The 57,671-nt window shown below is 43.9% G+C and carries 45 protein-coding genes (2 of these 45 running past the window's edge); 26 read left to right on the top strand and 19 right to left on the bottom strand.

Annotated elements, in window-relative coordinates:
• Positions 1 to 1,760, top strand: partial view of a M16 family metallopeptidase gene (locus tag T426_RS22780; RefSeq protein WP_081782432.1) — the 3' portion only. The gene continues 1,057 nt to the left of window position 1, outside the view; only the last 1,760 of its 2,817 coding nucleotides appear in the window; the start codon falls outside the window, past its left edge; it ends in the stop codon at positions 1,758 to 1,760.
• A gap of 172 nt (positions 1,761 to 1,932) precedes the next feature.
• Here T426_RS22780 and T426_RS0104860 read toward each other — a convergent pair whose 3' ends face one another.
• Positions 1,933 to 2,655: a nucleotidyltransferase family protein gene (locus T426_RS0104860; protein WP_025864511.1), complete on the bottom strand. Its 723-nt coding sequence runs from the start codon at positions 2,653 to 2,655 to the stop codon at positions 1,933 to 1,935.
• Between the two features lie 258 nt (positions 2,656 to 2,913).
• Positions 2,914 to 4,344, bottom strand: coding sequence for a RapZ C-terminal domain-containing protein (locus T426_RS0104850; protein ID WP_025864510.1), 1,431 nt, complete (start codon positions 4,342 to 4,344; stop codon positions 2,914 to 2,916).
• Between the two features lie 239 nt (positions 4,345 to 4,583).
• On the opposite strand from T426_RS0104850, the gene T426_RS0104845 reads away from it, so the two are divergent.
• Entirely contained in the window at positions 4,584 to 6,605 is a 2,022-nt protein-coding gene (locus T426_RS0104845) for a glycoside hydrolase family 97 protein (protein WP_025864509.1), read from the top strand.
• A gap of 328 nt (positions 6,606 to 6,933) precedes the next feature.
• Here the strand turns inward: T426_RS0104845 and T426_RS22775 are convergent, their stop codons facing one another.
• Positions 6,934 to 8,625, bottom strand: a complete 1,692-nt coding sequence (locus tag T426_RS22775) for a sulfatase-like hydrolase/transferase (RefSeq protein WP_036984504.1) — start codon at positions 8,623 to 8,625, stop codon at positions 6,934 to 6,936.
• A gap of 198 nt (positions 8,626 to 8,823) precedes the next feature.
• On the opposite strand from T426_RS22775, the gene T426_RS0104830 reads away from it, so the two are divergent.
• Complete coding sequence (locus T426_RS0104830; protein WP_025864507.1) at positions 8,824 to 9,171, top strand: DsrE family protein; 348 nt, start codon at positions 8,824 to 8,826, stop codon at positions 9,169 to 9,171.
• An 11-nt stretch (positions 9,172 to 9,182) separates the two neighbouring features.
• On the opposite strand, the gene T426_RS0104825 is transcribed toward T426_RS0104830, so the two are convergent.
• On the bottom strand, positions 9,183 to 9,959 hold the full coding sequence (locus T426_RS0104825) for a creatininase family protein (RefSeq protein WP_025864506.1): 777 nt from the start codon (positions 9,957 to 9,959) through the stop codon (positions 9,183 to 9,185).
• Positions 9,960 to 10,171: 212 nt separating this feature from the next.
• Between T426_RS0104825 and amrB the strand changes: the two genes are divergently transcribed.
• From amrB to T426_RS0104800, 5 genes are all read left to right on the top strand, one after another.
• Positions 10,172 to 11,647, top strand: a complete 1,476-nt coding sequence (gene amrB, locus T426_RS0104820) for an AmmeMemoRadiSam system protein B (protein ID WP_025864505.1) — start codon at positions 10,172 to 10,174, stop codon at positions 11,645 to 11,647.
• Positions 11,644 to 14,079 carry a spermine/spermidine synthase domain-containing protein gene (locus T426_RS0104815; protein WP_025864504.1) on the top strand — a complete coding sequence of 812 codons (2,436 nt, stop codon included), beginning with the start codon at positions 11,644 to 11,646 and terminating at the stop codon, positions 14,077 to 14,079. The genes amrB and T426_RS0104815 overlap by 4 nt, the downstream gene beginning before the upstream one ends.
• A gap of 32 nt (positions 14,080 to 14,111) precedes the next feature.
• Positions 14,112 to 15,230 carry an AmmeMemoRadiSam system radical SAM enzyme gene (gene amrS / locus T426_RS0104810; RefSeq protein ID WP_025864503.1) on the top strand — a complete coding sequence of 373 codons (1,119 nt, stop codon included), beginning with the start codon at positions 14,112 to 14,114 and terminating at the stop codon, positions 15,228 to 15,230.
• Between the two features lie 167 nt (positions 15,231 to 15,397).
• Positions 15,398 to 16,183: a PhzF family phenazine biosynthesis protein gene (locus T426_RS0104805; protein ID WP_027585355.1), complete on the top strand. Its 786-nt coding sequence runs from the start codon at positions 15,398 to 15,400 to the stop codon at positions 16,181 to 16,183.
• 42 nt (positions 16,184 to 16,225) lie between these two features.
• Positions 16,226 to 18,202: a sialate O-acetylesterase gene (locus tag T426_RS0104800; RefSeq protein ID WP_025864502.1), complete on the top strand. Its 1,977-nt coding sequence runs from the start codon at positions 16,226 to 16,228 to the stop codon at positions 18,200 to 18,202.
• A gap of 68 nt (positions 18,203 to 18,270) precedes the next feature.
• Here T426_RS0104800 and T426_RS0104795 read toward each other — a convergent pair whose 3' ends face one another.
• The 6 genes from T426_RS0104795 to T426_RS0104770 all read right to left on the bottom strand — a co-directional run bounded on the left by T426_RS0104795 (position 18,271) and on the right by T426_RS0104770 (position 25,230).
• Positions 18,271 to 18,801 carry a site-specific integrase gene (locus T426_RS0104795; RefSeq protein WP_025864501.1) on the bottom strand — a complete coding sequence of 177 codons (531 nt, stop codon included), beginning with the start codon at positions 18,799 to 18,801 and terminating at the stop codon, positions 18,271 to 18,273.
• Positions 18,802 to 19,130: 329 nt separating this feature from the next.
• On the bottom strand, positions 19,131 to 20,258 hold the full coding sequence (locus tag T426_RS0104790) for an SGNH/GDSL hydrolase family protein (protein ID WP_025864500.1): 1,128 nt from the start codon (positions 20,256 to 20,258) through the stop codon (positions 19,131 to 19,133).
• A gap of 96 nt (positions 20,259 to 20,354) precedes the next feature.
• Positions 20,355 to 21,731, bottom strand: a complete 1,377-nt coding sequence (locus T426_RS0104785; protein WP_027585353.1) for a sulfatase family protein — start codon at positions 21,729 to 21,731, stop codon at positions 20,355 to 20,357.
• A gap of 108 nt (positions 21,732 to 21,839) precedes the next feature.
• Positions 21,840 to 22,493 carry a SanA/YdcF family protein gene (locus tag T426_RS0104780; RefSeq protein ID WP_199898575.1) on the bottom strand — a complete coding sequence of 218 codons (654 nt, stop codon included), beginning with the start codon at positions 22,491 to 22,493 and terminating at the stop codon, positions 21,840 to 21,842.
• A gap of 12 nt (positions 22,494 to 22,505) precedes the next feature.
• Positions 22,506 to 23,867, bottom strand: coding sequence for a sensor histidine kinase (locus tag T426_RS0104775; protein WP_027585352.1), 1,362 nt, complete (start codon positions 23,865 to 23,867; stop codon positions 22,506 to 22,508).
• Positions 23,857 to 25,230: a sigma-54-dependent transcriptional regulator gene (locus tag T426_RS0104770; RefSeq protein ID WP_025864497.1), complete on the bottom strand. Its 1,374-nt coding sequence runs from the start codon at positions 25,228 to 25,230 to the stop codon at positions 23,857 to 23,859. Before T426_RS0104770 ends, T426_RS0104775 begins: the two co-directional genes overlap by 11 nt.
• 308 nt (positions 25,231 to 25,538) lie before the next feature.
• Between T426_RS0104770 and T426_RS0104765 the strand changes: the two genes are divergently transcribed.
• From T426_RS0104765 to T426_RS0104750, 4 genes are all read left to right on the top strand, one after another.
• The gene (locus T426_RS0104765) at positions 25,539 to 26,228 is read left to right on the top strand and encodes an ABC transporter ATP-binding protein (protein WP_025864496.1); all 690 of its coding nucleotides are present in this window, start codon (positions 25,539 to 25,541) and stop codon (positions 26,226 to 26,228) included.
• Positions 26,229 to 26,241: 13 nt separating this feature from the next.
• Entirely contained in the window at positions 26,242 to 28,764 is a 2,523-nt protein-coding gene (locus T426_RS0104760) for an FtsX-like permease family protein (RefSeq protein WP_027585351.1), read from the top strand.
• Positions 28,765 to 29,276: 512 nt separating this feature from the next.
• Positions 29,277 to 29,672, top strand: coding sequence for a hypothetical protein (locus T426_RS0104755; RefSeq protein ID WP_027585350.1), 396 nt, complete (start codon positions 29,277 to 29,279; stop codon positions 29,670 to 29,672).
• Positions 29,673 to 30,223: 551 nt separating this feature from the next.
• Positions 30,224 to 30,679, top strand: coding sequence for a hypothetical protein (locus T426_RS0104750; protein WP_025864492.1), 456 nt, complete (start codon positions 30,224 to 30,226; stop codon positions 30,677 to 30,679).
• 165 nt (positions 30,680 to 30,844) lie between these two features.
• Here T426_RS0104750 and T426_RS0104740 read toward each other — a convergent pair whose 3' ends face one another.
• The 4 genes from T426_RS0104740 to T426_RS22765 form a co-directional block, all read right to left on the bottom strand.
• Positions 30,845 to 32,056 (bottom strand): C1 family peptidase, encoded by a 1,212-nt coding sequence (locus tag T426_RS0104740; protein WP_025864491.1) that lies wholly within the window; start codon positions 32,054 to 32,056, stop codon positions 30,845 to 30,847.
• Positions 32,057 to 32,208: 152 nt separating this feature from the next.
• Positions 32,209 to 32,904 (bottom strand): lycopene cyclase domain-containing protein, encoded by a 696-nt coding sequence (locus T426_RS0104735; protein ID WP_025864490.1) that lies wholly within the window; start codon positions 32,902 to 32,904, stop codon positions 32,209 to 32,211.
• 3 nt (positions 32,905 to 32,907) lie between these two features.
• Positions 32,908 to 33,744, bottom strand: a complete 837-nt coding sequence (locus tag T426_RS22770; RefSeq protein ID WP_025864489.1) for a phytoene/squalene synthase family protein — start codon at positions 33,742 to 33,744, stop codon at positions 32,908 to 32,910.
• The gene (locus tag T426_RS22765; protein WP_036985363.1) at positions 33,716 to 35,212 is read right to left on the bottom strand and encodes a phytoene desaturase family protein; all 1,497 of its coding nucleotides are present in this window, start codon (positions 35,210 to 35,212) and stop codon (positions 33,716 to 33,718) included. The genes T426_RS22770 and T426_RS22765 overlap by 29 nt, the downstream gene beginning before the upstream one ends.
• Positions 35,213 to 35,453: 241 nt before the next feature.
• On the opposite strand from T426_RS22765, the gene crtD reads away from it, so the two are divergent.
• From crtD to T426_RS0104690, 7 genes are all read left to right on the top strand, one after another.
• Positions 35,454 to 36,914, top strand: coding sequence for a 1-hydroxycarotenoid 3,4-desaturase CrtD (gene crtD / locus T426_RS0104720; RefSeq protein WP_027585348.1), 1,461 nt, complete (start codon positions 35,454 to 35,456; stop codon positions 36,912 to 36,914).
• A 5-nt stretch (positions 36,915 to 36,919) separates the two neighbouring features.
• The gene (locus T426_RS0104715) at positions 36,920 to 37,573 is read left to right on the top strand and encodes a carotenoid biosynthesis protein (RefSeq protein ID WP_036985361.1); all 654 of its coding nucleotides are present in this window, start codon (positions 36,920 to 36,922) and stop codon (positions 37,571 to 37,573) included.
• Between the two features lie 2 nt (positions 37,574 to 37,575).
• Positions 37,576 to 38,256: a fatty acid desaturase gene (locus T426_RS0104710; RefSeq protein ID WP_025864488.1), complete on the top strand. Its 681-nt coding sequence runs from the start codon at positions 37,576 to 37,578 to the stop codon at positions 38,254 to 38,256.
• Positions 38,253 to 38,870 (top strand): 1-acyl-sn-glycerol-3-phosphate acyltransferase, encoded by a 618-nt coding sequence (locus tag T426_RS0104705; RefSeq protein ID WP_025864487.1) that lies wholly within the window; start codon positions 38,253 to 38,255, stop codon positions 38,868 to 38,870. Before T426_RS0104710 ends, T426_RS0104705 begins: the two co-directional genes overlap by 4 nt.
• 2 nt (positions 38,871 to 38,872) lie before the next feature.
• Positions 38,873 to 39,973: a glycosyltransferase family 2 protein gene (locus T426_RS0104700; RefSeq protein WP_025864486.1), complete on the top strand. Its 1,101-nt coding sequence runs from the start codon at positions 38,873 to 38,875 to the stop codon at positions 39,971 to 39,973.
• Positions 39,943 to 40,707, top strand: a complete 765-nt coding sequence (locus T426_RS0104695; RefSeq protein WP_025864485.1) for a hypothetical protein — start codon at positions 39,943 to 39,945, stop codon at positions 40,705 to 40,707. The genes T426_RS0104700 and T426_RS0104695 overlap by 31 nt, the downstream gene beginning before the upstream one ends.
• A 147-nt stretch (positions 40,708 to 40,854) precedes the next feature.
• The gene (locus tag T426_RS0104690; RefSeq protein ID WP_025864484.1) at positions 40,855 to 41,409 is read left to right on the top strand and encodes a hypothetical protein; all 555 of its coding nucleotides are present in this window, start codon (positions 40,855 to 40,857) and stop codon (positions 41,407 to 41,409) included.
• A gap of 5 nt (positions 41,410 to 41,414) precedes the next feature.
• Here T426_RS0104690 and T426_RS0104685 read toward each other — a convergent pair whose 3' ends face one another.
• The gene (locus T426_RS0104685) at positions 41,415 to 41,981 is read right to left on the bottom strand and encodes a DNA-3-methyladenine glycosylase I (RefSeq protein WP_025864483.1); all 567 of its coding nucleotides are present in this window, start codon (positions 41,979 to 41,981) and stop codon (positions 41,415 to 41,417) included.
• A gap of 99 nt (positions 41,982 to 42,080) precedes the next feature.
• Between T426_RS0104685 and T426_RS0104680 the strand changes: the two genes are divergently transcribed.
• The 4 genes from T426_RS0104680 to kdsA all read left to right on the top strand — a co-directional run bounded on the left by T426_RS0104680 (position 42,081) and on the right by kdsA (position 46,565).
• On the top strand, positions 42,081 to 44,075 hold the full coding sequence (locus tag T426_RS0104680) for a tetratricopeptide repeat protein (protein ID WP_025864482.1): 1,995 nt from the start codon (positions 42,081 to 42,083) through the stop codon (positions 44,073 to 44,075).
• Positions 44,076 to 44,078: 3 nt separating this feature from the next.
• The gene (locus T426_RS22760; RefSeq protein ID WP_025864481.1) at positions 44,079 to 44,312 is read left to right on the top strand and encodes a hypothetical protein; all 234 of its coding nucleotides are present in this window, start codon (positions 44,079 to 44,081) and stop codon (positions 44,310 to 44,312) included.
• Positions 44,309 to 45,592, top strand: a complete 1,284-nt coding sequence (locus T426_RS0104675; protein ID WP_025864480.1) for a replication-associated recombination protein A — start codon at positions 44,309 to 44,311, stop codon at positions 45,590 to 45,592. Before T426_RS22760 ends, T426_RS0104675 begins: the two co-directional genes overlap by 4 nt.
• A gap of 148 nt (positions 45,593 to 45,740) precedes the next feature.
• The gene (gene kdsA / locus T426_RS0104670; RefSeq protein ID WP_025864479.1) at positions 45,741 to 46,565 is read left to right on the top strand and encodes a 3-deoxy-8-phosphooctulonate synthase; all 825 of its coding nucleotides are present in this window, start codon (positions 45,741 to 45,743) and stop codon (positions 46,563 to 46,565) included.
• 67 nt (positions 46,566 to 46,632) lie between these two features.
• Here kdsA and T426_RS0104665 read toward each other — a convergent pair whose 3' ends face one another.
• The gene (locus T426_RS0104665; protein ID WP_027585345.1) at positions 46,633 to 47,865 is read right to left on the bottom strand and encodes a nucleoside recognition domain-containing protein; all 1,233 of its coding nucleotides are present in this window, start codon (positions 47,863 to 47,865) and stop codon (positions 46,633 to 46,635) included.
• A 515-nt stretch (positions 47,866 to 48,380) separates the two neighbouring features.
• Between T426_RS0104665 and T426_RS0104660 the strand changes: the two genes are divergently transcribed.
• Positions 48,381 to 49,139 carry an outer membrane beta-barrel protein gene (locus T426_RS0104660; protein ID WP_159103321.1) on the top strand — a complete coding sequence of 253 codons (759 nt, stop codon included), beginning with the start codon at positions 48,381 to 48,383 and terminating at the stop codon, positions 49,137 to 49,139.
• A 219-nt stretch (positions 49,140 to 49,358) separates the two neighbouring features.
• On the opposite strand, the gene T426_RS0104655 is transcribed toward T426_RS0104660, so the two are convergent.
• The 3 genes from T426_RS0104655 to T426_RS0104645 are packed head-to-tail and all read right to left on the bottom strand — an operon-like array spanning position 49,359 to position 55,422.
• The gene (locus tag T426_RS0104655; RefSeq protein ID WP_036984501.1) at positions 49,359 to 50,417 is read right to left on the bottom strand and encodes a hypothetical protein; all 1,059 of its coding nucleotides are present in this window, start codon (positions 50,415 to 50,417) and stop codon (positions 49,359 to 49,361) included.
• Positions 50,418 to 50,429: 12 nt separating this feature from the next.
• Positions 50,430 to 52,148 carry a RagB/SusD family nutrient uptake outer membrane protein gene (locus tag T426_RS0104650; RefSeq protein WP_025864476.1) on the bottom strand — a complete coding sequence of 573 codons (1,719 nt, stop codon included), beginning with the start codon at positions 52,146 to 52,148 and terminating at the stop codon, positions 50,430 to 50,432.
• Between the two features lie 28 nt (positions 52,149 to 52,176).
• Positions 52,177 to 55,422, bottom strand: coding sequence for a SusC/RagA family TonB-linked outer membrane protein (locus T426_RS0104645; RefSeq protein WP_051568939.1), 3,246 nt, complete (start codon positions 55,420 to 55,422; stop codon positions 52,177 to 52,179).
• An 828-nt stretch (positions 55,423 to 56,250) separates the two neighbouring features.
• Here T426_RS0104645 and T426_RS0104635 point away from each other — a divergent pair.
• Complete coding sequence (locus T426_RS0104635) at positions 56,251 to 56,769, top strand: UpxY family transcription antiterminator (protein WP_025864475.1); 519 nt, start codon at positions 56,251 to 56,253, stop codon at positions 56,767 to 56,769.
• A 553-nt stretch (positions 56,770 to 57,322) separates the two neighbouring features.
• Positions 57,323 to 57,671, top strand: the beginning of a protein-coding gene (locus T426_RS0104630; RefSeq protein ID WP_036984500.1) for an SLBB domain-containing protein. The gene runs 2,078 nt beyond the window's last position; the window shows 349 of its 2,427 coding nt (coding positions 1-349); its start codon is at positions 57,323 to 57,325; its stop codon lies beyond the right edge, outside the window.

Raw genomic sequence — 57,671 nt, 5'->3', positions numbered from 1 at the left:
CCGGGAAAATTCCGGAAGGTTTGAAAGCTGCTCTAATCGAGAATCAGCGTGTAAAAGATTATGGCTTCACCGATAGTGAGTTAAAACGTGCGAAAGCATCCATGATGAGTTCCATGGAAACTGCTTACAACGATCGGGACAAACGTCAATCCATCAGCATCGCCAACGAATACAGCCGTAATTTCCTGATGCGGAAAGAGCCGGTTCCAGGACTTGACAAAGAGTATCAGTATTACAAAGAACTGATGCCGACCATCAAGTTAGCTGACGTAAACGCGCTGGCGAAAAAGTGGTTGACCGAGGACAACCGGGTGGTTATTATTACTGCTCCGGATGTAAAAGGTGTTCCGGTTCCGACGAACGACGATATCAAGAAACTGTTGGCAGAGGTAGATACGGCCAAAATCAAGCCATACAAAGACCAGGTTTCGGATGCGCCACTGATGCCTAAACAGCCTACTCCGGGTAAGATTGTCAGCGAAAAGAAAATACCGGAAGTAAATGCTGTAGAATGGACCCTTTCGAACGGTGCCAAAGTGATTCTGAAGAAAACAGATTTCAAAGATGACGAAATTCTGTTTAGTGCTTACGGACCGGGCGGATATTCGGTTTACCCGTCTTCTGACGACGTTTCCACCGATTTTGCAGCAACTATTCTGCAAATGAGCGGACTTTCCGATTTCACAGCTCCCGAGCTGGACAAAAAACTGGCTGGCAAAGTAGCAAGCGTCGAGCCTTTTATCCGTCAGATTACACAAGGCTTCCAGGGTTCTTCGTCCAAGAAGGATGTTGAAACGCTAATGCAATTGGTGAACCTTTATTTCACTCATCCGCGTCTTGACCAATCGGCATTTAATTCATTCATGACCCGAATGGAAAGTCAGCTTGATAACCGGAAAGCGTCGCCGGAAGCAGCCTTCTCTGATACCTTCCGCGTAGTGACCAGCAATTACAGCCCGTGGGTTCGTCCTTTGACTAAAGAAACCTTGAAAGAAGCGAATTTCGATCGCATCAAAGCCATCGATAAGGACCGTTTCTCCAACGCCGGTGATTTCAAATTCATTTTTGTCGGTAATGTCGACTTCGACAAGATGAAACCACTGGTAAAAACCTACCTGGCTTCGTTACCGACAACCGGTAAAACCGAGCATTGGAAAGATTTGGGTATTCGTCCGCCGAAAGGTGCTGTTGTGAAAAAAGTATACAAGGGAACCGAACCCAAGAGTATTCAGTACATCCAGTTCCATGGTCCGCTGAACTACGATACGAAGGATATTGTTGAACTCGATGCACTGTCCAAGATTCTGACCACCCGTTTGCTGGAAAGCATTCGTGAGGACAAATCCAGCGTATATTACATCGGAGCACAGCCCTCGTTTAATAAACTTCCGGAACCGGAATACACCATGACTATTTATTATGGTACCGATCCGAAGAAAATTGACACATTGAAAGCGGCTGTTTTCGATGAAATCAAGGATTTGATTAAGAATGGTCCGACCCAGGAAGAAGTACACAAAGCAATGGAAAAAATGCTGCGTGAACGGGAAACCAATTTGCGTGAAAACAGCTATTGGCTGACTGCATTGAAATCGTACTATCTGAATCACGATGGCGATTTCTCTACCTTCAACCAGTTTAACACGGAAGTGAATGCACTGAACCCGGAGGAGTTGCAAAAAGCAGCAAAATGGGTTTGGGATTTGAACAACTACGTAAGTGTTGCCCTGCTTCCTGAAAAAGGAACCAAAGACGAATAAACAATAAGATCATAAATTAGAAAAGGCCTCTGCACTAGCTGCAAAGGCCTTTTTTTCTAATCCGACTTATGATTTCATCTTATTAAAATTGTTAACTCAAATTGGCATAAGATGGAACTTGCATGATATTTAATTCCTTACGTGTGAGTCAAAAATTGCTGTCTTGCTCGTTTCATCTATTCTGAAGCATTTCTTCTGCCACTTTCAATTGCTCCAGCTTACCCAAATCCATCCATAAATCCGAAGTATCCTCAAAACCATAAATGGCATTTTGCGCGGCCAAATGTAAATACATCGGAATAATCGGGAACTTGCCGGTTTCTGTAATCAAAGGGAAAACAGAAGGCTCGATGATGTGAATGCCACTGAAAGCAAACTTACCGACTTCCGGTGTTTGCCTGGCCATCTTCACTTCGCCGGTTTTGATGTTGGTCCATCCGGAGAGCTGCATTTCTTTATCAAACAGGAGGTAGCGGGCAGTTTCACGTTTCCGTACAACGAGCGTTGCCAGCGCCTGATGTTCCCGGTGCCATCGCAGCAACTTCTTCAAATCTAGCGAACACAACACATCCACGTTGTACACCAGGAAAGGTTCCGAACCTTCTAACAACGGCCGGGCCTTGAGTATGCCACCACCCGTATCGAGCAACTCATCGCGCTCATCGGAAATTTGAATATCCAACCCAAAGTTGTTATTCCCTTCCAGGAAGTCAATAATCTGGTCGCCATAATGATGAATGTTCACCACAATTTCTTCGAAGCCGGCGCCACTCACTTTTTCGATGGCCCGCTGGAGCAACGTTTTTCCCGCGACTTCCACCAGGGCTTTGGGCTTGTTATCGGTGAACGGACGAAGCCTGGTTCCCAGCCCCGCTGCAAAAATCATGGCTTTCATAAGTTTCGGCAATATTTAAAAACTGACTTTTTATTTCTTCACGAAAATAAAAAAACATCGGCGGTTCACAGAGTAAACCGCCGATATCATGTATTCTATTGAATAAATTAACTTTTTACCTTCCGAGGCTTGCAGACCTTTTTTTCTTTCATGGTAACCTTGCCGCATTTCTTGCACTCGTACTTCGGATTCTCCGGAGGTTGATACTCCTTCTTCGACTTACACAAAGTTTTTGACATAACTACTTTTTGCTACTAATCACAGAGCTTCCTGCTCTCTGTGGAAAGTAACAACACGGACCGGATATTTGTTTTTCAGATGTTCCGAAAGGCGCTCTGCTGCGTATACCGAACGGTGTTGTCCACCGGTACACCCGAAATTGACCATTAAATGATTGAACTTACGTTCCAAATATTTCTCCACACTTTGGTCTACCAAATTGAATACCGGCCGCAGAAAATTCTCCATTTCCGATTCCTCTTCGAAAAAAGCAATCACCTCAGGGTCTTTTCCCGTAAGCGTTTTGTATTGCTCGTACCGACCAGGATTATGAACCGCGCGGCAGTCGAAAACGTAACCACCTCCGTTACCTGAAGGATCTTGTGGAACCCCTTTTTTGTATGAAAAACTAGTAATCCGAACCGTCATCTCATCCTGCTTCGACGCAATTTTTTTCAGCGTTTCCGATTGCGGTAATGAACGAAGCACTTTTTCCAATTCCGGTAATTCAACCGGGAATGAAAATTTATCGAGTACTACGACCAGGTTTTCCAATGCGTATGGAATACTTTTCAGAAAATGCTCTTTCTTTTCATAAAATCCACGGAATCCGTAAGCACCCATCGACTGCATCATACGAATCAGCACATAGCCGTAGAAATATTCACGGAAATCCTTCCGGTTAACCGGATGATATTTTTCTAATTCATCAAGGTATGATTCCAGCAATTCATCACGAACCGGTTGCGGAATATCAGCCTTAGAATCGTATAGCAACGAAGCCAAATCGTACTGCAAAGCTCCTTTTCGTCCTCCCTGGTAATCGATAAACCAAGGCTCGCCATCCATCAACATCACGTTCCGGCTCTGAAAATCACGATACAGGAAGAAGTCTCTCTCAACCTCCAGCAGATAGTCGGTGAAACGCTGAAAATCATCTTCGAGCGATTGTTCGTCAAACGAAATCTTGGCCAACTTGAGAAAATAATATTTGAAATAATTCAGGTCCCACATCATCGATTGCCGATCGAACGCATCGCGCGGATAACAGTAGTCGTAATTGATGTTTCCACCTGCCTTTACCTGAATATGCGGCAACTGAGCCACAACTTTGCGATATACATCAATAATTTCCGGCGAAAATCCATCCTTTTCACGCACATCACTCAAAAACTGAAACAATGTAGTATTGCCCAAATCCTGTTGCAGGTATATATGCTTTCCGGTTTCTTCACCGTAAATCTCAGGCACATTAATGCCGCTACCTCTCAACGCTTTTGAGAATTCGATAAACGCGCGGTTTTCCTTATCATCCTCATTCCAGGCGCCAATTACCCTCCGGTTTTCTGAAATCAACCGGCAATATTCCCGGTAGGAACCGGAAGGAGGCAATACCTCGATATCTGTTACTTTTTCACCAAACGTTTTCTCAAATAATCCGATAATATGTTCTTGTGTCGTCTTTTTCAAAGTATCAATGGTTTTAGCAATTCAAATGTAAGGATTCACGCGGAAATTCTGAACCTATCTGTCTCGCGTAAAGAAAAACATTTTTCGTTGAACATGAATCATAACGTTAAGGCAAATTCGATTCTCAAAGCAGTTTCGGATTGCCTCAACTGACGTATCAAATCAAAATCACCGAGGCGGTTTCAAACTTTTTCATTAAATTATCTGTACTAATAAATGTAGCCTAATCTAACAAACGTATGAGAAAGTATCTTAATATATTTCCTGCCATCAGTACTGTCTTTTTAATCATAACAACAGTATTCCTTTTGAGTGGCTGTGATGAGAATCCAACCACTTCCCGGACGGTGATTGCTCCCGACGAAAAGTTGAACGTGACGTTTTATCTCGATCACGAAGGAAAGCCCTACTATTCGGCAAAGCTTGGCGAAAAACCGCTGTTCTACAAGTCACAACTTGGTTTCGAACTAAAAGGCGCCCCAAACCTGCTGGACGATTTTATAGCGACACGCTTTGACCGCAACCAGGTCGACCAAACCTGGACACAGCCCTGGGGAGAACAAAAAGAAATCAAGAATCACTACCGTGAATTGAAAATTGAGCTAAAAGAGCAACACGGTTTGCACCGGAAGATGAACATTATTTTCAGAGTATATAACGAAGGGTTTGCTTTCCGCTATGAGTTTCCGGAGCAGGAAAACCTGAAGGATTTTGAAATTTCCAACGAAGTGACAGGGTTCGCTTTTAGTGGCGACCACACTGCCTGGTCGATTCCGGCTTATGGCGACAACCGGTACGAATATCTCTATACTAGTCATCCGCTGTCCGAACTGACGGATACCGTTTGCACACCGCTAACGCTGGAAACCAAAAGTGGCAACTACATCAGCATTCATGAAGCGGCGCTGGTTGATTATGCTTCCATGTCGCTGTACCATTCAGGAAACAATAAACTGCGCTGCGATTTGGTTCCCTGGTCCGATGGTGTGAAAGTAAAGACCTCGGCTCCGCGATTCACTCCCTGGCGGACGGTTTTGGTTTCTTCGAACGCTGCCGGCTTACTGAACTCGCGTATGATTCTGAATCTGAATGAGCCAAATAAACTGGGCGATGTGTCGTGGATAAAACCGACCAAATTTTTGGGTGTCTGGTGGTCATTACACCTGGGAAAAGAAACCTGGCAATACTCGCCGACTCATGGCGCCAATACCCCAAATGTGATGAAATACATCGACTTTGCCGCAAAGGCTGGTATTGGAGCGGTGCTGGTAGAGGGCTGGAACAAAGGATGGGAAGACTGGAAATTCAGTTTTACTGAACCGTACCCGAATTTCGATATCAAAAAAATAACCGATTACGCGCGCAAAAAAGGTGTTCAGCTAATCGGTCACAACGAAACGGGTGCCGATGTCGCCAACTATGAACAACAACTCGATTCGGCTTTCAACTTTTATCAACGGTACGGCGTCCACTATGTGAAAACCGGTTACGTTGGCTCGCGGGTAAATGCAAAGGAATGGCATCATGGACAGTTTATGGTTAACCATTATATGTCTGTTGTTAAGGAAGCAGCTAAACGGCACATCATGCTCGATGTTCATGAACCCATTATTCCCACCGGTTTACGGCGAACGTATCCCAATCTGATGTCAGGCGAAGGAGCACGCGGCCAGGAATACAATGCATGGAGCGAAGACGGTGGCAATCCTCCGGAACACACCACGATTCTGCCTTTCACCCGTTTATTGGCAGGTCCGATGGACTTTACGCCTGGTATTTTCGAGCTTACGCTGAAAGACAAACCCAACAACCGGGTGAATACAACATTGGCCAAGCAACTGGCACTTTATGTGGTGATATACAGTCCTCTGCAAATGGTTCCTGATTTGCCGGAAAACTACCAGGGACATTCGGCGTTTCAGTTTATTCATGATGTTCCGGTCGATTGGGAATATTCCGAAGCCATCAATGGTGAAATCGGCGATTATGTGACCATTATCCGAAAGGATAGAAACAGCCGGGATTGGTACCTGGGAGCCATTACGGATGAAGACCCGCGGAAGATAGAAATCCCGTTAGATTTCCTGTCAAAGGGACGAAAATATACCGCTGAAATGTATCTTGATGGTCCGGGCGCGAACTACAACAACAATCCGGGATCCATTGAAATTACACAGAAAGAAGTGAACCGTCGCACCACATTGCGCCTGGATTTGGCTCCCGGCGGAGGTGCAGCCATCCGGTTTACTCCTGTCCGTTAAAAATTCAGTCAACCAGCTCATTCACACATACAAAAAGAGAGGATGTCCTTTTCAGAACATCCTCTCCGTGTTAAAGGCATTTATCAAGCAACTTTAATCATCAACCAAATCAACACCTGATAGAATTTTGATAAATGCTTTTTAACGAAAATTGTCATCGGGATATCATGACCATTTTCCCGCAACATTTTCACTTTAATAAACAACAGGCAAGCTCCATAGTTTACGAACTTGCTCGTTTTTAAGAATAATTCTTAATAATAAACATTACTTGATCAACTTCTCATTAAGATACCCCTGAAAGAATTATATAACGTAACGTTTAGGGCTATTTTTCAGGCACCATAAAAGTCGTTTCACCACTTTGACGGTATCCAATCCGTATGGCAACAGCACGAATTTGCTTGCCCGGCGTCATTTTCACCGGTTTATGATACAATGACCAGTGTTTTGTACCGATGGAATCGCCCGATTGATAGGCGATGGAAGCACCGGGAGTCTCACTCGATAATACCAACTGGCTTTTATTATCCGGATGAAAACTCACGGGTTGGGTAACCGGCTGAATTCCTCCCGGCCACATCATCTCCACTAAATCACGTTCCGGAATAAACCCCTTGTCTGCTACTTCGAGTTGCCAGTGCGATAACGCCTTTCTCAGTTCCTTCAACTTTGCTTCGTATTCAGGATTACCCGCCAGATTATGCACCTCGTCCGGATCGGTAGATAAATCGTACAATTCTTCGGCGGGTTTGGTCGGCTTCCAAATGTAAGCTGCATCACCGTGAAGTTCGCCCAACCGGCTCATTTCTATCAGATCGCGCGTCATATCAATCTGCTCGCGGTATTTATTCCTGAATATCAGCGGTAACTCGGGATAAAAATTCCTGATATATACAAAACGCCCATCTATCACAGAACGCCTCATATCAACAGCTTCATCGAAACGATCGGCCGAACCAAAAATGTATTCATGTGGTTTTTCGACAGCATATTCGCCCAGAAAAGGTTTTCCCTGCATGTATGCCGGAGGTTTAATACCGACCAGTGACAACGTCGTCGGTCCTAAATCCATCAACGAAACCAATCGGTCGTCGACCGTTCCGGCCATTCGCTTATCAGGAAACCGGATAATAAGCGGAACATGCAACCCGGCATTTCCCACATCCCTTTTCTGTCGTAAGAGCGGTCCTCCATGATCGGACCAGAACACAATAATGGTTTTATCCAGTAGTCCATCCTTTTTCAGGGAGTCGAGAAAAGCACCGATTTGCTGATCCAATTCCATGATGTTGGAATAGTTCCGGGAAACGTCTTTCCGGACGACCGGAATATCGGGATAGTAAGCAGGAATCCGCACGGCTGCTGTATCTGCCAGCATTGGGTCATCTTTCTTCAACCAAATCCGCGACTCATGCGTCACCTCAAAATTGAACACTGAAAAGAACGGCTTTCCATCAGGCCGGTTGCGCCAGTGCGCCTGATGATTGCATTCATCCCAGGCAGTAATCGGTGCATTGAACTGATAATCCGTTTTGGCATTGTTGGTACAGAAATAGCCGGCCGCCCGAAGATACTCCGGAAAACATCTCACATCTTCTGGAAGAACAGCCGCATATTGCGGAACATTGCGCCCCCTGACATCCCGTACTCCCCAATAAGTTTCGTAGGTTTCCTTTTCAGCTGGTCGGTAAGCCCAATGCGGCCCGGTGCGCATATTCTGCGTTCCGATGCTCACCGGATACATCCCGGTAATGATAGAAGAACGGCTTGGCGCACAAACCCCCACTGTTGAATAAACATGTGTATAACGAATCCCTTCGGCAGCTAACCGATCGAGATTAGGCGTCTTGACACCGGTCGCGCCGTAACAACCCAAACCAGGATTGATGTCTTCGCAGCTCAGCCATAAAATATTGTAGTGCGTATCATTCGATTTTTGCTGCGGTATCTCCGCGTGCGCGGAAGTGGAAACAATTCCGGTCAGACCGATAATCGCCGGAAGAATTTTAACAGACATGATGTTAGTTAGTTTGGTTTCTTCTTTCGAAGTTAAAAAAAGATTTCACCCGTTTTCCCGGTATAAAGATTAAGTGACATCTCTTCACATTATTAAACAGGAAATTCTTTTAGCCGTGGCTGCTTTATCGTAAATTTAAGGGAATAGAGCTCTTTCCCCTTGAATCGTTCAAATAAGACAACTATAAAATACAAAAAGATGAAAGACCACAATGATCATTTAGCAGTAATCTGGGCCAGCGGCGATCCGGACGTTGCCGAAAAGGTATGTCTCATGTACACTCACAATGCGCATCTTCAACATTGGTTTCAGGAAGTGCGATTAGTTGTATGGGGACCATCGGCAAAGTTGCTGACCGAAAACGACAGTCTACAAAACCAGATACGCGACATGCTGAACAACGGACTGACCGTTGAAGCATGTGCCACCTGTGCCAGCATGTACGGCATAACCGATCAGCTCCATCAGCTGGGCATCGACGTGCGTCCGATGGGCGTACCGTTGACCAGCTACCTAAAAGATGGCTGGAAAGTGCTCACATTTTGATTGGTTGCAGATTAAAGTAAATCCGGATCAATGTACATATCTTCCGGTGGTGTCGTTGCCATATCATAAAAGAAGGTTCCAACCTTTTCGGTGACATAGCGGAAAAACTGTTCTCCCTTTTCTCGTGTAGCCTGTTTAGGGTTTCCTATTCCCGTATCGGAAGTAACCTGCGTCCATTTACGTTCGGACCAGGCCCAACCTTCGCGCAACGCCGGAATGCGGGGAACTTTTGCTTTACCTTCGCCAGCCTCATCCAGCGAGCGCACCAAATCGGGCCGAAACAGTTGCATCAGGCTGGTTTCCATCTCACCGGCATGTTCGCCCGTTTCCTCGAAAAAGGCTTCAATTCCCGGCATCTTGAACCAATGACATTGCGACAACAACATTTCCGGAAAACGAAGATTCAGTTCCCGTATGTGCATTTTAAAATCGTTACCCCCATGCGAATTGAGGATCACCAGTTTCTTTATTCCCTGGCGATTTAACACGGTAATTAAGTCATCGAGAATAGCCAATTGAGTAGAAGGATTCAGGTTCATATCCAGTTTCACGTCCGGCTGGCCGGTATTCACCCCATAAGCCATCACTGGAAGGACGATCACTTTGGCTCCCTTTTCCCAGGCAATTTTAGCCGATTCCCAGGCAAAGTATTCCGATTCGAAAACATCAGTAGCATAGGGAAGATGGAGATTGTGCGCTTCAACTGCCCCCCAGGGCAGAATAGCCAGTTCATAATCGATTTCACGAACAGTTTTCCAATTGGTTTCAGCAAGAATATACGGTCTCATAGCTCGTTAGTTTTTCCCGAAAATAGTCATTTTCAAGAAAGAATGCCATTCATCATCCGATACAAAACCGATGGATGATTTTCGACAAACACTATTTATACTTATTATAATCAGCTTCATACAAACAATTTCCAACCATAATCTTCAGCGATTTTTGATGAATGATTCAGGCTATTTCTTAATTTTAAAGGTAAACCAATACTACCTGAGCAATGAAAACAAACATTCCGTTTCGGGTCATCGTGGTTTTGCTATTGCTATTTTCGGGATACCTAAAGGCACAGGACAGGCAACCTGCTGTGGCCGGTTCGTTCTATCCGGGAAATGCTGAAGCGTTGAAAAAAGAGCTTCGACAGCTTTTTCAGAATACAAGCCCCCAAACTGATTCTTCCGTTGCCGCGCTAATTATTCCTCACGCCGGTTATATCTTTTCGGGAAAAGTAGCAGCCACAGGCTATGCTCAAATTCCTACCGAAAAAGCATACAAAAATGTATTTGTCATTGGGGTCTCACATCGTATTCGGTTCAACGGAGTTTCTATTTATCCTCACGGTAATTACGTCACACCATTTGGAAGAATTCCGGTGAATGAAACGCTGTCCCAAAAGTTGATAAATGAGAATCGAATCATTCATTTTATTCCCGAAGCGCACCAAAGTGAACACTCTATCGAAGTTCAGTTGCCTTTCCTTCAGTATCATTTAAAGAAAGGATTTCGTATTATTCCCATTCTGACCGGCGATTCCAATCCGGCAACCACCCGAAAACTGGCGGAGGCACTTTTACCTTACTTTACCAGCGATAACCTTTTCATCATTAGCACCGATTTTTCCCATTATCCAGCTAATGCAACCGCACAAAAAGTGGACAAGGAAACAGCTAATGCTATTCTTTCGGGAAAACCGGAACAGTTACAAAAGGTTTGTCAGATGCTAGAGCCAAACCTACCGGAAAATGTTTTGACCCGCCTTTGCGGCGAAAGTGGTGTTCTCACACTGATGGAAATGATTTCCGGGAAACCGGAGTATCACTACCATCAAATTATGTATCAGAACTCTAGTGGTAGTTCGGCAGGCGATCCCAACCGGGTAGTTGGCTACTATGCGATTTCCGTAACGAGAGACAAAGCTCAGGCATTCCATTTGACTGACAGGGACAAAAGCTATTTACTAAAGTTGGCCCGAAATACCATTGAAACGTATTTGAGAACCGGTATGCCACCGAAAATTGCCGCGAATTATCCTAAGAACCTGCAGCAACATTGTGGTGCTTTTGTGACTTTAACCAAAGAGGGAAAACTGCGCGGTTGCATCGGGCAATTCAATCCTCCTATCCCGCTGGTGGAAGTCGTCAGGAACATGGCCATTGCCGCTGCCACGAAGGACTCCCGGTTTCAGCCCGTGCAGCTTTCCGAAATGAATTCGATTGAAATAGAAATTTCGGTATTGACCCCTTTGCTCAAAATTGACAACGCTGAAGAATTCCTTCCCAGGAAGCAGGGAATCTACATCAAAAAAGGTAATCGTGGCGGTACGTATCTGCCGCAGGTGGCCGAACAAACCGGTTGGGACCGCGAAACCATGCTGGGACATTGCGCCCGCGACAAAGCCGGTATTGGATGGAATGGTTGGAAAAACGCCGAACTCTATACGTACGAAGCCATTGTCTTTCATGAAAAAGAACCATGAATACGCCTTACAGCATCATACCCATCTTGTCAGGTACTTTACTGGCTTATTTTACTACCTGGATGCTGAGCCGTCAGAAATGGATTTCCCGTAATATTCACCGACAAATCTGGAACACACTGCTGCTGATTACTTTTCTATTTACTGGTATTTTAGGACTTTTACTAGCACTAAAAGCCAATTACAACCTGAAATTTTCCTTTCTCGACGAAGCGTTACCGGTGCATGTCGATTTTGGTATCGCTATGAGCATAATTGGATTGCTGCATATTTTCTGGCACGTCAATTATTTCAAACGACTGTTTGGAAAAGAGAAAGAAAGAAAATCACCGGAGACACAAGAGGAGAAACATATTGACGTCCGGAAAACACCTTTACTTTTTCCGTTCCTTCTGGGATTCATCACCCTCACCGGACAACTGGTCCTTTTCCGCGACTATCTGGCTATTTTCGGAGGCAATGCGTTGTATGTCGGCATATTACTTTCCCTTTGGTTAATACTCACCGGATTCGGTACGCAGCTTGCCCGAAACAGAACGTTCTCCATCACCACGATAATTCGATTGTTATTGTTACTGTCTTTGCTTCCCCCTATCAGCATTCTCGTCATTCGGGTGGCACATGGCTGGCTTTTCGAAACGGGAGCCGAAACCGGGCCATTAAGCTTTGCTTTCTTCGCCTTGTTTACACTTTCACCACTATGTCTGGCAGGCGGATTATTGTTTCCTGTGCTAAGTCAGCACCGGCCGGGAGAAACCACGGGGCTGATTTATTCATGGGAGTCGGCAGGAAGTTTGCTTGCCGGTATGTTATTCAGTTTTGTCTGGGTATTCCTCTTCTCTCCCATCCAAACGCTGGCGCTCACTGGTACTATCAGTCTGATGCTTTTGCTATTTCTTCGAAAAAAGGTAAAGGAGATTCCCCTCTATTCGACCACTCTCATCACATTCCTTCTGGTCCTCCTGTTCATCTTCCCACCTGAAAAATTAACACGGGCCTCCCTTTACCCTGGGCAGCAAATTCAAAGCATTATTCAAAGCACTTCCGGAGAATTGGTGATTACCCGGGCCGAGAACCAATCCAACGTTTTCGAAAACAGCAGGCTGCTCTATTCGCAAGGGAGTCCTTCAGCCGCTGAAGAGCCCGTTCATTATACTTTATCTCAACGTGACCATGTCCATCAAATAGCCGTTGTTTCCGGTGCATTAACAGGAGTTCTCACGGAATGCCTAAAATACCATCCAACCCGGATAGATTACTTTGAAGTGAACGGGAAGTTACTAGAGTTGGAAAAACAAAGCCATTCGATTCCGGATGATTCAATCCTTCACATCCACCGAACCGATTTTCAACGCTGGATTTCCAAACATCCGTTCCGATATGATGGTGTAATTTTAAACATTCCGCCTCCGGAAACGCCATCGGCCAGTCGGTACTATACCAGAGAATTCTTCCACAACATCCGAAAAAATCTTTCCGATAGCGGAGTAGTTGCCATTCCTTTGCTATCCACCGTCAATTATCTCGAACCAACCACTGTTCATCTATACCAAACCCTCATTGCTACGATTCAGCCTTATTTCAGAAATTGGCTCATCCTTCCGGGAAACTATGATATTTTACTGGTTTCCAATGAACAAATACACGCCAACATTTTGACCCGGATCGAAGATTTAGGTATCATGACCAATTACATTGCTTATTTTATTGATGAAACGGATCTGGTTACCCGAAGTCATGAATATGCGGAATTGATGACAGATGGAGCACAAATGGTCTCGGTCAATCATCCCATCGCGGTAAGTTATTTTACGGGTTTCTGGCTAAAAAAACACGGTCTTTCGTACATTCTTTTCGGAACGATACTTTTCGTCATCTTCATCTTCCTGATAAGTTTCGTCCGGGGAATTTCCAGAAGTATGTTTGCTGCAGGTTTTACCGCTTCGACCATGGAAATTATTCCGTTGGTACTGATACAATCCGCATTTGGGTATTCCTACTACCTGATTGGCATTATTTTCACCCTCTTTATGGCTGGATTGACACTGGGAGCCCGATGGAAGATAGTTGAAGAGACTGAAGTTTCCCGGCATCATATCTGGTTTATGCTGTTGCTGATATCCCAATGGGTAGTTGTCCAATGGCTTTCGCCCGGTAGAACGGTCATCTACATTTCCTCGGAACTGCTATTGATTGCAGGTAGCGGATGGCTGACCGGACGTATGTTCCAATTAATTTCCAGCCAATTTCACCCCAGATCAGAAGCTCCGTCAATGGTTTACAAAGCCGATTTATATGGGTCAGCCGGAGGCGCCATGCTGGTATCGGTTTTTTTGGTTCCATTACTTGGAATTAACCTGACGCTCTTAGTACTTTTAGTGATGCATCTCTTCCTGACCTTCGTGTCGAAACGCAGAATCTCTTCGGTCTGAACCTGAAAACGTAAACGCCAAAAACTTTCGTCATGAAACCGCCTTCGATATCCAGACGCAAATGCATCAAAACCGGGTTGATGGGAACGCTGGGAATGGCCTTTATTCCGACACTGGCAGCCAATAACTCAGTGCCGAAAAAATACCAGCGCGAAGCTCGTTATTACAAGGTAACAGGTCGCGGTGTGAAATGTACTCTTTGCCCGAATGAATGCAACATCAGCCTGAACGATACCGGTGACTGCCGAACGAGAATCAACCGGGACAACAAGCTTTATACAACGGCCTATGGAAACCCGTGCGCTATTCACATCGATCCGGTGGAAAAAAAACCGTTGTATCATTTCCTGCCGGGAAGCCGTTCCTTTTCCATCGCTACAGCGGGATGTAATCTTGTTTGCCTGAACTGCCAGAACTGGCAAATTTCACAGGCAACTCCGGCAGAAACCCGGAATCAGGAACTGTTTCCGGAGCAAGTGGTTGCTTCATCCATCGGCAACAACTGCCAATCGATTGCTTACACATATGCCGAGCCGCTTGTTTTCTATGAATACACTTACGATTCATCGGAAAAAGCTCACCAGGAAGGCATTAAAAACATCCTCGTTTCCAATGGCTACGTAAATGAAGAACCACTGCGAAAACTCACCAAAGTCATCGATGCGGCCAACATCGACCTGAAATCCTTTAGCGATGATATTTACGTCCGGTTGAACACCGGTTCGCTCGAGCCCGTTCTTCGTACCCTGAAAATATTGAAAGAGGAAGGAGTTTGGCTCGAAATCACCAACCTGGTCATTCCCGGGTGGACCGACGACATGGATATGGTAAAAGAGATGTGTGGCTGGCTGACAAAAAACAGCTTTGATGAAACGCCGATACACTTCAGCCGGTTTTTTCCTCAATATAAATTACAGCAACTGCCGGCAACCCCCGCCAATACACTCACAAAAGCAAGGAATATCGCGCTTCAGGAAGGCCTGAAGTTTGTCTATATCGGGAACCTGCCGGGAAGCAATGCCTCCAATACGCTTTGTCCCAAATGCCATCAGGTGGTTATTGAACGAAAAGGTTTTCGTATCATGAAAAACAATCTGACGGAAGGAAAATGTCAGTTCTGCCACGCTCCGGTTCCCGGGGTTTGGAGTTAGACCGAAAACAGAAGAGTTCAACCGATACCAAAAGTTATTATCTTTGGTTCTCGGCGGATTGTGGTAGAAATCACGTTTCATTTCGATGAGAAAACCGCCATGCTGATGACCAGTTGCTAACCTTCATTCCTGTTAAGGTTGAATACAGTATCGTTAAAAACAAACACATGAAAATACCCGTTTTTCAGGTCGACGCCTTTACCTCCAAGTTATTTGAAGGAAATCCGGCTGCTGTTTGCCCGCTGGAAGAGTGGCCCGAAGATAATGTCCTACAACAAATTGCCATGGAGAATAATTTATCGGAAACGGCCTTTTTCGTGCGCAGCCTACATGACTACGAACTCCGGTGGTTTACACCTAAAGTGGAAGTAGCCTTATGTGGACATGCCACGCTGGCAACGGCCCATGTTCTTTTCCATCACATGGGATGCACCAAGAATCCACTCGTTTTCAAAACGCGCAAAAGCGGCGAACTACAGGTAAAAAAAGACAAAGGTCTTCTGACCCTCAATTTCCCGGCTGATAAACTGGAACCGGCAATACCTCCTAAAGGATTAATTGAAGCTTTGGGCAAAAAACCGGAAGAAATCTGGAAAGGAAAAACCGACTATTTGCTCTATTACCCGGCACAGGAAGACATTGAAGAAATGACCCCTGACTTTTCCCGTCTGGCCGATGTAGAAGCACGAGGCGTTATCGTAACGGCTCCGGGCTACAATAGTGACTTCGTATCCCGTTTCTTTGCTCCGGCTGTAGGAGTCAACGAAGATCCGGTGACTGGCTCTGCGCATACATCCTTGACTCCTTTCTGGGCACACCGGATGAACCAGCTCGAATTTGAAGCCATCCAACTTAGTGAACGTGGCGGGAAAATGCGGTGTCACCTTACCGGCGACCGCGTTTTGCTTTCCGGGCAGGCCAAAACATTCCTTGAAGGAACCATCACGCTGTAAATCATCCAATACGATTCAAGCTATTATATTAAAACGCACATTATGAAAATTTTTTCACACAATCTTACCAGGACAATGCTGGTAATGTTGATCGCCATGTCTTTTTCTTTCCAGGGAAAAGCACAGATAACGATGCCGCGCATATTCAACTGCGGTATGGTGCTGCAACAAGGCATGGAAATACCGGTTTGGGGCTGGGCCTCACCACATGAAAAAGTAAGTGTTTCCATAGATGGAAATACCGTTAAAACCCGGGCCGGCAATGACGGAAAATGGAAATTAAAACTTCCGGAAATGAATGCCGGAGGTCCTTACTCGATGACCATCAAAGGCAAAAACACGATGGTTTTCGAAAACATCATGGTGGGTGAAGTGTGGGTTTGTTCCGGACAATCCAATATGGAGTTTCCGGTCGACAGCATCAATCAAAGCTACCGCGGAGTAAATAACTATCAGCAAGAAATATCTGATGCTGACAACTATCCCGAAATAAGACTTTTCACAGTTCCGAAAAAGATTGCCCAGACTCCGCAAAAGGATTTGGAAGATGGTGAATGGCTCGAATGTTCGTCAGCAACCGTAGGAGATTTCTCGGCAGTAGGATATTTTTTCGCCCGCGATTTGTACAAAAAACTGGGTGTCCCCGTCGGTATCATTTGCACCTCATGGGGAGGTACCGTTGCCGAATCATGGACCAGTGCGGAAACCATGGCAAACGATTCTGATTTTGCCCCAATGCTGGCCGCATTGCACAAACTGGATCTGAAGAAATACAAGGAGAGCAAAGAAGCTGAAATCAAAGCTAAACTGGGTGAATTCCCGGTGAAGGACGAAGGCCTTGTCGATGGAAAAGCACTCTGGGCTGCTACCAGCTATGACGACTCAGGCTGGAAGTCGATGCAACTCCCGGGATTATGGGAAAGTCGTGGCTATGAGTCAATCGATGGTGTTGCATGGTTCCGAAAAACGATCGAGATTTCGCCGGAGGATGCTGGCAAACCAGCCAAACTGAACCTCCAGAAAATTGATGACTCTGACCAAACCTGGGTCAACGGTGTCCCGGTAGGAAAAACCATGAACGCCTACGACAAGGACCGGCATTACGAAATTCCAGAGGGCGTGCTGAAAAGTGGCAAGAATGTAATTACTGTTCGGGTAGAAGATACCGGTGGTGGCGGCGGAATATATGGCAGCGCAAACCAATTAAATCTGCAGATTGATGGTGAAAACATTCCGCTGGCAGGCAACTGGAAATTCAGATTCGGCAAGATAAACGCCAATGCCATTTCGCCTGGCCCCAACGACTATCCTACGTTGTTGTACAATGGGATGGTCAATCCAATTATACCTTACGGAATTAAAGGAGTAATCTGGTACCAGGGTGAGTCGAACGCTGACCGTCCGACTCAATATCAACGGATTTTCCCAAATTTGATCAAAGACTGGCGGATGCATTGGAATGAAGGAGATTTTCCCTTCCTTTTTGTTCAGTTGGCAAATTACATGGCTCCTCAAAAACAACCAGGTGACAGTAACTGGGCACGCTTACGCGAAGCTCAAACCAAAGCGTTGGAATTACCGAATACCGGAATGGCAGTAGCTATCGACGTCGGTGAAGGAGGAAATATTCATCCGAAGGATAAGCAATCCGTTGGTTACAGACTGTCGTTGCCGGCGCTGAAGATTGCATACAACAAGGATTTGGTATATTCCGGACCGATGTTTGACCACATGGATATTGATAAATCGAGAGTTTTCCTCACATTCGACCATGTGGGTGACGGGCTTAAAGTTCATGATAAATATGGCTATCTGAAAGGCTTTGCCGTAGCCGGAGCCGATAAGAAGTTTCACTGGGCGAAAGCTGTTTTAGTCAATTCCGCCACGGTTGTGGTCTTCAGCTCCGACGTAAAAAATCCAGTGGCAGTTCGCTATGGCTGGGCAGACAATCCGGATGACGCTAACCTGTATAACAGCGCTGATTTACCGGCATCTCCCTTTCGAACGGATAACTGGTAATTAAAAAGCAAAATAAAAACGGCTCACACGATAAAATGCGAGCCGTTTTTATTTTGTTCAATGCAAATCTATGGTTCAAGCAAATAGGGCCATTGCATACCTGCTAGCATTGCTTTCTCCCATATTTTATAAGGTTTCCCTGACATCGAGATACCATATTCAGCAACAGCCTGCGGAAATGATACCCCCTTTCGGAACAGCCAAAACAGATGACTGTCGAATAAACTGCCGGGAGTAATTTTTTGATTCATGGTAACAGCCACATCAAATAAATCATTCTTAATCAATGCTTCCGATACTGGCATATTTTTATCTTTGTGTAACAAAGTCTCATGATCCTGAAGGCCCTTTAAAACCCGATAAAACAAGCGATAATTTTCAAATTGGATTTTATAGTGGTGTTCCTTCTTTGTACTCTCCCTGATAAATTTGAAAATAATAAATTCACGCTTGACCATAAACTGGGCCGAAGTTATCTGAATCATCTCAGGTACAGTAATACCGTAATTATATAAGAGAAACAGTATTAACCGTTGCCGATCGGTTGTACTTCTGTTCATAAAATTACGCACATCATCCGGCGAAAAAAACTCATCCATAAGTAGTGAATTTCTCGAAATACGTTAACTATCCACACAAAATAATACACATGCATAAGTAAAGGTCACTGTTCTATTCCAGGAAGATGATAGCTTTCAATAAAATTAAACCCCTATTTTAAGTAGCTTTCCCAAAAAAAACTGATAGACCTAAACGGTAATCCATATCACAAAAATACATATTTTTTCAGAGATTCAAATACCAGTAATATATATTCTTACATATATTATTAACACTTATCGATTGATTACATACAGTTGAAGAAAAACATTTGCTATCAATCCAACTATTCTCAAGGCTATACCCATATATTCTTCTGCTATTTCAGCTATTTATGTCTGAATTCATCCTCGCTGTACGACCACCCCAAAACGGAAGCCATTACCGGAACTAAAAATGCAGCTGATTTTTTTTGCCCGGAATAATTTGGATGAGAGTCGGCCCCCAAATCATGGTCAGAAACCATCAAATAGGTAGGAATACCGACAAAATAAACATTATTGACTTTGTGAACCTCCCGGAAGGCTTCGACCATCTCCTTTACGTAGGAATAACAAGGTTCGTCTGTCATGGGACCAACGATGCAGAAAACCGGCACCCCCGGATAGTTCTTTTTCACCTGTAAAATCATATTCTCATAACCTCTTTGAAATACAGCCTTATCAGGAAAAGGATGGGTGGAAAAATCGTTAGTTCCCAGGTTAATCACCACTGCATCCGGTATCCATGATGAGAAATCCCACTTGGGCTCCTCCTTCATATCATACACCTGATCATATTTCGAAGGCATTGGGTTGGGCGAAGTTTTCTCTTTATAGCCATAATTCCGAACGACTCCATAGCCCGAATGAGATACCAGGTGATAATCGGCATCAAATGCTCGAGCCGTTATGGGTGCATAACTTTCATAACTATTTTCCGTCTCCGGTTTGAAGTGCTCATTTTTCGATTTTCCTTCCACACCATAGCCACAGGTAATGGAATTCCCGATGAACTGAATCTTGTGTTTCGGTATCTCAGGCCATGGAGAGACTTTAGCGCCTTTATCCAAATAAATCCCACTGAAAGTTGCCGTTCCCTGCTCACCTTCTGTCCTCTTAACTATCTGAACCCTGTGTAGCCCATTTTTTAGTTCTTCAGCAATCACCAAAACCGTATCGCTATTCACCTTCATTACCTTAGCAGATAAATCATCAACCAACACTTGAAAATAATCATGTCGTGTATCACTCATTTTCACCGCACATGATTTTCCGGTAAACTGAAACTGGATATAGACTCCGGGCCAGTCAAACCGAGGGTTCTCCTTGTTTGAAAAATCAATCCGCCCTACATACCGAATAGCCGGATTAGCGGCATCGATAAATTGCTTCTCCGGTTGTCCGGCAAAAGCCTTAAAATGAAAGAGAATTACAATGGTGAAAACGAGAGAGAGCTGAGCTTTTCGGAAATTCATAGGATAACTATTACGTATTGAATGGATAAAAATAATGATTCCTGGCAGCCTGCAGACTGTTTTAACAAGAATTATGAACTCAAAAAGCCGACAAAACTATTGCAGAGACTCCCTTAATTGTTCATCGAAATCACTCATCGTACGAGTCATTTCCTCGACTTTTTCAGGGAATTCCTTCGCCCGGTTATACATCTCATACGGATCTGAATCCATGTTAAAAAGTTGAAGAGTTGATTTCTCAGGATTTTTTTCATTTGGAAGATATCGCAATTTCCAGCTATCCCTCCGGTATGCCTGCAACATTTCGTGCCGGTAAAAGTAAAACTGATGCACTGGTGAAGGAGTTTTTCCTTCCAGAAAATCGATAATATTAACACCGTCAATCACCCTGTCTTCCGGAATAGAAATATCCGCTAGAGATAACAGGGTCGGAAAAATATCCAGCGTTGAAGCCATATCAGCAGAAACCTGTCCCGCCGGAATCGTTCCCGGCCACCTAAAAATACCCGGCACTCGCTGGCCGCCATCAAAAGTCAGGTGCTTATGCCCACGTAATCCAGCGGTATTTCCGCAATCCCATGGCTGGACAGAGTCATTGCCAAACATCCGGTCAGGCATCTCCTGCCATGGTCCGTTGTCAGACGAAAATACAACCATCGTGCGTTCATCGAGTCCCAGCTCTTTTAACGTAGCCAGAATCTGCCCGACACTCCAATCGATTTCTTCAATCACATCACCATACTCTCCTGCCCGCGAATGTCCCTTAAACTCATCCGATGCAAAAATGGGAACGTGTGGCATGGAATAAGCCAGGTACAGAAAAAAAGGTTTGTCAGCATGTGTGCGAATAAACTTCGTTCCCCATTCCGTGTAGCGTTTCGTTAGTGTTTGTTGAATAACCGGATGCTCAATCGCTTCAGTATTGTGATAAAGTGCCAGCGGTTTATCGGTATTCACCCAGGGCGGCTGCATATCATTCGAGTAGAGAAGTCCGTAATACTCATCAAATCCATTGTTAACCGGATTGAACTTCTCCTGATCGCCCAGGTGCCATTTCCCGATGCACATGGTAGCATACCTTTTCTCTTTCAAGGCCTCGGCAATCGTTATCTCTGAAGCAGGCAGACCAATGGAAGCTTCCGGTCCAATCACACGCGGTAATCCGGTTCGCATGGGCAATCGCCCGGTTAGCAGGCTCGCCCTCGACGGAGTACAGGATGGCGCTGCAACATAAAAGGAAGTCAAGCGAATCCCTTCGGACGCCATTTTATCCAGATTAGGCGTTTTAATCGTTGGATGCCCATAACAGGCTAAATCTCCGTAACCTAAATCGTCGGCAAACAGAATAATGAAATTGGGCGAATGTTTGTTGTTATCTTCCGTGGGCTGTGTTTTTGCACTCGAACAGGATGCCACCAGAGCTCCTGTCGCAACCGACATAGTTAGAAAATGTACAACGGAATATTTTTTCATTGTCTTTAGTTAGATGGTAGTGAAAAAGCAGAAAGTTGGGCAACTCCACTTTTACGTTTGGTTTACTAACCTTAAATGTAACAATTACAAAGATATCGGAGAAATAACTCAATCAGGAATAGTCACTTTTTTACCCAGAAAATGGGGTTGAGCGCCCGTCAACAAATCAAAATATCCCCGTATTCTCGCACCAGCTTCGCGTATGTGCACTTTCCAGGCCGGCACTCCGGAGACTTCGCGTGCATTGTAACCAATGGCTTCTATCCCCTTTGTACGGGCAATAAAAACGGCCCGCTCGTTATGAAAAGGCTGACTGATGATGGTAAATTTCTGTTGACCAAAAATTTCGCGGCAGCGTACCACGGAATCAAAAGTCCGAAAACCGGCATAATCAAGATAGATATGATTAACCGGAACACCAGCCTCCACCAAATCTTTTTGCATGGTTACCGGCTCGTTGTAATTCCGGTAACGGTTATCGCCACTCACAATCAGATATCGAACCTTCTTGCTTTTGTAGAGCCGAACAGCAGCTTCTATCCGGTAACGATAGAACAGATTTTCGGTCCCTTCCGCAACATATTTACTCGTTCCCAGAACAAGCCCGCATTTATTTTCGGGAATTTCAGTCAGCGACTGATACAGATAGGGCTGGGAATACGCAGAAATAATAAAATAACCAGCTATCAGAAGCAAAAATCCGGCAAGGAGCATCCCCGATAGCCACTTTATCAAATTTTTCCACCACCAACGTCCCATCATAAATTTTTTCGGTTAAAACCGGAGGGTAAAAATTGTCTCCACGTCCGGTTCGGAATGCACTGTTAATGTTCCGCCATGAAGTCGCAGAATCTGTCTTGACAAACTTAACCCGATGCCGCTACCCTTTGGTTTCGTAGTGAAGAAAGGTACAAAAATTCTATCCAATACTTCAGGTAGAATTCCTTGTCCGTTATCAGAAATCTGTATCAAAATCCGACCGCGTTGATCCAGTAACGACTTCATCGAAATTCGCGGATTATCCGTTTTTTCAAGCGCCTGAATGGAATTCCGGACAAGGTTAATAATAACCTGTTCGATGAGTTGTTCGTCGGCCGAAAGCTCCAGGTTGGGTGGTTCTACATTCACCTCACAGGTAATTCCCTTCCGGTGAATTTCTTCTTTCATCAACGATGAAATCGTCTCGAACAATCGACTCACTGAAAATATGGAATAATTCGGATTGGGAATCCGTGTCAGGTTCCGGTACGATTCGACGAAATGAAGCAAACCCGTACTTCTCTTATGAATCGTTTTCAACGCCATTTCAACCTCCTCAACGACTTCGGCTTCCCCTTCGTCAGAAAAAATATTATCATATCGTTCACGAACATCCTTAATCAAATAATCAAGCGTTTGAGTCAACGAAGCAATGGGCGTGATGGAGTTCATGATTTCGTGCGTCAGCACCCTGATAAGTTTCTGCCAACTCTCCATCTCCTTCTCTTCTAACTCGCTTTGGATATCTTTGATGGAAACGAGACGAATATTCTTATCAGACACTTTGAACTCTGTGGCATAAATAGCCAATTGCAAAATTTCATCTTTCGCCCTTATCCGAACCAGAATATTATCGCCATTACTAATATTCATTAGACCATTCATCAGTTCCGGTGAAACCGATTCCAATTCCTTCAGATTATTCAACTGCACAAGCTGAAATAATTTTTTTGTGGCATTATTTATCAACTCAACCTCACCATTCTGACGATAAGCGATTAACCCAATACCTATATGTTCAACTACTGTCCGCAAATAGAAATAATTTTGCTCCCGCTCTTCACGAACTTTTCTAAAATCACTGATAACCTGATTAAATGATTCGTTTAACCGGTCAAATGATTTCCCGGCACCGGAAATTTCGTATGTGCGCGAAAAATCGGAATACCGAAGGGATTCCAGAAAGTTAGTCAGTAAGGTATTGGTTGTCTCGACAAACGATATCAGTGAATATACCTCATAAATCAGCACTATCAGTACCAATAAGCTGGTCAGATAGTAATCTGTCAACAGAAAGAGAACCACCATCAGCACGATAGTAGCAATCAGGGCCAATACCCTTAGTACAACGGAAAGTCGAAAATTCCTAGAGCCCATATTTTTCAAGTCTTCGATAAAGAGAGGTTCGTGTCAGGCCAAGTTCCGAAGCAGCCTTGGATATATTACCATGATGCATCTTCATCACCTTCAGGATAACTGTTTTTTCTACCTCATCAAGGTTATAATTGTCCAGATCAAGCCCTTCACTAGATTGGGACACGGTACGTAACTGAAGGTCATCCGCGCTAATCCATTCACCTTCACTCATAATCACCGCCCTTTCAACCACATGTTGGAGTTCCCGAACGTTTCCAGGCCATTTATATTCTTCAAGCCGCTGCATGGCATCTTTAGTTATCCCCCGAACAGCCTTTTTATACTTCCGGACATAAACCGCAAAAAAGTGATTCGCCAACAACGGAATATCGCCATCGCGTTCGCGTAACGGAGGTAAATCGACCTCAACCGTGTTGATACGATAAAGTAAATCCTGCCTGAATTTGCCTTCGGCTATCATCTGCGGTAAATTCATATTTGTCGCACAAATCAGTCTGACATCAATTGGCTTGGGTTTATTTGAGCCCACACGCAATACTTCTCTTCGTTCAAGCACTGTCAGTAGCTTGGCCTGCAAAGGGAGCGAAAGGTTGCCTATCTCGTCCAGGAACAGGGTTCCTCCGGAAGCTATTTCGAAACGTCCGGGCCGGTCCACTTTCGCATCCGTAAATGAGCCTTTCACATGTCCGAAAAGTTCACTTTCGAACAGTGTCTCACTGATAGCACCCAGGTCCACACTAATAAAGGTTTCATCTTTCCGAAGTGAATTCGCATGTAACGCACGCGCCACCAGCTCTTTTCCCGTACCATTTTCACCGAGAATCAACACGCTGGCATCCGTTTCGGCCACCTTACTGATGGAATCGTAAACGTCCTGCATCTCTGGTGATTTACCCACGAAATCGGCAAATGATTTATTCATCACCCGGTTTATCGCTTGCTGGCGAATACGCAGCTGGGCCAGTTCTCTTTTCGATTTACAAAGGTTTAGGGCTGAATTGACGGTTGCCAGAAGCTTCTCATTTTGCCAGGGTTTCAGAATAAAATCAGTCGCACCTTCTTTAATTGCCCTGACACTCTTTTCCACATCACCATAGGCCGTAATGAAAAGGACAACTGCCGATGGTTCAATTTCCAGGATTTTCTGCAACCAGAAAAAACCTTCCTGTCCGCTGATGGCATCCTTAGTAAAATTCATGTCAAGCAGAATGACATCAAACTCCTCTTTTTTCAGTAAAACGGGAATATTCCCAGGATCACTTTCAGTGGTTACCTTTTCGACATGTTGCCTTAACAGCAGGCGAAGAGAGAATAAAATATCCTCATTGTCATCTACAACAAGAATCTTCCCAAATTTTTCCATAGGTAGTTTTTTACTGGCATTCACAAGTATTAAGCCACAATTCAGACCGTGTAGCGCAGTCAAATTATTTCTTAATCCTAATCAGGTAACTATCAACACATACTCAATAGATGCAATTTACTAAAATAAATTTTCTGTACTTTCAGGAACTGAAATAAATGTACGAATTCGAACAGGGACTGTACGTAATCGCACACAAAAAATGAAACACAAAAATATATTTAACTGATTATATGACTGTTGTAAATTGGCACAATTCATGGTTGCATCAGTCATAAAGCGATAAAAGCATTCGAACTATATAACTTATGATAAACTTACAAGATATCTCTAAGATTTTCACTGCAAGAGAAGTGGAAACCAGAGCATTAACTAACATAAACCTAAAAATCGATGAAGGAGAATTTGTCAGTGTAATGGGACCTTCCGGTTGTGGAAAAACTACCCTATTGAATATCATTGGATTAATAGAAACCCCAACATCAGGCACCTATTACCTTGACAACAGAAAAGTGTCACATCTAACCGAACGTCAACGCACCGATATCCGAAAAGAAAGTTTCTCATATGTTTTTCAAAGCTTCAACCTTATCGATGAACTGACCGTGAGAGAGAACATCGAATTACCATTAATTTATCAGAAAATACATTCCGGAGAGCGCACGAAAAGAGTAAATAATCTGCTTGACCGCTTTAATCTGGGGCACCGCTCTGACTACTTTCCTCAACAACTTTCAGGAGGTCAACAGCAAAGAGTAGCTGTCGCCAGAGCAATCATCAGCCGTCCACGCATCATTTTGGCAGATGAGCCGACAGGAAACCTCGACAGTACGCATGGTGAAGAAATCATGCAACTGCTGACCAGTTTAAACGAAGAAGGAACTACCGTTGTCATGGTCACTCATTCAAAAATGCAGGCTCAGCGAGCTCAGCGCATTATTCATTTGTTCGATGGCCATGTTGTGACCGAAAATTTTACTGTTCCAACCGGTATTTAATCGTCATAGTATCATGATGACCAAAAACTACATAAAGCTGGCTATCCGCAACCTGCGTCGAAACAAGGATTATTTTTTCATCAATACTTTTGGATTAGCTATAGGTATGGCGTGCGCCATCCTGGTCATGCTTCATGTGTGGACCCAAACCCACTTTGATGATTTTCATCCGGATGATGACAGGCTTTACCGGGTCATCATCGAATCAAAAATGGGAAGCATCGGAACCAATTTTGCAGTTACCTCCCCGAAGTTTGCCTTTGGTTTAAAAAAGCGTGTTCCGGAAATTGAGCAGGCATGCCGTGTTAGTAAAAGTGAACGAAAAATACTGTTAAAGACCCAAAACGGAGAAATACTGAATGCTCCATCCCTTCTGTTCGTCGATTCCACCTTCTTCGACATGTTTGGCTTCAAACTACTGCAAGGCAATCCGGCCACCTGTTTGTCAAAAGAGAAAAGCATTGTTATTCCGGAGTCAATGGCAAAAACCTACTACCCGGAAGGTGCCATAGGCAAAAAGATTATTTCGGAAAATGACACGGAATGGACCATTACCGGTGTGGTGCAAGACTGCCCCTACAATACGCACATGCAATACAGTGCACTGGTTTCTCTGTCCACATTAGAGCTTCCAGATAATTCATGGCTGACCAGCTTTCTTTACACATATTACCGGTTCAAACCCGGAGTTGATATGAATAAGCCCGCTCCGCAAAATGACATAGGCGGAGTGACCAACATTGAAATGAAACTTCAAAGCGCATTCCTGGATGCGGCTACACCAGAAATTGAACAAAACACTAAAATGACACCCCAGGAATTCCACAACATGGGGAATAATTTTGTTATTAAACTACAACAAATCAGAAGAATACACCTATTCTCGCATCTTAACTACGAAATGTCGAAGAATGCGAATATTGAAACCCTCATTGTCCTTGGGGCAATTTCATTACTTATCATTCTTATCGCTGCCATCAATTATGCCAACCTATCAACGGCAAGATTAGCTGGAAGAACGCGCGAAATAGGTATTCGAAAACTCCTGGGATCGCACCGGAGAGATATGGCCCGTCAATTTCTGGCTGAATCAATTACCATAAGTTTTATTTCACTATTTCTGGCCCTGGTAATTGTTGAACTGGCTTTTCCTCAGCTCGAAAAGATGTATCAATTTTCGAGTCCGTCATTATCTCAATCGTTGCTCAAACTCTCACCAATCATATTTGGAATTGCATTAATTACCGGCATACTTGCTGGTTTGTATCCAGCCTTTTATGTTACACGCTTTACACCGGCAACCATTTTGCAAAACCAGAAAAAACTGGGGCCGCGTGCCAAAGGATTACGAGGTGTTTTAGTAATTCTTCAATTCCTTTTTTCCATTGTCATCATCTACTCAACCTCAACTATCTATCGGCAGCTCAACTTCATCCAATCAAAGAGTATTGGTTTTGATAAGAATAATTTGCTGGTACTCGATAATTCAACCGGACTAGGCGACAATCGTGCACAATTCACTGAACGAATAAAAGATTTGCCGCATGTTACAGATCTGTCGTACTCAAGTTCGGTGCCGGGGCAACTTATTGACATGTATACCTTCCACAAAACGAACGATTCAACCAACCAGAATTATTTATTGCAGGTTAACTGGGCAGATAATCATTTTCTGAAGACCTATGGGATGCATTTTATCGATTCGACAAAATCTATTCCGGGAGAATCGGCTGAACCCAAACAGCCGATCAGCCACAGCAACGATACTCTTCGTCACAAAAATTCGAAGCAAGTAGCTCAACCAATCAATGTAGTCGTCAATGAAAAAGCAGTTCAATACATGGGATTAAAAAATCCGGTTGGGGCACATCTCATCAGGCTTCTTCAAAATGGCGATCAAGTTGAATATACCATTAAGGGTGTAGTGCGGAATTTTCACTTCGAATCATTTCACGAGGAAGTACAGCCCATGGTTTTTCTACCGGAAGTCCCAAGATTCAGCAGATTTACCTCTATACGGTTTTCATCACCACCTACCGATAAAGACATTGCTCAAGTTCAAAAGATATGGGAAGAGGAAAACCCAACCACACTATTTAGTGAGTTCTCCATGTCGGATAACCTGCAAAAACAGTACACCGAAGAACGCTCAACTGGTGAGGTAGCCGTTGCATTCTCATTCTTCGCCATTTTTATTGCCTGCATGGGCTTATATTCATTGATGGCACTAATAACCGTTTACCGGACCAAAGAGATCGGTATCAGGAAGGTATTAGGGGCTGGTACACGCGAATTGGTTTTCCTTCTGTCGAAGGAGACGCTTCAATTAGTCATACTTGCCAGTCTGCTTGCGCTTCCGCTCGCTTACCAAATATCCAGATTATGGCTATCGAGGTTCGCCTACCAGGTTAATCTTAGCGTCACCAATTATCTGTTCGTTTCAGCAGCTGTGTTTGCTATTGCCATATTCACTGTTTACCGTCAGTTATGGAGAACAATTAATGCCGATCCGGCCGAATCTCTTCGTTACGAATAAAAACATGATGCCACATCAAATAGTCAGGGGAGGAAACCATAAAGATTTTCCTCCCCTTTGCTGTTTATTACAGGAGTCCATCCAGACTCAGACTCACACACACTCCATTAACAACAGCAATACGACCTAACTTATAAACTCAAAATTTTACTCGCATAGAAGACAGATTTCTGTGTAACATGATGCAAAAAGTAATTCGATATAATAAAAGACAGGTACAGGCACTTTTCCCCTTAACGCTCCTAGCCTTCTTCCTGTCGAATTTCAGGGTTGTATAATTTAGTTAGTCCCATAACCTAATTAGCCAACGACAATTAAAGAAAAACCTATTTCAACATAAAGGAAGATTTTGTTCGAATTCGCACAACCGAACGAACTAATCCGTTCACTTTTCATACTGCAGACAAAACACAGAGCACTCACAATACATTAACTACGTGATAGTTAAAAACTATGGCACACATCATGTTTTATGGTTGGTGATTAACAATCAAAACAAAGAGGGCCATAAAATGAAAACAAGAGTATTAACCACACAAACGAACCACCAACTGGCAGCAGTCCTTTTGGCAGTTCTTCTGAGTCTGGCATTCGTTTTTCAGGCTCATTCACAAAGCTCATCTGAGCAACTGGCTTTGAATGAATCTCAAACCTCTTCGGCAGCCATCGAAGCATCTGAAAATAACGTTCAGCTGGGTAACGCTGAAATGGAAGAGAATTTCGGACGGGACGTCGTCTTCACCCGCTTCGAGACAGATAATGAATTGAACGTTGAATTGTGGATGTATTGCGACTACTACTGGACAGGTCAACCATGTGATGCATTACTTAATCCCTCAGTAATTGAGGAAGAACCTCTCAAAGTAGAAAAGTGGATGCAAGATGACCATTACTGGAGTGGAAAATAAACACCCAGCGTGCCCTCTCCTGTAATTCAATATACCCCAAACCCGGATTATTCCGGGTTTTATTTTTCTTATGCGATGAATGAAATAACCTCCTTCATGATTCTACATTTCACCTCAGCAAAAGACAAATTATGGCACACTTTATGTATAACATGAAATATACCGTTTAACAAGAAATAATTTTCAAGATATAAAAAGATTGGTTTTAAATTTTGATTACAGCACCAGTTATTAAGTAATTGTATTGAAAGAGTGCCCGGCGTTTCCGGGCATTTTTTTCCTCGCTAAAACAACCAACATTTTCACGATCTCTCACATCACCATCACGTTCGTACCCCGAATCAGATTATAAAAGGCAGTATATAACGATCGAGAACTCCATTCATTCTGTTCGAAATCGTACATGACGTGTTCCAAATCGGTCAAAATTATACGCGCTACAAACATCTACCACACCACACTAGCACCTATAAATAAGCACAATACAATGTTTGGCACGCAAACTGTTGCATCTGGGCAAACGGACAAAAAGCAAGTAAAAAAATAAAGCCATGAAAGCACAAGTATTAAAATCAACCAAAAAGGTCATCGCTACCATCATGATAGTTTTAACAGTAAGTGTAACAAGTATTGCCAATGCTCAGGGAATTTCAGCATTCATCGCTATGCTTTCACCTGCTGCCAGTCTCACCAATACTTCAATAGAATTATTCTCCGATATGAAAACTACTGCAGAAACCGATAATAATCTCGAGGTAGAAGAATGGATGAGTAACGACGACTATTGGACCGGAAGCGAACAAGATAACCAGCTGAATATTGAGAACTGGATGAGCAATGAAAATTACTGGGGTGTGAATGAAAATGAAGAAGTTTCAGATAGCCCGCTGACCGTCCAAAACTGGATGACCTCTAACGACTACTGGATGGGTTCTGATAAGGCAGCCGACCAAACACTGGCACTGGAAAACTGGATGACGTCGAATAAATACTGGGGAATACAATAAATATAATTTTCAATACAGAGATTTTAGTAAGCATACAGCACAAGTGAGTTAGTTTTTCGATTTTCTTCAAAAAAGGCCCGGCAATCATACCGGGCTTTTTCATGTAAAAAAAGAGGTTGCAGGATCTGAACCTGCAACCTCTTCTGCATATTTTTGGTCCTTATTTTAAAGTCCAAGCTTCTTCCTGATATCTTGTGGAATAGCGTTCTTATTCACCATGATACAAGTCGTTTTATAACGAACATAAGGTTTGGATGCATAAAAATACCCATCGTATGAATTGTAATCACCCCACGAGTTTTTCACTTTGTAGTACATGGTGCCATTCTGATCTTTAGCCAAACCAATAATATGCATTCCATGATCGTCGGTTGTTTGCCAATCGTCGAATGCTTCCTGGCGCATTGCCTGGGTAATGTGCTTCTCTTTTCCGGGTTTATCCAGTTTGTAGAGTTGCTCTTTTTTCTCTTTTGCGGTCAGTTTCTCCCACTTTGAAAGCTCCGAGTCTGTCATATCCTTCACGTCTGCATCCGGAACAACTGCCACACCTTTTTTCGAAGTAGAAAATCCTTTCTCGCTCACGTCGGCAGCCCAGGCAACGGTATAACCGGTATTCAGCGAATTGTCGATAATCTTCATCATCTCGTCCAGCGGAACATTATACACTTCGTCCCACTCCCAGTTATCGGGGACCTCTAGTTTGAACTTCGAGTAGAAAGGATGATGCGTAAACGAAGTAATTTCTACATAATCATCAGGATTCAATCCACAATATTCGTTGGCAAAAGTCTTCGGAGTATAATCTTTCCCTTTGTATTCAAATTTTGTCGGCAAGTCACCAAGATACGCGTCCAGCGTTCCGGTTACAGATTCTTCCCACGCAGTAGAAAGCTTCTTGTTTTTATTCTCGATCACTGCATCAACAATGCCTTTCAACACATCGTCCATCTCACCATGAACGTGCTTTTTCTCGCCGTAGTTAAGACCGGTGTATACATCTTCCGGAACAATACCGTAGTTTTTCAGCACGTAGGTCACATCGTGAAATGCGCCACCGGGACCAAAATTCAGGTTTCCGTGCATACGAACAGTTTTGATGGCCTTGTCGATATAGCAATGATAAACTACGTACATTTCCGAAAGATCGACCTTCGGTTTGCCCATACGCAGCATTTCCGACTCGAGAAAAGAGAGGCCACTGAACGCCCAACAAGTTCCCGAACGATATTGATCTTTAACCGAAGTATGCGGTAATTCTTTAACGGTAGTAAAATGATAGCCTTCTTCCTTGCTACTTTTCTCCTTATCCTGCGCCGATACATTCCATGTAAATGCCAATAATCCAGCCAGGAGAATAAAAAACTTAAATTGATTCATTAGAGATATAAAATTTATATGTTAATCACAATTAACTCACAGCCAACGAAAATATGAAAATAATTAACGGTAACAAACGACTGAGATCACAATTGGTTAACGGGAAATTAACAAGAGACGCAGATAAGAGTCAGAAAAAAACTTATTACCTGTTACTTACTGTTCTTTCGCAAAAGGACTTTGTAAAAATCGGTCACCATTAAAAACAGTAAAAATAAATAGATAAAATCCTCCACGGGGATGGTCAAAAAACGAATCCCGAGATTATCAGTGGGGTTGTACCAAACAACCGGAAGACTGGTGAGAAGCCCATTCACTATACTAAACGGGATTAATACAATAAGATAGGCGACAAGAAAATGAGCGAGCCAGCCAAGATGTCGTCTGAAGATTAAAATCATAAGAAGGTAAGAAGCCGTAAGGAGCGATACAATGAAGGTGTAATACTGGCGCCGAAAATAGAGGGAAAGACCTAACAATAAGACAGCCAAAACTGCCAGTACCACTCGATTTAAGGCATTCGATGGAAACTTTAATCTTGGAAAATAGAAGACCATTACATCAAAAATAAACAGGCAATTGAATGGAATGATCAGGAAAAACAACCACTCTTCAACCGGAAGATGCCAAACTTGCCAACCAACAATGTACTTCTCGTTAAAGCCCCAAATAGCGGTACGGGTAAAAATGATATCCCATAAAATGAATAAGACCGCTGCCCGCAAGATGGCAGGAAACAGAAATTTCCATCGCTTATAGTAATGAACCTTCTTGTCGAAACTAAGCAATAGCGGCCCAAGAAGACTCAGGAATAACAGAATAAAATATGTAAACTTTCCGGTTGCCATTTATCAGATTATCAAACCAAAGGCATGACGAGCGTAAGCTGTAAAAAGCAACGTCATTTTTCGAAATCCCGGAACACGCAAACGCGATTTCAGGATATGATTGGGTGCAGTTCGTTTAATTTTTTCGAATAATTTACGATAATACAAATAGGCAAGGTAGACGCCAAGCCGGACATCCCTGTGCAACTTGATAATTCCCTGAAAAGCTTCCTTAAAATCCGACTCAATGTCCTGTTCGATTTTCTGCTTGGTTCCTTTATCAAAACTATCGAAATCAATATCCCGAAAATAGAGTCTTCCCTTCCCCTGGTAATCATCTTTGATATCGCGCAGGAAATTTACTTTCTGAAAAACGGCTCCCAGTTTTTTTGCCGGATAAACCAATTCCAGGTACGTTTTATCATCATCGGGATAAAAAACGCGCAAACACATCAAGCCAACCACTTCGGCTGAGCCATAAATGTAAGTCTTGAGGCGCTTTTCGTCGTACACATCAAAATCCAGATCCATCTCCATACTATCGAGGAAGGCATCGATAAGCTGATGATCGATATGATACTTGTTTACCACATGCTGGAAACTATTCAGCACCGGGTTCATACTGATGCCCCGCTCAATTGCCTCGTAGGTTTGCTTACGGAACTCTTGCAAAAGCTCACGTTGCTGATACTCGAAAAAGGTATCGACAATCTCATCCGCAAAACGGACATAGCCATAAATGGAATAAATAGCATCCCGATATTGAGATTTCAGCATCAAAATCCCAAGAGAGAATGATGTACTATAGTTCCGGGTCGTTATACGACTACAGTCAATGCTGGTTTTCAGATACAAGTCCATAGGCTTGGTTTATTCGTTCAGTTACTAACCGGGAGCTGATGACCGTCATAGGCAAACCGGTTCCAGGCGTGGTGGAAGCTCCCACATAAAATACATTGCGGTAGTATTCATCGAAGTTGCGGGGGCGTAATCCGCCAACCTGCATCAAATTGTGTCCCAATCCGAGACCACTACCCCGGAACAGCCGGAATTTAGATTCCCACTCAATCGGAGAAAACACCGTTCGCGAAACAATACGCTCCTTCAAATTCGTTCCGGTCCGTTCAGAAAGATCATCGATAATGCGGTCGGCAATCTCATCGGCATCGTCCCACGAAGGCTTGAACCTTCTATCGGGAACAGGACAAAGGATAAACACACTTTCGTGGTCGTCTGGAGCGTACTCCGGATTATGCATCGAAGGAATATTGACATAATAATAAGGCTGATCGAGACTCACTTTGTTTTGGAAAATCCCTCCCGCGTATTCCTTAAAGTTCTTTCGCAGGAAATAATTGTGATGATACATACCATCAAGCTTCCCTTTGATTCCAAGATAAATCGTCAGTGGAGCCATGGTCCAGTTCATTTTATCCAGCTTGGCTTCAGAATAAGCCGGTCGTTTCAAAACCGCTCCACGAAACCAGGCCGCATCGGAATTAATCACATAAGCATCAGCATTCCATTCCTTACCGTCATCATCAATTAGCCCGTTTATCTTTTTCCCGTCAGCTTTGTAATCGACTACCTCCGTATTAAAGGCAAACTGCACGCCTTTCTTTTTTAGCTCGTCCATCAGGGTAGTGACAATTTTGTACATCCCGCCTTCCACGTTGTAATAGCCGTCATGTTCCATTTCGGTATAGGATAGCAGAGTGAAAACCGCCGGTGTGTTAAACGGAGTATTTCCCAGGAAGAAACCGACCAACGAAAAAATTACTTTTACTTCGAACGAGGTAAAATGACGCTCCAGTTCTTTCCACATGGTTCGAAACAATTTCGGCGCATGCTTCAGCGGTACCCGTGTCAATTGCAGCGCATACTGCAAAATCGAATCAAAGTTTCTGCGAATGATTACTTGTTCGGTATCATGAAACAAACGACCTGTTTCATCCAGGAAACGGCGCATTTTCTTTTCGAAATCGGGTTCCACATCACGAAACTCCTCAACCAGTTTCTTCAGATCTTTATAAATTATCCTTGGCTTAGTTTCGTCGGCGAAATGAACGGCATATAAAGGGTCCAGCTCAACAAAACGGAAAGGCATTTCCATTTTGCAATAATGTATTAGCTCGCGAAACTCGTAGCTCATGCTAAAAAAGGTAGGTCCCAGGTCCCAGGAAAAGCCATCTTTTTGTAATAAATTTAAACGGCCACCTGCTTTACTATTCTTCTCTACCACCGTCACATCATAACCATCGGATGAGAGACGTAGAGCCGTAGATAATCCTCCAAGGCCGGCACCAACTACCAAGACTGATTTCCCCATTTGTCAATAAATTAGAAAGATTCTTCTTGTATAAATCGTTAAATTGAATTGTCAAAATAATATGAAACGAGCAAGTCGTTTAACTATTTTTGCAAATCATTAAACAAATAAGTTTTCCTCTTGTTCAAAATACTGAGGATCTTCTTACTGTTATAGATAGAAATATTGGTACTCAGTCAAAGGCTCTGTAGAAGGAATCAGTTATAATTTACACAAATTCAAGGACAATCCATACACTAGCATGAAAAAGGCAGTCGTCATTGGCGCAGGAATTGGAGGATTAGCATCAGCTATCCGCATGGCAGCGAAGAATTACGAAGTCACTGTTATTGAGCAGGAAGCTTATCCCGGAGGAAAAATGTCTGAAATCCGGACCGAAGATTTCCGCTTCGACACAGGTCCGTCGTTGCTAACCTTACCGCATCTGGTGGAAGAACTCTTTACCCTGGTAGGTGAAAAAGCCGAAGACTATCTGACCATTAGAAAACTGGACGAATCGTGCCGGTATTTTTATCCTGAAGGGAAAAAAGTTCATGCATGGACATCACCGGAAAAGTTCAGTAGCGAACTGGAATCGAAGCTTGGAGAGCCCAAAGAGAATACACTCCGCTATCTGAAAAAAGCAAAACGGCTGTATCATTTTACAGCAGATTTGTTTCTGTTCTCTTCTCTTCACCGGATGAAAACGTTCCGTAACCGGAAAGCGTTTGGTACATTGATGCGTCCCGGATTACTTGATCCCTTCCGTTCTCTTCACCAGGCTAACCGGAAATCGTTCCAAACCAAGGAAGTGCAACAGATATTTGACCGATACGCAACATACAATGGCTCCGACCCTTTCCGGGCTCCCGCCACCCTAAAAATCATTTCCCATTTGGAACACAATACCGGAGCATTCTTTCCTTCCGGAGGGATGTACAAAATAGCCAGCGAATTGCATCGGCTGGCCGCACGCCACGGAGTCACTTTCCGGTTCAATACCCGGGTCAATTCGCTGACAACCGCCGACGGTAAAGTTACCGGCGTCGAAGCAGGTAACATGCATGTACCAGCTGATATCGTTATCAGCGATGTGGATATCCACCATTTCAAAAGGCAGTTCCTGAATCAAGAAGTTCGGCGAAGAGAACAACCGGAGTTGTCTTCCTCGGCATTGATTTTCTTTTGGGGAATGAATACCAACAGCAAAGAAACAGGCTTGCACAATATTTTATTCAGTACCAACTACATGGAAGAGTTCAGGATGTTATTTTCGCAATCAGCCATCAGCGACGACCCGACCATTTATTTATACATCAGCAGTAAAATGGAAGCAAACGATGCACCTCCCGGAAAGGAAAACTGGTTTGTTATGGTGAATGCCCCGGCTGACAACGGACAAAACTGGGACAACCTCGTAGAGCGGACCCGCCGGCATATTATTGCCAAACTGGAGTCTCAACTTGACATGCAGATAGAAAAACATATTGTAGTAGAAAAACGTTTAACTCCCAGAGATATCGAGCACCGTACCAGCTCTGAAGCCGGAGCTTTATATGGCTCCAGCTCCAACAATATTTTCTCCGCTTTCATGCGGCATCCAAATTTCAGCAAACAACTGAAAGGATTGTATTTTACCGGAGGAAGTGTGCATCCGGGCGGTGGCATTCCTCTTTGCCTGGCTTCGGCAAAAATTGTGTCCGACATGATACCCAAAGAATAACGACCATGAAAAACCTTCGAAAATCATTACAAAACGTTTCACAGGTTACCTTACGCAGAATATTGATGTTGTTTTATGCCGTTGGCCTTATCGGGTTGATTTTCCCCGATTCACGTCCTTTTTTCCAGGCTATTACCCCCATCTTTTTGCTTGGAACCGTCATCTTACTTTACCTTTTCGAGGAAAATCCAACTTCCGGATTATACGTCGCATCGTTCTTGGTTTTTGCCATTGGATTTCTGGTAGAAGTGTTGGGCGTAAAAACAGGACACGTCTTCGGAGTTTATGAATACGGCAGCACACTGGGTCCCAAGCTTTTTGAGACGCCACTTATCATTGGGATTTTATGGCTTATACAAATCTACTCTGTTTACACCATTCTCGAGCCATTTTCATTTCCACTTTGGCTGAAAGCACTCATTGGCGCAGTAGTACTGGTCGTATTTGATTTATTACTGGAACCGGCTGCCGTTAAAACCGGTATGTGGAACTGGAGTAATGGTGAAGTTCCGTTCCAGAACTATCTGGCCTGGTTTATCACATCGATTGTGATGCTCGACCTGTTCCACCTGTTTCGTTTGAAAACGAAGAACCACATGGCTCTGCCACTAATGGCGATTCAGCTGGTCTTTTTTCTTATTCTGGGAATCTTATTGTAGCAATGGGAATTCTAATGGCGTTCATTATCATCTTTTTCTGGACTGCTCATCTTCTTTATTCTCTGTTATATGTTCAGACCTCCATGGCAAATCCGTGGATGTGGTTTCATATGCTGGTGCAGGGATACCTCTATACCGGGCTTTTTATCACTGCTCACGACGCTATGCACGGTACGATTTCCGTTAACCGGAAAATAAATAATGCGTTGGGCAGAACCGCAGCGTTTTTGTTTGCCGGCATGTGGTTTCCGCGGCTCCGCCGCAAGCACATGCTTCATCACCAGTTTCCGGGTACGGGAAAAGACCCTGATTTCAATGAGCGGCACCAGAATTTCTGGCTTTGGTGGTTTGGCTTCATGAAAAATTATGTCACCTGGTACCAGCTATTAATCATGGCAGTTGTTTTCAACCTGTTGACACTTGCCTTCCCTCAACCGGCCATTTTCGCCTTCTGGGTAGTTCCGGCTTTTTTGGGTACGCTTCAACTTTTTTACTTCGGCACCTATGTTCCTCACCGGAAACCACACACCCCGGACATGGATGTTCACCGTACACGCACACAAAAACGCAACCATCTGAAAGCAATGCTCACCTGCTACTTTTTCGGATATCACCACGAACATCACCTGTTTCCGCGCATTCCCTGGTGGAGACTCTACCAAACAAAAGAGAAACAAACATGATAAAAGCGAGACACCTCTTTTGGCATACCCATTTCTTCAACACGTATGTTCCCATCATCCTTCATTGGGACTTTAGCAAGATTACATTCGTGAATCAACCTCCGGTTTCGGATGAACCGATTCTTTTAATCGGCAATCATTTTTCGTGGTGGGATGGATTTATTGCTTATCGCATTAACCGCAAGTTCTGGAAAAAGCAATTCCATGTCATGATGCTGGAAAAGGAACTTTCACAGAGGATGTTCTTAAATAATGCCGGAGCCTACTCCATCAATAAGGGAAATCGCAGCATCCTGGAAACAATGAATTATACGGCCGAAATACTACAAACCCCCAATAATCTGGTGGTGATTTACCCACAGGGAAGAATTCAATCGTTATACAACCACTCTTTTTCTTTCGAAAAGGGAATAAGATACCTAACCAACCGTAGCAACCTCAATTTTCGCATAGTTTATTATGTAGCATTGGTTGATTATTTTTCCAACCGCCGACCGGGCCTCTATCTCTACTTTCAGGACAAGGGACTTTCCGGAAGTTCCTCCTATCCTGACATTGAGAATGATTTCAATCATTTTTACCGGGAATGTATCAAGCAGCAAACGGAACAATAGGCATGCACATCCTGGCAGTCATATCATTCATGTTTTTGAGTCTACGACTTTTCATTGCTGTGGTGAATGTTCTCACCCGCCCCCGGAACTTAGCAGCTTCCCTTACGGGGAAAAAACCAATGATTTCTATTCTTATTCCGGCACGCAACGAAGAACATAATTTACCGGCTTTGCTCAAATCGCTCATAAAGCTGAACTATCGGGACTACGAAGTCATTGTCTGCAACGATCACTCCACGGACAATACCCCGGAGATCCTTGAAAAATTCGTTCAAACAGAGAAAAATTTTCAGTGGTTCACCAGCGAAAAGCTTCCCACCGGTTGGTTAGGGAAGAATTTCGCCTGCCACCAACTTGCCCAAAAGGCAAAAGGTGACTACCTGCTCTTTCTCGATGCAGATGTACATGTTCAATCCGGATTTCTGTCACCGATTATCAACCGGGTAATCCATAAAAATCTCTCTCTCCTATCGCTGTTTCCGCGGCAAATCATGTATTCAACGGGTGAAAAATCCACTGTCCCATTAATGAACTGGATTTTGATCAGTCTCCTCCCCTTACCGTTGGTCAGATTATTGAAACAGTCGTCTCTGGCTGCAGCCAATGGTCAGTTTATGCTTTTCGAGGCAAAAAACTACAGTGAAAATCAATGGCACCAACAGGTGAAGCACGAGAATGTGGAGGATATCCTGCTCATGCGAAAAATGAAAAAGGCAGGATTTCGGGTAGAAGTACTGGCGAACTTCGGCGCTGTTTCCTGTCGTATGTACTCCTCCTACCGGGAAGCAGTGGAAGGGTTTTCCCGAAATATCCACCAGTATTTTGGAGGCTATTCAGCAATAATGATCCTCTTTTGGCTACTTACCATACCGGGAATCTTAATTGGCCTACTACTGCTCCCCGTCGCAACAACGCTGGTATTAATCTGTCAGGCTATTTTATTACGAATAATCATCTCCTTACACAGCAGGCAACCAGTTTGGACCAATCTGTATTATCATCCGTTGCAAATGGCAGCATTAACACACATATTGGTACGGAACTTATTGGGCAAACGCAAAAAAACCGTAAGATGGAAAGAGCGGGAAGTACCTTTTGGCTAATAATATTTTTCCTACTGGTCGCCGGTCTGTCCAATGCTTTTCCGCAAGAAGAGCAACCGGGAAAAACAAAGCTTGATTCCATCCAACATCAGTTAAAAACCAGCTACCTTCGAAGTCAGATGGTTCGTTGGCCGGCATTGATTGAACAACTTTACCGGCAAAAACAGCACAATGATTTCGACCGGATATTTACCCTCTGTGAGGCACAATACGGGTACATTGGTTATCTCCTTTCGGAAAAACGTAAAAAAGAGGCACAACAACGTATCGACCAAACAATGGCAATCCTGGATGAAGGTATCAACCGTTATCCCGATTCAGCCAAACTATATACCATCAAAGCGGCACTAATCGGCTATCAAATAGGTTTAAAACCCTGGAAGGCTCCCTGGCTGGGGCCTAAAAGTCAGGACAATATTGAGCTGGCGAAAAAGTTAAATGCACAGGAACCCCGCGTTTGGTTTGAAGAGGGAAACAGTTACTTCTTTCGTCCGGCCATCTTCGGAGGCAGCCGGAAAACAGCCATTCAGCAATATGAAAAAGCCTGGAAACTGATGAATGCCGAACCGGACGCAAAACAAACATGGTTCTATTATTACACAGGAGCCTGGCTCGGAAAAACTTACATGGATGAAGATCGTAAAGGAGAGGCAAATAGACTATTCAAACAACTATTGAACGAAGCCCCCAACTTTCGATGGGTGAAGGAAGAACTACTCCCCCTAAGCCGGTAAGAAAAGGCTCCTTTTTAGCCGCAAATCAAAAGTTGTAAAATTGGAAAAAACAATAAAAAACCTTAGTAAATTAAGGGAATACATAACATTTTCTTATTTTAATGGTTAGTAGAATTCGCAACGAAGACAGAAAAGCAAACAGATAAAATGAATCCCATTATCAGGAAAAATAAAATCATTGACGCATTAAAACTTGAGCTTCGCTGGCATCCGGAAGCTCGGCTAACAGATTTATACAAAAACTTCTTTCAGGACCGGTATGGCCCCGGACATTTGGTAGAGGATGTCGATCGGGCTTACAACTACATGGAAAAGGAAGTCAAAGAGGCGGAACATTTCGATGTTCCCGATTTACTTCCATTGGGTTACCACCAACAATTTTTCAGGATAAACCTTAGATTGCTAAAAGAAGACATTATACCGATAGAGATATTCTTTCCGCTTTTTCTGGAAAGTGCCCAGTCGGTCAATCCACCTGAGATTAGTGAGTGGAGAGCTGAGTGGGACAATATTCTTGAAGTCATACGGGAAATAACACCGGCATTGACCGGTTTTGCCGAAGATGAAAAAGCGATAGAAGAGCAACTGCAAAAAGGAAATTATGTTGGTCATCACAGCAGGCAGTACGAAACACTTTATCATCCGCACTACCGGTTACTTGACTCTTCGCGGGCCAACTTTCTGAAAAAACGGTATTTATGAACGGACTATTCTGAGACTTCGTTGTGCCGGAAACAATCCACCAGGTGATCATTCACCATGCCGGTGGCTTGCATATGCGCATAAACGATGGTGGGCCCCACAAATTTAAATCCACGTTTTTTCAAATCCTTGGAAATTTTTAACGATAGCGGAGTTTGGGCAGGAATTTCACTTAGTTTTTCCCATTTGTTCTGAATCGGTTTTCCGTCAACAAAGCTCCAGATATATTGATCGAACGAGCCGAATTCCTCCTGCACTTTCAGAAAAGCTTGTGCATTGGTAACTGCCGAGCGAATTTTCAATTTGTTCCGTATTAAATCGGACCGCTGCATCAGTTCCCCGATTTTGGCTTCGTCGTAACGAGCTACTTTTTCCGGGTCGAACTGGTCGAACGCATCCCGGTAGGCTTCACGACGTTTCAGGATAGTTATCCAACTTAAGCCGGCCTGTGCGCCTTCCAAAATCAGGAATTCAAACAGTTTCCGGTCATCGTGAACAGGAACGCCCCATTCTTCATCGTGGTAACGAATATAAATATCTTCGTTGGTACTCCAGGAACATCGTTGCATCATGGCTTATTTTTTGTTGCAGGGTAAAATTAAAAAACCATCAGGTACGAAACACCTATAAAATGTTATTTTTGTTCATCACATAATCCCGGAATCTTGCCGATGAAAAGACTGATTTCATTATTATTTCTTGTTATGAGCGTGTTGCCGGCCATGGCCCAGCTCAACACCGACCACTATTTTTATGTCGGCAAGAGTCGAATCTATTTTGGTAATTACGTAGGCGCTATCGAAAATTTCAATATTGTTATTAAGCTGAAGCCCTACCTTCCGGAACCCTATTTCTACCGGGCTGTTGCCAAGTATTACCTCGAAGATTTTCGTGGAGCCAAAGAAGATTTGGACAAAGCCATTTCCATTAAGCCTTTCTATCCGGAAGCATACATGGAACGCGGCATGGCCAATCATGAACTGGGCGATTTGAAAGCCGCCGTTGCCGATTACGATAAAGCCATTCAGCTCGATAATGATAATGCAGCCATATACAATAACCGCGGAATTGCCAAGGTGACGATGGACAGCATTGATTCGGGAATAGCAGATTACACAAAAGCCATTGAGCTCGATCCGACCATGGCCAACGCATACCTGAACCGGAGCTCGGCAAAACAGATGAAAGATGATCTGAACGGTGCAATTGCCGATTGTAACAAAGCCATACACCTGCGTCCGCACTTTGCCAGCGCCTACCTGATGCGTGGTATTGCGAAATTCGAGAAGGAAGACTATGCCGGTGCACTGAAAGATTACGACATCTGTATCCGGCTCGATTCAAAAATGGCCCAGGCATTTGTCAATCGGGGAATCGTCAAACACAAGCTGGGCGACGCCGAAGGAGCAATTATTGATTACGACATGGCCATCAAGCTAAATCCGAATATCGCTGTAGCATGGCTAAACCGCGGAATTGCCCGGGAAACACTTGGAAGACCGGGAGCCAAACAGGATTACGAAATGGCGAAACAGCTTGATCCGCGTTTTGCTGAACAAGAAAAGAGATACCAGGAGGAACAGCGTCGTCAGCAACAGCAATATTATGCTTCGGCCGGCACCTCCTCCTCGCAAAAAGGAAGTCAACAAAAAGGCCAAAAGGCCGGAACTGCTCAAAATCAACAGTCAACTGCAAAAGCTGATTCAACGGTTACGAAAACTTCGGCACAAGCCGGGAATGCTATTGCCGCAGCCGACTCGACCAATAACAAATCGAAAACGTCCGGCCCTTATACCCGGAAACGCCGTCGCCGTCTTATCGTAGTGGATGATGAAGGACAGGTGAAAGAGACCGAAGTAACCGATGGCCGAGTGCAGAACCGGAATGTCATCATCAAATTGGAACCTGACTTCTCCATTTCCATGTTCCACAAAGATTCAGTTGATTACGACAAGTTGCAATATTACAGCATGATCATCGACGCGTTGAACCAGAAAAATCACAATGATCCGTTCCTGGTCATCACCAATAAACCGGCGAGAGATAATAACTGGCGGATGCAGCAATACCGCGACCGGATTGCTGTAGAAACGGCCATCTTAAAAACCGATCCAAAAGACGAACGAGCTTACCTGAACCGCGCGATTTATTATGCCCTCGATAATAAGTTCAACGAGTCGATTCAGGACTATGACCAGGTCATTTCACTTAATTCGCACAACTTACTGGCATACTTCGGAAGAGCGACAGCCCGCTTGCTAATGACTGATTACATCCAGTCGCTGAACACGTTGCCCGAACCAGAAACCATTAACATCGGCAGTAAAAAGTCCGGTCAGGACGATAAGCAGAAAACACACGCACAGATACTCGACTATGAAAAGGTAATCAAGGATTACCAAACGGTTATTTACATGAATCCGAAATTCATTTTTGCGTGGTTCAACATGGGCAATACCAAGGTGAAAGAACGGGATTATTACGGTGCGTTGGATGATTATTCAAAAGCCATTGAACTGGAACCCGACTTTGCGGAAGCTTATTTTAACCGGGGCTTAACCCGAATTTACCTGAACGATATCGATGGAGGAGCGCTAGATTTGAGTAAGGCAGGCGAACTCGGAATTGATGAAGCCTACAGTATTATTAAACAATATTGTAATTGATGTATGGACGATTATCGGCTGAGAAATCTTTCAGATAGTGAACTAAAGCGACGCATAAATCAACTGCGTGTACTCATTTGGTCAGCGGTTGGCGTTATTCTGGCGCTCCAGGTATTTCTGTTAGCAACTGGTCGAAGCAGTGTCCTTTTGATTGCGCTGGTCTTTCCGCTAACACCTTTTATCCTGCGTTCGAACAAATATTACAAAGAATACCGAAAAAGAAAAGGAGAATTATGAGCAGCAACCAGCCACTTGCTGAACGTCTGCGCCCGAAAACCTTGCATGATTATATCGGGCAGAAACACCTGGTAGGTGAAAATGCCGTCCTGCGCAAAATGATAGAATCGGGCAACATCTCCTCCATCATTTTGTGGGGACCTCCCGGTGTGGGAAAAACCACACTGGCCAAAATCATCGCCAACACGCTACATCGCCCGTTTTATATACTGAGTGCCATTAACTCCGGCGTAAAAGACGTGCGGGAAGTAATTGACAAAGCGCAGAAGCAACAGTTCTTCTCCTCTCCTAACCCGATTCTCTTTATCGATGAAATTCACCGTTTCAGTAAAGCGCAACAGGATTCGTTGCTGGGAGCGGTCGAACAGGGAATCGTCACGTTGATTGGCGCAACGACGGAAAATCCTTCGTTCGAGGTCATCTCTCCGCTCCTTAGCCGTTGTCAGGTGTATGTTTTGAAATCACTGGAAACAGATGATTTACTGGAGCTCCTCAATCGGGCTTTGACCGAAGATTCGGACCTATCGAAAAAGAAAATCACGGTAGAAGAACATGAATCGCTATTGCGTTATTCCAGTGGCGATGCGCGGAAACTGCTGAATATTCTGGAAGTAGTTCTTAACTCAGAGGAAGAAGGCGAAGAAATCGTTTTAACCAACGAAAAAGTCACCAACCGGCTACAGGAAAACCTGTCCATGTACGATAAGAAAGGTGAAATGCACTACGATGTTATTTCGGCTTTCATCAAATCCGTTCGTGGCAGCGATCCCGATGCAGCTATTTACTACCTTGCCCGCATGCTGGAAGGTGGTGAAGACATCAAATTCATTGCCAGGCGACTGCTAATTTTGGCTGCTGAAGACATTGGACTGGCTAATCCCAATGCATTGCTTTTGAGTCAAAGCACTTTCGACGCTGTGCACAAAGTAGGTATGCCTGAGGCCCGGATTATCCTTTCGGAATGCACGATTTACCTGGCCACTTCGCCCAAAAGTAATTCGGCGTACGAGGCTATCGACAGTGCCCTGGCCGAAGTGCGAAACTCCGGACATCAGCCCGTACCGCTACACTTAAGAAATGCACCAACCAAACTCATGAAAGACCTGGGCTACCAACAAGGTTACAAATACGCTCACTCATACGATGGTAATTTTACCGAACAGGATTTCCTCCCGGAAAAACTGCATTCGAAACGCTTCTATCACCCCCAAAACAATCCAACAGAGCAGAAGATTTTGGAACGACTGAAACTGTGGTGGAAGCAACGTTTTACCAAGTAATTCACCAACAGGTATTTCTTCCGGTTATGAAAACAGCCGGAGTCAGGTTAAAATTCAACGGTTTTTTACTACCATTGCAATCCCGTTTTCAGGCATACGAATGTCTGACTTCGGGGTAATCTGAATAAGAAAGAACAAGCATATTACCATGATTTTTAATGGAATTGACCATATCCGGCACAACGAGAGTGATAATTTCTTTCTGCTGGCAGGCCCCTGCGCCATCGAAGACGAAACCCTGGCTTTAAAAATTGCCGAGCGCATTGTCCGCATCACCGATGATTTGAAAATTCCCTATGTGTTCAAAGGTTCGTACCGGAAAGCCAATCGTTCACGCCTTGATTCCTTCACCGGTATCGGCGATGAAAAAGCATTGAAAATTCTGCGAAAGGTAAATGAAACATTTGGGGTACCAACCGTAACCGACTTTCACAGTGCTCCCGAAGCAGCTATGGCGGCCGAATATGTCGATATGCTGCAAATACCCGCATTTCTTTGCCGCCAAACCGATATTCTGGTAGCTGCCGCCAATACAGGAAAGGTGGTCAATATCAAAAAAGGACAGTTTCTTTCCGCCGGAGCCATGAAATTTGCCGTCGACAAAGTGAGAGAATCAGGTAATTCAAACATTGTCATCACCGAAAGGGGAACAACCTTGGGATACCAGGATTTAGTCGTCGATTACCGTGGGATACCGGAAATGAAAGAATCAAACAATTGCCCTGTGGTAATGGATATTACCCACTCGCTACAACAACCGAATCAGTTATCAGGAGTAACCGGCGGAAAACCCGAGCTGATTGAGACCATCGCGCGGGCTGCCATTGCCGTTGGTGCGGACGGCCTGTTCATCGAAACGCATCCCGATCCGGCCAACGCCAAATCGGATGGTGCCAACATGCTCCACCTCGACAAATTGGAAACCATGCTGAAAAGGCTGACCATTTTACGACAAGCCGTCAATCAGCTATAAGAAAATTTCGTACAGGAATTTAACGGAATAGCAGGAATGTGGAATCTCCCCTTTCCTGCTTTTTGTTTTAATGGAAGAACATGTAGGAAAGCAAAATAGCCGCGACAATACCCGTAAAATCGGCAATTAGTCCACAAGTTACCGCGTACTTGGTATTGCGAATGCCAACCGAACCAAAATACACGGCCAGAATATAAAAGGTCGTATCGGTCGCCCCCTGAACAGTTGAAGCCACATGACCAACAAACGAGTCAGGACCGTAGTTCTTCATCGCATCCACCATCATCCCCCGTGCGCCACTACCGCTAAGTGGTTTCATCAAGGCAGTTGGCAGTGCATCGACAAAATCAGTATTCACACCCAGTGAACGAAATACCCAGGCAATTCCATCGGTAAGAAAGTCTAATGCCCCCGAAGCCCTGAAAACGCCAATCGCCACCAAAATAGCCACCAGGTACGGGATGATCTTAATAGCGGTAGAAAAGCCATCTTTTGCCCCTTCAATAAACGTTTGGTACACGTTAATCTTCCTGATAACACCGAGCGTTATGAACGAGATAATGGTAGAAAAGAGAATCAAATTACTGGCAACTTGTGAATAGAGCGTAACCTGGTCCTTCGACAAAGTAGACATCCAGGCAATAATACCGAAGATGACGAGGGACAAACCTCCCAGATAGGCCAGGATGACTTTATCGAAAAGTTTTATTTTCTGGTAAATGGAAACACTAATAACACCGGCAAGCGTTGAAAAGAAAGTCGCCAGCAATATGGGTATAAAAATATCTGCCGGATCGGCCGCCCCCATCTGGGCGCGGTACACCATTACCGAAATAGGAATGATGGTCAACCCCGACGTATTCAATACCAGGAACATGATTTGCGGATTCGATGCCGTCTTTTTTGATGGATTCGTCTCCTGCATCTCCTTCATTGCCTGCAATCCCATCGGTGTAGCAGCATTATCGAGCCCGAGCATATTGGCTGCAAGGTTCATCATGATTGAACCATAAGCCGGGTGATCTTTCCCCAGATCGGGAAACAACTTATTGAAAAAAGGCCCTATCAGGCGGGAAAAAATCCTCACGACTCCTCCTTTTTCGCCTATCCGCATAATACCCATCCACAAAGTTAAAACGCCGGTTAGCCCCAGTGAAATTTGGAATCCTGTTTTAGCCATATCGAAAGTTGAGGCCACCATTTCGGTAAAAACCGACGTGTCGCCAAAGAAAATGAGCTTAACCAGGCCAAAAACAAATGCTGTAAGAAAGAAGAAAATCCAAATGTAATTCAATGCCATAAAAAGCGTTTTATATTTCAGGATGGTTCCGGATAAGGTAACAAATTGTTACTACCGGAGGCGAATCAGGCGTAAATTTAAAAAAATCCGGGAGCATATCTTAGCCATAATCCGGTCGGTTGCATATTTAATTTCGGACATGTGGTGATTATTGAAAAAAAAATCAATAGCAGAAAGACGGACTTCGAATCAATAAACACTGGTAGTCAGGTAATTTAAAGAGAATTGTCATTTTTTAGACATCAGCAACGAAACGTTATGTGATTTTCTCCCGTCATATAGATGTATCCTGTTGAGAAGAAATTCAATATTCCATCCGGTTAATACGAATAAAAAATATACTTTGGTATAAAGTACCACATTGTTTTAACAGTAAACAGAAGGTTAATTACAGCATTTAATATCTGACGAACAGAAAAACACACCGCATGAAACGAGCCATAACAAAAACTACTGCCCCACAAAAAAATGCGATTTCGAGTACTACCTGGCAGTTAAAAATAAATATCAGAAACATGAAATATCTATCAGTCCTTTCGCTGCTTTTATTCGTTGGTTTGAGTGCATCCGCACAAACTGAAAACTGGTCATTTTCGCTGTCAATGGGTGGAGCCTGGCCTCTAAGCACGTTCAAAGACAATAACCCCGACAATACAAAAGCCGGACATGCCAGGCAGGGATTCAACATGACACTTGAATCGAACTATGCGTTACAGGATAATCTGGCACTCACCGGGATGCTCAATTTCGGCAATAATCCGGTCAACCGCGATGGTGTTGGCACCAGGTTGGAAAATATGTTCAACGAAAATTACAGCATCACTCCAACCGAGCGCGATAACCTGAAACTGAACGCTAATTCATGGCTGTGGGGAAGTATTTTAACGGGACTGCGATACAGTATCAACTTTAACACCTTTAGCTGGGATTTTCAGGCGTTGGGAGGCGTGAATGTAAATTTTCTGCCTAACCAGCAACTGATTTATGATAATCCCAACAACGACTGGTATTATATCAATCAGGCCACGAACCGGAATAACCTCGCATTTGCCTGGAAGGCCGGGACAGCTTTACGCTTTGCGGTATCGCCACGAACAAATTTGCAGCTTGGCCTTAGTTACTTCCAGTCTTCGGCCAAAATCTCACGCGAAGAAAAGGAGGTAGAAAAAGGAACCATCACAAATTCAACGAGAACTTTTATTGGCAAAGAAGACAATTGTTACACTCTTTCGACACTGAATGCAACCATTGGATTTGTTTACTATCTTGAATAATCCGGAAACAGTCATTCATCTTCTAAACGACGGACAAACGCCCCTGTCTTTTCAAGACATAACAACTCCTCAAGTACAAATCAGAAGAACCTTGTGGTAAAAATTTAGTCCAGCGCATCCATCGTCATTACCTGAGTGGTGCTTTAGCGGACTGTGAATGAATAAGAAAGAGGGCAACCATCAGGCCGCCCTCTTTTTTATCCAAGCTTATAAACAGTTCTATTCAAGATATTTGCGCTCAAAACTAATCGCTACCTGATCTTCCTGACCAGCAAAAGCACCCTGTATCTCAGTTACCTTAAGCAAACCGTAGTAGGTTTCCGTCTGGCCGCTAACCGTACGGATGGTTTTGTAGATGTAGTACTCATCAACCGAAACATCTGGCATCGTGGTAACAGCAACACCAGCATTAAATTCGTCCTCAATCGTATTAACATCAGCAGTAGTGTAAACCAATTCCGTAGTTTCAACAAACTGGGCATTCCCAATAGTTTTAAATCCAACAGATTGTCCGGGCACGACAACCCTGGCTATATCGCTGGAATCAATATTGGTAGCTTTTACAAATGCACCACCTACAAAATCATAAGCCATAGTATCCTGACTAAGCGTGAAGTTATCAGAAGCAGTGAAAGTGTACTTGCCAACAACAAAGGATACCGAATGGCTTATTGAACCATTTGTATTTGTTGCGGTAACGCTATAAGTCACAGTATCTCCCTCTGCAAATTCATCGCCACTAAAAACGATATCATCACTACTTACATCCCATCCACCGGTTTTTGGTACTGTAACTGCTGAACCACTGTTTATTTTCTGCGTAACAGTAATTGCATCAGGAGCAGTTGAAGCCGCATTGATTTCATAGGTAATGGTATCATTCACTGAATTCAAAATCACTGCACCAGGCTCAGACACAGACAGCGGATCCATCATGGTGAAAATAGCATATGCATAAGAAACATATCCATTAATGGTTGCTGTAAACTCAACTTGTTTGGTGTCATCTACAGCTGAGATTCCGAGTTGAGATTTCGTCGCAGTAAAGGTCCCTTTTCCACTTGATAAAGAAACAGTCACACCGACATTTGTATTTACCTCTGTTGCAGCTGCATCAGTCTCAATACTGGCAGAAGCACCTGGATCCAGAAGATAAACATTAGTATTCTGGACTATAATATCTGTACGATTTGCATTATATCCCCAGTTATTATCTTCTTCGCATGCAGCAAAGAACATTGCCAGAACTGGTAATAAAAGAAATATTTTCTTCATCATAATTCAATTTTATTAATATCCGGGATTTTGAGTTAATACACTTTGACCATCAACCACTGATAGGTCCATCTGCGTCTGCGGAATCGGGAAATACTCATTCTTACCGGCCGTAAAGCTGGTACCGCTAAGGTGAGTACGCTTAGTCGATTCTTCTGTGAGGTAAGCATTCATTACGTCTCCAGCAATACCCCATCGTACCAGGTCGAAGAAACGCATACCTTCCATTGCGAATTCCAGACGCAATTCCCACTGTACTGCACGTAAGGCATAATCCTGATTCGGGAACGAGGTATAAGGCTCGATACTATAATTAGCGGCAGGCGTACCATCGTCAAAGGTAACAACAGCACTACTCTTCGCACGGTTACGAATCTCATTCACCAGCTTCAGAGCAGTAGGCAGATCGTTCTCCTGAGCAGCGACTTCTGCACGCCACAGAATAACGTGAGCCAAACGATACATACGGTAGTTGTTGGCGTTCACACCCGTTGCCCAACCGGAAGTAGTTGACAAGGTTCCTTTTTCCGATTTCAGGAACATGTTTTTCTTGTACAGGTAAGGACCACCATTACCGACATCGCGAACCCATGTTTTTCCGCCTTGAACACCCCAGTCAAGATAAGGAAGTCCAGGACGACCAACAGTGAAATCCAGACGTGGGTCAACAGTACCAGTATAGGTATCTCCAATCGGATTTCCATCAGCATCGAGACTTGGGATATCAGAATCATTGAAAGTATCGAACAATGGAAGACCATTGGCATCTACTTTGAAGGCGTTCACCAAGTTCTGAGAAGGCTGGTGGAATCCACAACATACACCAATTTCAGAAGCATAAGGGAAGTTCAGGGCATCGCCGTAACCACCATTGAACGAATCAGGAGTACCGTCATTCACAGCATACTGAATCTCAAAAATGGATTCTTCGTTGTTATTATCCGCAATCAGGTAGTTCTTGGTATAATCATCCATCAAAACGAACGGACCATTGTTGAGAATATCATCCAGCAACGTTTTGGCTTCGCCGTATTTTGCCTCGAACATATATACCCTTGCCAAAGCCGTTTCGGCAGCCCATTTGGTTGCATAACCTTTATTCGATTCTGATGTATTCAGATTCGATACGGCAAACTGGAAGTCTGCCTCGATTTCCGGCCATAACATATGGTCGTTCGACACTGATTCCGGCGCTTCGGTATTCTCATCAATATAAGGCACTTGCTTATAAGTACGGGTCAGATCAAAATAGAAATGAGCACGCAAGAACCTTGCTTGACCAGCAAACCAGGCCTTCTTGTCAGCCGCTACAACATCATCAGGTGTTTCAGCAATGGCCTTCAATACCTCGTTACAACGAGCGATACCCTCGTACATAGCGTGCCATTTATCGGATACATAACCGTTCGTTGAGGTAACTTCAAAACGCTCAATCGGGTTGATGGTTGATTGGTCACCAGCCTCTGAACCTTTGTAAGCGTCATCCGAGGCAACCGATCCCCATACCCAGTTAGTTACAGAACCAGCCCAGGCATAGGTACCACCCCATCCGGCATCAGTACCGGCACCATCGAGCGCGGCATAAGCTCCGGTTAACAGAGCATTGATTCCCTTTTCGTTGTAGAATTGGGAAATTGATGCTGACCCCTTTGGTTTTAATTCAAACCAGCTGTCGGAGCAAGAATAAAACGTTCCGACAACAGCCAATAAGGTTAGGAAAATTATCTTTTTCATAATCAAATTCTTTTTAAGTTCCTTTTAATTACAAGTTCAGATTCACACCAAACATGAAGGTTTGTGCTGTCGGATAAATACCCTCATCTACACCAAGGCGTTGATCCGCATTAGTATCCGTATCACGAATTTCCGGATCCAATCCACTGTATTTGGTCACAGTGAACAAGTTGGTAGCCTGGAAGTAAACACGCAGGCGGTCAATTCCCCAACGGTTGGCAATACGCGATGGTAATGTATAACCCAACTGGAAATCCTTCATACGGAAATAGGAACCATCCTCAACAAAGAAACTGTTCGGATCCTGACTGGACTCGTCGTTTGATTCAGCAATCGGCAACGAAATCTTTTCACCATTGGCATAACGCTCAACACTCCATGATTCATACAAACGCTTTTTACTACGGTTACCGGCAAAGTTGTTAAAGTCAATCCAGCGGTTTACGTAGTTGATTACGTCGTTTCCAAGTGAACCCTGGAAGAACATGGTCATATCCCAGTTCTTATAGGTCATGTCAAGGTTCAAACCATAAGTCAGATCGGGATGCGGGCTTCCAATATAGGTACGGTCATTATCCGCGTCAATTACACCGTCACCATTCTGATCTTTGTACTTAAAGCGACCAGGTTTGTTGTAATCACCGAAAGTTGGCCAGGCATTGGCCTCATCCCAGCTATTGAAAATACCAACAACCTCATAACCGTAGAAAGATGAAATCGGCTGACCAGCTTCCGAGCGCGTATAAGTACGCTGACGAAGCGTTGCTCCCCAAAGAACCTCACCGGCATTATCATTCAGTTTTACCACCTCATTCTTGTAATGAGACGCATTAGCCCGGATATTGAAAAGGAAGTCCTTTCCTACTTTTCCGTGGTAGGTAATCATTGCATCGATACCGGTGTTTTTCATGTCACCAATATTCACATTCGGACGGCTCGCGTTACCATAGGTAGCTGGTAGCGCAACCGGGTATAACATATCTGCAGTTTTCTTGTTATACCAGTCAAGACTGATCTCCAACCGGTTATCCAAAACGGTCATATCCAAACCAATGTCCGTCGTGGTAGTGGTTTCCCACTTCACATCCGGGTTAGCCAGTGAACTGGCGTTAAAACCAGCCGATGTAGATGTGTTGTCACCCGAAATTGAATAATAGGAAGTAATACGGTTGGCACTATAAATTGCATAAGTATCATAGTCACCAATCTGATCGTTACCGTTCTGTCCCCAACCGGCACGCAGTTTCAGGTCATCCAGCCATGGAACGTCGCCCATGAAACCTTCTTCTGAAATCCGCCATCCAGCAGAGAATGCCGGAAAAGTACCCCAACGGTTAGCAGCACCGAAACGGGAAGAAGCATCCCGACGAACAACCGCTTCCAGCAGGTATTTGTGCATATAATCGTAATTCAAACGACCAAAGTAGGAGAATGTTTTCCAGTCATTAGCAAAACCGCCGTTGGTTTGGTCGCCCTCACCTGCATTCAGGTAACGGTAATCCACATCATTGGAGAAGAACTTACTACGCCCGGCAGTGAACTCCTCATACTTGTTCGAGACGGCCTCAGAACCCACCAGCACATTGATGTAATGCGTATTATCAATGGTTTTGTTGTAATTAAGCGTATTTGCCCAGTTCCACTGCAAAGTGTAACCATGATATTCGGACAAACTGTTGGTAGCAATCGCTTCAGCGAATTCGATATTGCGAATCGTGTAGTTTTTGCTACGACCATTAGTAAGGTCGACACCACCCAATGTCTTGAAAGTTAAATCCTTCATTAGTTTCACTTCCATATAAGCATTGGCCAAAACGCGTAAATCAGTTCCCCAATCGTCCTTGTCACGAGTCAGGTTAGCAACCGGGTTGGCACCGTTACCGGTTCCGGCTGCTTTGGTACCGGCAAAATTACCCATGATATCATAAACAGGTATAATCGGTTGCATACGATAAGCCTGCGAAACAGCGTTACCTTCATCGTTATTGGTTCCGTACGAACCGGACCGTTTTGTATAACCAACGCCCAGACTCTGACCAATTTTTAACCAATCGGTCACCTGAGCATCCATATTCGAGCGCATGGAATAACGCTCAAAACCTGTATGGATAACTACACCTTCCTGGTTCAGGTAACCCAGACTAATAGCATAGGTAGCCTTGTCAGTACCACCGGAAACGCCAAGGTTATATTCCTGAATAGGAGCCGGAGAGAAAATCTCACCGTACCAGTCAGTACCTTGTTTATTCGCACGGGTAATCAGGTTGAGTACTCCAGCCGTATCATCATTGTTATAAGTAGATGGATCGGTATTCGGATCACCTTCAAATGCAAAAGTAGGGATGACATAATCCGGAATTTGTGGCGAAGCACCACTACCATACTGCGGATGATTCGGTGTTACGGTAGTACCGGTTAAATAACTGTCGTTAGCAGCTACCATCCAAACCAAATCACCATATTCCTGAGTGTTCAACAGGTTAAGTTTATTGGTCGTACGTTGTACACCATAGCGGGCATCGAAGCTCACTTTCGGCTTACCGGCTTTACCACGTTTAGTCGTGATAATCACCACACCGTTTGCAGCGCGAACCCCGTAAATAGCAGCCGAAGAAGCATCTTTCAATACAGTCATCGACTCAATATCGTTCGGGTTAATGCGGCTCAAACCACCGGTAGTAGGTACTCCGTCAATTACAAACAACGGATCGTTGTTATTAATAGTACCGTAACCGCGAATACGTACGGTGGCATCACCACCAGGAGAGTTGTCGTTCGTAATGGTTACACCGGCAACACGTCCTTGCAGACGGGAAGCAGCGTTCGCTGCAGGAACAGCACGCAGCTCATCCGCCGAAACGGAAGCTACCGAACCAGTTAACGATTTCTTCTGCTGAGTACCATAACCCACAACCACCACTTCATCTACTCCTACAACATCAGGAGCCAAAGTGGCATTAATGACGGTCTGGTTCCCTATTTCGATTTCCTGCGTTTTCATACCAATGTAGGAAACCACCAATGTTTCAGCATCAGCAGGAATACCAGTCAGGTTGTATTTACCATCAAGGTCAGTAACGGTACCGACTGCTGTACCTTTTACCATGACAGTCACACCCGGAATGGGTGCTCCGTCCTCACCGGTTACTGTACCGCTTAAGGTCTTTGTTTGCGCAAAGACTGATCCTGCCATAAAAACAAACAGAAGGAGCATGGTAAGGAGTTTCCTTGTCCAATTTCCATCCGGAACAGAACTCAGATTACATTTTTTCATAGATAATAGATTTAGATTAGTAAAAAATGGATACTTGTTGCGTGTATCTGTTAGTTTTGTCGAACAGCACAAGGCCAATCAACAACTACTAGTTAGTTTCAAAGTGAAAAAGCGATCCCGGAACGGATCAGGGTAAGCTACAGTTAGTTCCAACACACGTGACCACAATGAGCCACGTCGATGCAGCGTTTCATTGTACTTCATAATATTTGGTTCAGTTAGCTTCGTTAGTTTATTAGCAGTGGCAATTTAAACATTTTTTTACAAATTTTAATTTATTCCCAAAAAACTTTCCTCTACCATATATCACCCCGACATAAAACAACCGCAACACACTAATTATATGAACAATACACACACATTCAAGACAGCAAAATGTATTAACATTTTTTTACATAAGTCGTTTCGAGTCGGTAAAATCCACCCAAAAACGCACATCTTCTTGTCAAAAACACAGATTGCAATATCATATTCATCGACGATCTCAGAATGAATAATTTACATAATCATGTATTCAGTGAAATGAATTAAATACTTTTCTGCAGCACGCTCCCGATATTCTGTTCGTATCAACAAAGCCACCATCGCTAAACATATTACAGCAATTCAAATCTCTACTTTTCATCTTGTCCTTCGCGAAAAATACGCCCAGAACTTCCTACTCTATCATCCGATTTTTTAGATTTGCAAACAGAATAAATCCGAACCACGAAAGACATGTGAATGATGTATTGATTCGGAATAAAATTCATTCAGTAAAATCATCAGCAAATGTTTCATCAGGGTTCAGCGATTAATGCATAGTAACCCAACTTAATTTTCCCAGGGATGGAAGCCACAAAAGAAACTTCGGCACAATGGTATGCCATTTATGTGAAAAGCCGCTCCGAAAAAAAGGTGCTGCAAACTCTCACCGAAAAAGGTATCGAGGCCTACCTTCCCATCCATAAAAAGCTTCGCCAATGGAGCGATCGCAAGAAACTGGTGGAAATGCCCCTGATGCCGGGCTACGTCTTCGTTCTCATTACCCGGAAGGATTATGATCGGGTGCTGCAAACCGACCATGTTGTATGTTATATTACGTTCGGAGGCAAAGCAGCACCGATTCGTGATGAAGACATCGAATCACTGAAGCGCATGCTCCGCCAGGACAAAGTGAAAGTGGAACTGACACGCGAAGACCTGACTCCCGGCGAACAGGTCGAGATTATCTCCGGCCCGTTAATGGGTATGAAAGGCGAACTGGTTCAAATCAAAGGAAAAAACAAAGTAGGTATTCGTATTCAACCGGTTGGATACACCGTCATGATAGAAGTTCCCATCTCCGAACTGGCCATTGTCCGATAACCGTTCATCAAAAAGTTTTGCACATTCATCAAAGATTTTGATACGTTCACCATCAATTTTTGACCATTCACCACAATTTTAACAATTCCCTTACGTTCCAGACTTTGAGTAATATTTTTATTCATTACATTTGACCGTGTAATCGTGTTACGGCAGGATTACAATCAAAGAACAAAGACAAAAGCAGATGAATCACTGGCACACTGAAGGTTAATAACGAACAAGATTTATAGTTCGATTTTAACTGCGTGTCAAATTTTCGCCCGACTCACCCATCCATTGTGGGACTGAGGAGGCGAAGCTGTGAAAAGACGAATAAATAAATCTAGGTGTTAAGTTTAAAGTAGTAAGTTTTAAGACGGTTTCAGGTTGAGCGCTCCTTACGCCTTATCCCGTAAACCCTACACCAATTAAATTTTTCATTACTCATTGATTTGAGGGTTTCAGGTTATCACCATTTACCTTACACCATACACCTTAAGCAGTTTACTTTTGCCTTCTTACTTTTTACTTGATTTGTTCAATAATTTACAAATAACCATATAATCTGAATATGTTGAAGTTGAAAACCATTTTCACCCTGTTAGTTCTGTCGCTGACCCTAGCGGTATCACAGGGGATGGCGCAGACCCAAAGCAATATCAATCCATCGCAAGTGGACGTAAGCAAATTGAGCGACGCCCAGGTCCGGAAAATCATGAAGGAGATACAGGACCGCGGTTTAACGCAGGAGCAAGCCATTGCGCTGGCCAAAGCACGGGGTGCATCGCAGGCCCAGGTTGACCAGCTAATGACGCGAATTCGGGAACTCCAGAATGGCACGGGGTTAGAACAACCGGACAAGGGAGACACTTCAACAGAAATGCCAACAGCACAAACCGACTCCTTATCTGTAAAGGCAC

The sequence above is a fragment of the Prolixibacter bellariivorans ATCC BAA-1284 genome (assembly GCF_000621705.1).
In the GTDB taxonomy this organism is placed as follows: domain Bacteria; phylum Bacteroidota; class Bacteroidia; order Bacteroidales; family Prolixibacteraceae; genus Prolixibacter; species Prolixibacter bellariivorans.
The sequence above is the reverse complement of the archived record's forward strand: the minus strand, read 5'-3'. Positions and strand labels throughout refer to the sequence as shown.

Excerpts from the sequence above, each read along its gene's own strand:
- T426_RS0104860 (WP_025864511.1), bottom strand. The coding sequence starts at position 2,655 with ATGAAAGCCATGATTTTTGCAGCGGGGCTGGGAACCAGGCTTCGTCCG.
- T426_RS0104845 (WP_025864509.1), top strand. The coding sequence starts at position 4,584 with ATGAGAAAGTATCTTAATATATTTCCTGCCATCAGTACTGTCTTTTTA.
- T426_RS22775 (WP_036984504.1), bottom strand. The coding sequence starts at position 8,625 with ATGTCTGTTAAAATTCTTCCGGCGATTATCGGTCTGACCGGAATTGTT.
- T426_RS0104830 (WP_025864507.1), top strand. The coding sequence starts at position 8,824 with ATGAAAGACCACAATGATCATTTAGCAGTAATCTGGGCCAGCGGCGAT.
- T426_RS0104825 (WP_025864506.1), bottom strand. The coding sequence starts at position 9,959 with ATGAGACCGTATATTCTTGCTGAAACCAATTGGAAAACTGTTCGTGAA.
- amrB (WP_025864505.1), top strand. The coding sequence starts at position 10,172 with ATGAAAACAAACATTCCGTTTCGGGTCATCGTGGTTTTGCTATTGCTA.
- T426_RS0104815 (WP_025864504.1), top strand. The coding sequence starts at position 11,644 with ATGAATACGCCTTACAGCATCATACCCATCTTGTCAGGTACTTTACTG.
- amrS (WP_025864503.1), top strand. The coding sequence starts at position 14,112 with ATGAAACCGCCTTCGATATCCAGACGCAAATGCATCAAAACCGGGTTG.
- T426_RS0104805 (WP_027585355.1), top strand. The coding sequence starts at position 15,398 with ATGAAAATACCCGTTTTTCAGGTCGACGCCTTTACCTCCAAGTTATTT.
- T426_RS0104800 (WP_025864502.1), top strand. The coding sequence starts at position 16,226 with ATGAAAATTTTTTCACACAATCTTACCAGGACAATGCTGGTAATGTTG.
- T426_RS0104795 (WP_025864501.1), bottom strand. The coding sequence starts at position 18,801 with ATGGATGAGTTTTTTTCGCCGGATGATGTGCGTAATTTTATGAACAGA.
- T426_RS0104790 (WP_025864500.1), bottom strand. The coding sequence starts at position 20,258 with ATGAATTTCCGAAAAGCTCAGCTCTCTCTCGTTTTCACCATTGTAATT.
- T426_RS0104785 (WP_027585353.1), bottom strand. The coding sequence starts at position 21,731 with ATGAAAAAATATTCCGTTGTACATTTTCTAACTATGTCGGTTGCGACA.
- T426_RS0104780 (WP_199898575.1), bottom strand. The coding sequence starts at position 22,493 with ATGATGGGACGTTGGTGGTGGAAAAATTTGATAAAGTGGCTATCGGGG.
- T426_RS0104775 (WP_027585352.1), bottom strand. The coding sequence starts at position 23,867 with ATGGGCTCTAGGAATTTTCGACTTTCCGTTGTACTAAGGGTATTGGCC.
- T426_RS0104770 (WP_025864497.1), bottom strand. The coding sequence starts at position 25,230 with ATGGAAAAATTTGGGAAGATTCTTGTTGTAGATGACAATGAGGATATT.
- T426_RS0104765 (WP_025864496.1), top strand. The coding sequence starts at position 25,539 with ATGATAAACTTACAAGATATCTCTAAGATTTTCACTGCAAGAGAAGTG.
- T426_RS0104760 (WP_027585351.1), top strand. The coding sequence starts at position 26,242 with ATGATGACCAAAAACTACATAAAGCTGGCTATCCGCAACCTGCGTCGA.
- T426_RS0104755 (WP_027585350.1), top strand. The coding sequence starts at position 29,277 with ATGAAAACAAGAGTATTAACCACACAAACGAACCACCAACTGGCAGCA.
- T426_RS0104750 (WP_025864492.1), top strand. The coding sequence starts at position 30,224 with ATGAAAGCACAAGTATTAAAATCAACCAAAAAGGTCATCGCTACCATC.
- T426_RS0104740 (WP_025864491.1), bottom strand. The coding sequence starts at position 32,056 with ATGAATCAATTTAAGTTTTTTATTCTCCTGGCTGGATTATTGGCATTT.
- T426_RS0104735 (WP_025864490.1), bottom strand. The coding sequence starts at position 32,904 with ATGGCAACCGGAAAGTTTACATATTTTATTCTGTTATTCCTGAGTCTT.
- T426_RS22770 (WP_025864489.1), bottom strand. The coding sequence starts at position 33,744 with ATGGACTTGTATCTGAAAACCAGCATTGACTGTAGTCGTATAACGACC.
- T426_RS22765 (WP_036985363.1), bottom strand. The coding sequence starts at position 35,212 with ATGGGGAAATCAGTCTTGGTAGTTGGTGCCGGCCTTGGAGGATTATCT.
- crtD (WP_027585348.1), top strand. The coding sequence starts at position 35,454 with ATGAAAAAGGCAGTCGTCATTGGCGCAGGAATTGGAGGATTAGCATCA.
- T426_RS0104715 (WP_036985361.1), top strand. The coding sequence starts at position 36,920 with ATGAAAAACCTTCGAAAATCATTACAAAACGTTTCACAGGTTACCTTA.
- T426_RS0104710 (WP_025864488.1), top strand. The coding sequence starts at position 37,576 with ATGGGAATTCTAATGGCGTTCATTATCATCTTTTTCTGGACTGCTCAT.
- T426_RS0104705 (WP_025864487.1), top strand. The coding sequence starts at position 38,253 with ATGATAAAAGCGAGACACCTCTTTTGGCATACCCATTTCTTCAACACG.
- T426_RS0104700 (WP_025864486.1), top strand. The coding sequence starts at position 38,873 with ATGCACATCCTGGCAGTCATATCATTCATGTTTTTGAGTCTACGACTT.
- T426_RS0104695 (WP_025864485.1), top strand. The coding sequence starts at position 39,943 with ATGGAAAGAGCGGGAAGTACCTTTTGGCTAATAATATTTTTCCTACTG.
- T426_RS0104690 (WP_025864484.1), top strand. The coding sequence starts at position 40,855 with ATGAATCCCATTATCAGGAAAAATAAAATCATTGACGCATTAAAACTT.
- T426_RS0104685 (WP_025864483.1), bottom strand. The coding sequence starts at position 41,981 with ATGATGCAACGATGTTCCTGGAGTACCAACGAAGATATTTATATTCGT.
- T426_RS0104680 (WP_025864482.1), top strand. The coding sequence starts at position 42,081 with ATGAAAAGACTGATTTCATTATTATTTCTTGTTATGAGCGTGTTGCCG.
- T426_RS22760 (WP_025864481.1), top strand. The coding sequence starts at position 44,079 with ATGGACGATTATCGGCTGAGAAATCTTTCAGATAGTGAACTAAAGCGA.
- T426_RS0104675 (WP_025864480.1), top strand. The coding sequence starts at position 44,309 with ATGAGCAGCAACCAGCCACTTGCTGAACGTCTGCGCCCGAAAACCTTG.
- kdsA (WP_025864479.1), top strand. The coding sequence starts at position 45,741 with ATGATTTTTAATGGAATTGACCATATCCGGCACAACGAGAGTGATAAT.
- T426_RS0104665 (WP_027585345.1), bottom strand. The coding sequence starts at position 47,865 with ATGGCATTGAATTACATTTGGATTTTCTTCTTTCTTACAGCATTTGTT.
- T426_RS0104660 (WP_159103321.1), top strand. The coding sequence starts at position 48,381 with ATGAAATATCTATCAGTCCTTTCGCTGCTTTTATTCGTTGGTTTGAGT.
- T426_RS0104655 (WP_036984501.1), bottom strand. The coding sequence starts at position 50,417 with ATGATGAAGAAAATATTTCTTTTATTACCAGTTCTGGCAATGTTCTTT.
- T426_RS0104650 (WP_025864476.1), bottom strand. The coding sequence starts at position 52,148 with ATGAAAAAGATAATTTTCCTAACCTTATTGGCTGTTGTCGGAACGTTT.
- T426_RS0104645 (WP_051568939.1), bottom strand. The coding sequence starts at position 55,422 with ATGAAAAAATGTAATCTGAGTTCTGTTCCGGATGGAAATTGGACAAGG.
- T426_RS0104635 (WP_025864475.1), top strand. The coding sequence starts at position 56,251 with ATGGAAGCCACAAAAGAAACTTCGGCACAATGGTATGCCATTTATGTG.